47 protein-coding genes and 1 tRNA gene (1 of these 48 running past the window's edge) are annotated in these 57671 nt (G+C 55.8%); 22 read left to right on the forward strand and 26 right to left on the reverse strand.

Going from position 1 to position 57671, the window contains the following annotated elements:
- Positions 1-203: 203 nt before the first annotated feature.
- Entirely contained in the window at positions 204-932 is a 729-nt protein-coding gene (gene ubiG / locus GUC22_RS07685) for a bifunctional 2-polyprenyl-6-hydroxyphenol methylase/3-demethylubiquinol 3-O-methyltransferase UbiG (protein ID WP_101868031.1), read from the reverse strand.
- Positions 933-1117: 185 nt separating this feature from the next.
- Between ubiG and gyrA the strand changes: the two genes are divergently transcribed.
- The gene (gene gyrA / locus GUC22_RS07690; protein WP_004123050.1) at positions 1118-3751 is read left to right on the forward strand and encodes a DNA topoisomerase (ATP-hydrolyzing) subunit A; all 2634 of its coding nucleotides are present in this window, start codon (positions 1118-1120) and stop codon (positions 3749-3751) included.
- A gap of 131 nt (positions 3752-3882) precedes the next feature.
- On the forward strand, positions 3883-6729 hold the full coding sequence (gene rcsC, locus GUC22_RS07695) for a two-component system sensor histidine kinase RcsC (RefSeq protein ID WP_049087162.1): 2847 nt from the start codon (positions 3883-3885) through the stop codon (positions 6727-6729).
- Between the two features lie 43 nt (positions 6730-6772).
- Here the strand turns inward: rcsC and rcsB are convergent, their stop codons facing one another.
- Both rcsB and rcsD read right to left on the reverse strand, forming a co-directional pair.
- Positions 6773-7423 carry a response regulator transcription factor RcsB gene (gene rcsB, locus GUC22_RS07700; RefSeq protein WP_004103995.1) on the reverse strand — a complete coding sequence of 217 codons (651 nt, stop codon included), beginning with the start codon at positions 7421-7423 and terminating at the stop codon, positions 6773-6775.
- 16 nt (positions 7424-7439) lie between these two features.
- On the reverse strand, positions 7440-10100 hold the full coding sequence (gene rcsD, locus GUC22_RS07705; protein ID WP_064343061.1) for a phosphotransferase RcsD: 2661 nt from the start codon (positions 10098-10100) through the stop codon (positions 7440-7442).
- A gap of 771 nt (positions 10101-10871) precedes the next feature.
- On the opposite strand from rcsD, the gene GUC22_RS07710 reads away from it, so the two are divergent.
- From GUC22_RS07710 to mgtE, 6 genes are all read left to right on the forward strand, one after another.
- Entirely contained in the window at positions 10872-11966 is a 1095-nt protein-coding gene (locus tag GUC22_RS07710; protein ID WP_024359232.1) for a porin OmpC, read from the forward strand.
- A gap of 102 nt (positions 11967-12068) precedes the next feature.
- Positions 12069-13121, forward strand: coding sequence for an FAD:protein FMN transferase ApbE (apbE, locus tag GUC22_RS07715; RefSeq protein WP_024359231.1), 1053 nt, complete (start codon positions 12069-12071; stop codon positions 13119-13121).
- A gap of 72 nt (positions 13122-13193) precedes the next feature.
- Positions 13194-14258 (forward strand): bifunctional DNA-binding transcriptional regulator/O6-methylguanine-DNA methyltransferase Ada, encoded by a 1065-nt coding sequence (ada, locus tag GUC22_RS07720; protein ID WP_160183454.1) that lies wholly within the window; start codon positions 13194-13196, stop codon positions 14256-14258.
- A complete protein-coding gene (gene alkB, locus GUC22_RS07725; protein ID WP_024359229.1) occupies positions 14258-14908 on the forward strand; it encodes a DNA oxidative demethylase AlkB in 651 nt (216 codons plus the stop codon). The genes ada and alkB overlap by 1 nt, the downstream gene beginning before the upstream one ends.
- Positions 14909-14984: 76 nt before the next feature.
- The gene (locus GUC22_RS07730; RefSeq protein ID WP_160183455.1) at positions 14985-16628 is read left to right on the forward strand and encodes a multidrug ABC transporter permease/ATP-binding protein; all 1644 of its coding nucleotides are present in this window, start codon (positions 14985-14987) and stop codon (positions 16626-16628) included.
- Between the two features lie 168 nt (positions 16629-16796).
- Positions 16797-18233 (forward strand): magnesium transporter, encoded by a 1437-nt coding sequence (gene mgtE, locus GUC22_RS07735; RefSeq protein WP_024359227.1) that lies wholly within the window; start codon positions 16797-16799, stop codon positions 18231-18233.
- Here mgtE and GUC22_RS07740 read toward each other — a convergent pair.
- Positions 18196-19443 carry a SulP family inorganic anion transporter gene (locus tag GUC22_RS07740; protein WP_049099349.1) on the reverse strand — a complete coding sequence of 416 codons (1248 nt, stop codon included), beginning with the start codon at positions 19441-19443 and terminating at the stop codon, positions 18196-18198. The two genes, mgtE and GUC22_RS07740, sit on opposite strands and share 38 nt — an antisense overlap.
- 278 nt (positions 19444-19721) lie before the next feature.
- Between GUC22_RS07740 and mqo the strand changes: the two genes are divergently transcribed.
- Complete coding sequence (gene mqo / locus GUC22_RS07745) at positions 19722-21356, forward strand: malate dehydrogenase (quinone) (RefSeq protein WP_160183456.1); 1635 nt, start codon at positions 19722-19724, stop codon at positions 21354-21356.
- Positions 21357-21398: 42 nt separating this feature from the next.
- On the opposite strand, the gene eco is transcribed toward mqo, so the two are convergent.
- Positions 21399-21890 (reverse strand): serine protease inhibitor ecotin, encoded by a 492-nt coding sequence (eco, locus tag GUC22_RS07750; protein ID WP_024359224.1) that lies wholly within the window; start codon positions 21888-21890, stop codon positions 21399-21401.
- 338 nt (positions 21891-22228) lie between these two features.
- Here eco and GUC22_RS07755 point away from each other — a divergent pair, with 338 nt between their 5' ends.
- A complete protein-coding gene (locus tag GUC22_RS07755; protein ID WP_004133893.1) occupies positions 22229-22651 on the forward strand; it encodes a hypothetical protein in 423 nt (140 codons plus the stop codon).
- A gap of 59 nt (positions 22652-22710) precedes the next feature.
- Here the strand turns inward: GUC22_RS07755 and GUC22_RS07760 are convergent, their stop codons facing one another.
- The 4 genes from GUC22_RS07760 to GUC22_RS07775 all read right to left on the reverse strand — a co-directional run bounded on the left by GUC22_RS07760 (position 22711) and on the right by GUC22_RS07775 (position 26157).
- Positions 22711-23817, reverse strand: coding sequence for an AI-2E family transporter (locus GUC22_RS07760; protein ID WP_004133895.1), 1107 nt, complete (start codon positions 23815-23817; stop codon positions 22711-22713).
- A gap of 178 nt (positions 23818-23995) precedes the next feature.
- Positions 23996-24072, reverse strand: a tRNA-Pro gene (locus GUC22_RS07765).
- Between the two features lie 77 nt (positions 24073-24149).
- Positions 24150-25910 (reverse strand): LPS biosynthesis-modulating metalloenzyme YejM, encoded by a 1761-nt coding sequence (yejM, locus tag GUC22_RS07770; protein ID WP_004133897.1) that lies wholly within the window; start codon positions 25908-25910, stop codon positions 24150-24152.
- A gap of 19 nt (positions 25911-25929) precedes the next feature.
- Positions 25930-26157 (reverse strand): YejL family protein, encoded by a 228-nt coding sequence (locus GUC22_RS07775; protein WP_004133900.1) that lies wholly within the window; start codon positions 26155-26157, stop codon positions 25930-25932.
- Positions 26158-26335: 178 nt separating this feature from the next.
- On the opposite strand from GUC22_RS07775, the gene yejK reads away from it, so the two are divergent.
- Positions 26336-27343 (forward strand): nucleoid-associated protein YejK, encoded by a 1008-nt coding sequence (yejK, locus tag GUC22_RS07780; RefSeq protein ID WP_004122954.1) that lies wholly within the window; start codon positions 26336-26338, stop codon positions 27341-27343.
- Between the two features lie 50 nt (positions 27344-27393).
- Here the strand turns inward: yejK and GUC22_RS07785 are convergent, their stop codons facing one another.
- Positions 27394-28152, reverse strand: coding sequence for a DeoR/GlpR family DNA-binding transcription regulator (locus tag GUC22_RS07785; RefSeq protein WP_004133903.1), 759 nt, complete (start codon positions 28150-28152; stop codon positions 27394-27396).
- 80 nt (positions 28153-28232) lie between these two features.
- Here GUC22_RS07785 and GUC22_RS07790 point away from each other — a divergent pair, with 80 nt between their 5' ends.
- Positions 28233-28826, forward strand: a complete 594-nt coding sequence (locus GUC22_RS07790) for an NUDIX domain-containing protein (RefSeq protein WP_004133905.1) — start codon at positions 28233-28235, stop codon at positions 28824-28826.
- Between the two features lie 61 nt (positions 28827-28887).
- Here GUC22_RS07790 and rplY read toward each other — a convergent pair whose 3' ends face one another.
- Positions 28888-29172, reverse strand: a complete 285-nt coding sequence (rplY, locus tag GUC22_RS07795) for a 50S ribosomal protein L25 (RefSeq protein ID WP_004122948.1) — start codon at positions 29170-29172, stop codon at positions 28888-28890.
- Between the two features lie 137 nt (positions 29173-29309).
- Positions 29310-31067, reverse strand: a complete 1758-nt coding sequence (locus GUC22_RS07800) for a DEAD/DEAH box helicase (protein WP_049088483.1) — start codon at positions 31065-31067, stop codon at positions 29310-29312.
- Positions 31068-31214: 147 nt separating this feature from the next.
- On the opposite strand from GUC22_RS07800, the gene rsuA reads away from it, so the two are divergent.
- The 3 genes from rsuA to GUC22_RS07815 all read left to right on the forward strand — a co-directional run bounded on the left by rsuA (position 31215) and on the right by GUC22_RS07815 (position 33802).
- Entirely contained in the window at positions 31215-31934 is a 720-nt protein-coding gene (gene rsuA, locus GUC22_RS07805; RefSeq protein WP_098066637.1) for a 16S rRNA pseudouridine(516) synthase RsuA, read from the forward strand.
- Entirely contained in the window at positions 31931-33127 is a 1197-nt protein-coding gene (locus tag GUC22_RS07810) for a Bcr/CflA family multidrug efflux MFS transporter (RefSeq protein ID WP_004122939.1), read from the forward strand. The genes rsuA and GUC22_RS07810 overlap by 4 nt, the downstream gene beginning before the upstream one ends.
- Positions 33128-33457: 330 nt before the next feature.
- The gene (locus GUC22_RS07815) at positions 33458-33802 is read left to right on the forward strand and encodes a YejG family protein (RefSeq protein ID WP_004133916.1); all 345 of its coding nucleotides are present in this window, start codon (positions 33458-33460) and stop codon (positions 33800-33802) included.
- 3 nt (positions 33803-33805) lie between these two features.
- Here GUC22_RS07815 and yejF read toward each other — a convergent pair whose 3' ends face one another.
- The 10 genes from yejF to yeiP all read right to left on the reverse strand — a co-directional run bounded on the left by yejF (position 33806) and on the right by yeiP (position 46352).
- Positions 33806-35395, reverse strand: a complete 1590-nt coding sequence (yejF, locus tag GUC22_RS07820) for a microcin C ABC transporter ATP-binding protein YejF (protein WP_024359221.1) — start codon at positions 35393-35395, stop codon at positions 33806-33808.
- Position 35396: 1 nt separating this feature from the next.
- Positions 35397-36422: an ABC transporter permease gene (locus tag GUC22_RS07825; RefSeq protein ID WP_004132447.1), complete on the reverse strand. Its 1026-nt coding sequence runs from the start codon at positions 36420-36422 to the stop codon at positions 35397-35399.
- Positions 36422-37516 (reverse strand): microcin C ABC transporter permease YejB, encoded by a 1095-nt coding sequence (locus GUC22_RS07830; RefSeq protein ID WP_004122930.1) that lies wholly within the window; start codon positions 37514-37516, stop codon positions 36422-36424. Before GUC22_RS07830 ends, GUC22_RS07825 begins: the two co-directional genes overlap by 1 nt.
- 9 nt (positions 37517-37525) lie before the next feature.
- Complete coding sequence (locus tag GUC22_RS07835; protein ID WP_049131241.1) at positions 37526-39331, reverse strand: extracellular solute-binding protein; 1806 nt, start codon at positions 39329-39331, stop codon at positions 37526-37528.
- 70 nt (positions 39332-39401) lie between these two features.
- Positions 39402-40964, reverse strand: a complete 1563-nt coding sequence (locus tag GUC22_RS07840) for a cyclic di-GMP phosphodiesterase (protein WP_024359218.1) — start codon at positions 40962-40964, stop codon at positions 39402-39404.
- Positions 40965-41154: 190 nt separating this feature from the next.
- On the reverse strand, positions 41155-41724 hold the full coding sequence (gene mepS / locus GUC22_RS07845) for a bifunctional murein DD-endopeptidase/murein LD-carboxypeptidase (protein ID WP_004122922.1): 570 nt from the start codon (positions 41722-41724) through the stop codon (positions 41155-41157).
- A gap of 426 nt (positions 41725-42150) precedes the next feature.
- Entirely contained in the window at positions 42151-42864 is a 714-nt protein-coding gene (locus GUC22_RS07850) for a phosphatase PAP2 family protein (RefSeq protein WP_024359217.1), read from the reverse strand.
- Between the two features lie 35 nt (positions 42865-42899).
- A complete protein-coding gene (locus GUC22_RS07855; RefSeq protein WP_024359216.1) occupies positions 42900-43877 on the reverse strand; it encodes a CobW family GTP-binding protein in 978 nt (325 codons plus the stop codon).
- Between the two features lie 119 nt (positions 43878-43996).
- Complete coding sequence (locus tag GUC22_RS07860; RefSeq protein ID WP_049131229.1) at positions 43997-45463, reverse strand: mannitol dehydrogenase family protein; 1467 nt, start codon at positions 45461-45463, stop codon at positions 43997-43999.
- 316 nt (positions 45464-45779) lie between these two features.
- Positions 45780-46352, reverse strand: coding sequence for an elongation factor P-like protein YeiP (gene yeiP / locus GUC22_RS07865; protein WP_004122911.1), 573 nt, complete (start codon positions 46350-46352; stop codon positions 45780-45782).
- A 148-nt stretch (positions 46353-46500) separates the two neighbouring features.
- On the opposite strand from yeiP, the gene GUC22_RS07870 reads away from it, so the two are divergent.
- A complete protein-coding gene (locus GUC22_RS07870; protein ID WP_004870363.1) occupies positions 46501-46755 on the forward strand; it encodes a YkgJ family cysteine cluster protein in 255 nt (84 codons plus the stop codon).
- Positions 46756-46780: 25 nt separating this feature from the next.
- Here GUC22_RS07870 and setB read toward each other — a convergent pair whose 3' ends face one another.
- On the reverse strand, positions 46781-47962 hold the full coding sequence (gene setB / locus GUC22_RS07875) for a sugar efflux transporter SetB (protein ID WP_004870366.1): 1182 nt from the start codon (positions 47960-47962) through the stop codon (positions 46781-46783).
- 331 nt (positions 47963-48293) lie between these two features.
- Here setB and fruB point away from each other — a divergent pair, with 331 nt between their 5' ends.
- The 6 genes from fruB to GUC22_RS07905 all read left to right on the forward strand — a co-directional run bounded on the left by fruB (position 48294) and on the right by GUC22_RS07905 (position 55593).
- On the forward strand, positions 48294-49424 hold the full coding sequence (fruB, locus tag GUC22_RS07880) for a fused PTS fructose transporter subunit IIA/HPr protein (RefSeq protein WP_049131230.1): 1131 nt from the start codon (positions 48294-48296) through the stop codon (positions 49422-49424).
- Positions 49425-50363 carry a 1-phosphofructokinase gene (fruK, locus tag GUC22_RS07885; RefSeq protein WP_004103928.1) on the forward strand — a complete coding sequence of 313 codons (939 nt, stop codon included), beginning with the start codon at positions 49425-49427 and terminating at the stop codon, positions 50361-50363.
- A gap of 16 nt (positions 50364-50379) precedes the next feature.
- A complete protein-coding gene (gene fruA / locus GUC22_RS07890; RefSeq protein ID WP_024359214.1) occupies positions 50380-52056 on the forward strand; it encodes a PTS fructose transporter subunit IIBC in 1677 nt (558 codons plus the stop codon).
- A 327-nt stretch (positions 52057-52383) separates the two neighbouring features.
- A complete protein-coding gene (locus GUC22_RS07895; RefSeq protein ID WP_024359213.1) occupies positions 52384-53319 on the forward strand; it encodes a pseudouridine kinase in 936 nt (311 codons plus the stop codon).
- Entirely contained in the window at positions 53312-54247 is a 936-nt protein-coding gene (locus GUC22_RS07900; RefSeq protein ID WP_049131231.1) for a pseudouridine-5'-phosphate glycosidase, read from the forward strand. Before GUC22_RS07895 ends, GUC22_RS07900 begins: the two co-directional genes overlap by 8 nt.
- A 95-nt stretch (positions 54248-54342) precedes the next feature.
- Positions 54343-55593: a NupC/NupG family nucleoside CNT transporter gene (locus GUC22_RS07905; RefSeq protein WP_160183457.1), complete on the forward strand. Its 1251-nt coding sequence runs from the start codon at positions 54343-54345 to the stop codon at positions 55591-55593.
- 32 nt (positions 55594-55625) lie between these two features.
- Here the strand turns inward: GUC22_RS07905 and GUC22_RS07910 are convergent, their stop codons facing one another.
- The 3 genes from GUC22_RS07910 to GUC22_RS07920 form a co-directional block, all read right to left on the reverse strand.
- Entirely contained in the window at positions 55626-56714 is a 1089-nt protein-coding gene (locus GUC22_RS07910; protein ID WP_049085296.1) for a sugar kinase, read from the reverse strand.
- A 1-nt stretch (position 56715) separates the two neighbouring features.
- Positions 56716-57573: a deoxyribonuclease IV gene (gene nfo / locus GUC22_RS07915; RefSeq protein WP_004870380.1), complete on the reverse strand. Its 858-nt coding sequence runs from the start codon at positions 57571-57573 to the stop codon at positions 56716-56718.
- A gap of 95 nt (positions 57574-57668) precedes the next feature.
- Positions 57669-57671: the 3' end of a YeiH family protein gene (locus GUC22_RS07920; protein WP_049088492.1), read on the reverse strand. The gene runs 1047 nt beyond the window's last position; only the last 3 of its 1050 coding nucleotides appear in the window; its start codon lies off the right edge, out of view; it ends in the stop codon at positions 57669-57671.

A 57671-nucleotide genomic window follows, 5' to 3' on the forward strand; every position in this document is an offset into this window, starting at 1 on the left:
TTTTGAGTACAAGAGTTGATTTTGAGGTTAAATTGAGGTTGCGGAAGGGTAATAATCGCCAAGTCCACGCCACATAAGGCCTGGAGAAGATGTCAATAAATCAGAAAAAAAAATGAAAATTTGATCGAGTGCTGATTTCTTCATCGGAAGAAAAAATCACGCGGCTTGATGCCGCGCAATCATCATAGGAAATACAGCTGACGTTATGCTTTTTTCGCCGTTGTATGCAACATATAGTTAACATCAACCCCTGGCGCCAGCTTGAAGGTATTGGTCAACGGATTGTAGTGGAGACCGGTAATATGCTGCTCTTTCAGAATAGTCTCATCAACCCAGCCGATCAGCTCCGCCGGTTTAATGAATTTCTTCGCGTCATGGGTACCTTTTGGCACCATCTTCATAACGTATTCGGCGCCCACGACCGCCATCAGCCACGCTTTACCGTTACGGTTAATAGTTGAGAAGAAGACCTGGCCGCCGGGTTTGACCAGCCGCGCGCAGGCGTGGACCACCGACTGCGGGTCCGGGACGTGCTCCAGCATCTCCATGCAGGTGACGACGTCATACTGCCGGGCATGCTTCGCCGCGTGCTCTTCAACGGTTTCCTGGACGTATTCGACCTGAATACCGCTCTCCAGGGCATGCAGCCTGGCCACCTGTAGCGGTTCGAAACCCATATCCAGACCGGTCACCGTTGCGCCTTCTCGAGCCATGCTTTCAGCCAGAATGCCGCCGCCGCAGCCGACATCGAGCACCTTTTTGCCAAACAGGCCGCCGGAGCGCTCCGCGATATAGCCAAGACGTAGAGGGTTGATGCGATGTAACGGCTTGAATTCGCCTTCTAAATCCCACCAGCGCGAGGCGACGGCTTCAAATTTAGCGATTTCATTATGATCAACATTGTGGGCCACCGACGGTTTTTCGGCATTCATGGGCGCTTTTACTCCTGTTCAGTTCAGACCCGCGAGTATATCAGGCCTCAGGGATGAATAAACCGTCTATCCCTGTCGCCTTCCGCCGCGCGAAAATCATTGGGTATAGGTTTACCCGTATCACTACGGGTGTGTTATAATTTGCGACCTTTGAATCCGGGATACAGTAGAGGGATAGCGGTTAGATGAGCGACCTTGCGAGAGAAATTACACCGGTCAACATTGAGGAAGAGCTGAAGAGCTCGTATCTGGATTACGCGATGTCGGTCATTGTTGGCCGTGCGCTGCCGGATGTCCGAGATGGCCTGAAGCCGGTACACCGTCGCGTACTATACGCCATGAACGTATTGGGCAATGACTGGAACAAAGCCTATAAAAAATCTGCCCGTGTCGTTGGTGACGTAATCGGTAAATACCACCCTCATGGTGATACTGCCGTGTATGACACCATTGTACGTATGGCGCAGCCATTCTCCCTGCGTTACATGCTGGTAGATGGCCAGGGTAACTTCGGTTCTGTCGACGGCGACTCCGCCGCAGCGATGCGTTATACGGAAATCCGTATGTCGAAGATCGCCCATGAACTGATGGCCGACCTGGAAAAAGAGACGGTGGATTTCGTCGATAACTATGACGGCACGGAAAAGATCCCTGACGTTATGCCGACCAAAATCCCGAACCTGTTAGTCAACGGTTCGTCCGGTATCGCGGTAGGTATGGCGACCAACATTCCGCCGCACAACCTGACCGAAGTGATCAACGGCTGTCTGGCCTACGTTGAAAACGAAGACATCAGCATTGAAGGGCTGATGGAACATATTCCGGGCCCGGACTTCCCGACCGCCGCGATCATCAACGGTCGCCGCGGCATTGAAGAGGCCTATCGTACCGGTCGCGGTAAAGTGTACATTCGCGCACGCGCGGAAGTGGAAGCTGACGCGAAAACCGGTCGCGAAACCATCATCGTGCATGAAATTCCGTATCAGGTGAACAAAGCGCGCCTGATTGAGAAAATCGCTGAGCTGGTCAAAGACAAACGCGTCGAAGGCATCAGCGCGCTGCGCGACGAGTCTGATAAAGACGGCATGCGTATCGTGATTGAAGTGAAGCGCGATGCGGTAGGTGAGGTGGTGCTGAACAACCTCTATTCGCAGACTCAGCTGCAGGTCTCCTTCGGTATCAACATGGTTGCCCTGCACCATGGTCAGCCGAAGATCATGAATCTGAAAGAAATTATTGCCGCGTTCGTGCGCCACCGCCGCGAAGTGGTGACCCGCCGTACGATTTTCGAACTGCGTAAAGCCCGCGATCGCGCGCACATCCTTGAAGCGCTGGCGATTGCCCTGGCCAACATCGATCCGATTATTGAGCTGATTCGCCGCGCGCCGACGCCGGCGGAAGCGAAAGCTGGCTTAATCGCCCGTTCATGGGATCTGGGCAACGTTTCCGCGATGCTGGAACGCGCAGGCGATGACGCCGCGCGTCCGGAATGGCTGGAACCTGAATTCGGCGTGCGCGACGGCCAGTACTACCTGACCGAACAGCAGGCACAGGCGATTCTGGATCTGCGTTTGCAGAAACTGACCGGCCTTGAGCATGAAAAACTGCTCGACGAATACAAAGAGCTGCTGGAACAGATTGCGGAACTGCTGCATATTCTGGGCAGCGCCGATCGCCTGATGGAAGTTATCCGCGAAGAGCTGGAGCTGGTCCGTGAACAGTTCGGCGACGCGCGCCGTACCGAGATCACCGCTAACAGCGCCGATATCAACATCGAAGACCTGATCAACCAGGAAGATGTTGTCGTGACCCTTTCGCATCAGGGCTACGTGAAGTATCAGCCGTTAACCGACTACGAAGCGCAGCGTCGCGGCGGTAAAGGCAAATCTGCGGCGCGTATCAAAGAAGAAGACTTTATCGACCGTCTGCTGGTGGCCAACACCCACGACACGATCCTCTGCTTCTCCAGCCGCGGTCGTCTCTACTGGATGAAAGTGTATCAGCTGCCGGAAGCCAGCCGCGGCGCGCGCGGTCGTCCGATCGTCAACCTGCTGCCGCTGGAAGCCAACGAGCGCATCACCGCGATCCTGCCGGTCCGCGAATACGAAGAGGGCGTGAACGTCTTTATGGCCACCGCCAGCGGTACCGTGAAGAAAACGGCGCTGACCGAATTCAGCCGTCCGCGTTCCGCCGGTATTATCGCGGTTAACCTTAACGAAGGCGACGAACTGATAGGCGTCGATCTGACCTCCGGTCAGGACGAAGTCATGCTGTTCTCCGCCGCCGGTAAAGTAGTGCGCTTTAAAGAGGACGCCGTCCGCGCGATGGGCCGTACCGCCACCGGCGTGCGCGGCATCAAGCTGGCCGGCGAGGACAAGGTGGTCTCGCTGATCGTTCCGCGCGGCGAAGGCGCCATCCTGACCGTCACGCAGAACGGCTACGGTAAACGTACCGCGGCGGAAGAGTATCCCACCAAGTCGCGTGCGACCCAGGGCGTTATCTCTATCAAAGTCACCGAACGCAACGGTTCCGTTGTGGGCGCGGTGCAGGTAGATGACTGCGACCAGATTATGATGATCACCGATGCGGGCACGCTGGTACGAACCCGCGTTTCTGAAGTGAGCATTGTCGGTCGTAACACTCAGGGCGTGATTCTGATCCGCACCGCGGAAGATGAAAACGTGGTTGGCCTGCAGCGCGTTGCTGAGCCGGTTGATGACGAAGAGCTGGATGCCATCGACGGCAGCGCGGCGGAAGGCGATGAGGATATCGCGCCGGAAGCGGATACCGACGATGATATTGCCGAAGACGAAGAGTAATTCTCTGCGGTAATTGTTCTGAAAGGGTCGGGGCTATCCCCGACCCTTTTTGTTTTCCCGTTGCGGGACCGTTGTTTTATCGTTACCTTAACGCCATTCTGTTGAGCCCCTGACGGCCGAGCATCGCCACATTGAAATATCTAGCTTCTTTCCATAACACGTTAAAGGTTTCACGCTATCTGTTCAGAGCGCTGGCGGTACTGCTGTGGGTGCTGGTCGCTTTTGTGTCGGTGTTTTACATCGTCAACGCTTTGCACGATCGTGAATCGGAAATTCGTCAGGAATTTAACCTCAATGCCGATCAGGCGCAGCGCTATATCCAACGTACGGCCGACGTGATCAAAGAGCTGAAGTACGTTGCGGGCAACCGGCCGATGGACGGCGGCGAAGGCGGCGATACGCCGGTTCAGCGCGGCGATATCGCGATACCTAATTTTGAACCGCTCTACCCGGATTCCGACTGCGCGCTGATGAGTACGACCTGGCGTAATTCGCTACAGTCACTGGCGTGGTTTATGCGCTACTGGCGCGACAATTTCTCAACGGCCTACGACCTCAATCGTATTTTTTTGATTGGCAGCGACAATCTGTGTATGGCCAACTTCGGCCTGCGTGATATTCCGCTGGAGCGGGACCATGCGTTAAAAGTACTGCATCAGCGGATTGAGCAGTATCGCGACGCTCCGCAAAACGAGCGCGGTAACAATCTGTTCTGGATAAGCCAGGGCGTGCGTCCGGGCGTGGGCTATTTCTATGCGCTGACCCCAATCTATGTGGCGAATCGCCTGCAGGCGATGCTCGGCGTTGAGCAAACCATCCGTATGGAAAGCTTCTTTACCCCCGGCAGTCTGCCGATGAACGTCACTATCCTCGACGATAACGGTCAGTCGCTGATTTCGCTTGCCGGGTCGGACAGCAATATTAAACCGGATGCGAAGTGGATGCAGGAGCGTTTGTGGTTCGGCTATACCGCCGGTTTTCGCGAGCTGGCGATGAAAAAAAACCTGCCGCCATCATCCCTGAGCATTGTCTATTCGGTGCCGGTGGATCAGGTGCTGGAACGCATCCGGATGCTGATACTGAACGCCGTGGTGCTCAATCTGCTGACCGGCGTCCTCCTTTTTGTCCTCGCCCGCATGTATGAACGGCGGATTTTTATTCCGGCAGAAAATGACGCCCAGCGGCTGGAAGAGCATGAGCAGTTCAACCGAAAAATTGTTGCCTCCGCGCCGGTGGGGATCTGTATTTTACGTACGCTCGACGGCACCAACATCCTGAGTAACGAGCTGGCGCATAACTATCTCAACATGTTAACCCACGAGGACAGGCAGCGGCTGACGCAAATTATCTGCGGCCAGCAGGTGAACTTTGTCGATGTGCTGACCAGCAATAACACCAACCTGCAAATCAGCTTTGTCCACTCCCGCTACCGTAATGAGAATGTGGCGATTTGCGTGCTGGTGGATGTCTCGGCGCGCGTCAAAATGGAGGAGTCGCTGCAGGAGATGGCCCAGGCCGCAGAGCAGGCCAGCCAGTCGAAATCAATGTTCCTCGCCACCGTTAGTCACGAACTGCGCACGCCGCTGTACGGAATTATCGGTAACCTTGATTTATTGCAGACCAAAGAGCTGCCGAAGGGCGTCGATCGCCTGGTGACGGCGATGAACAACTCTTCCAGCCTGCTGCTGAAAATTATTAGCGATATTCTCGACTTCTCAAAAATTGAGTCCGAGCAGCTCAAAATTGAGCCGCGGGAGTTTTCGCCGCGCGAGGTCATGAACCATATTTCCGCCAACTATCTGCCGCTGGTGGTGCGTAAGCAACTGGGGCTGTACTGCTTTATTGAGCCTGACGTACCGCAGCTGATGTCCGGCGATCCCATGCGCCTGCAGCAGGTTATTTCCAACCTGCTAAGTAATGCGATTAAGTTTACCGATACCGGCTGCATTATTCTGCACGTGGAACGGGCGGGCGACTATCTGCAAATCAGCGTCAGAGACACCGGGGAGGGGATCCCGGCGAAAGAGGTGGTACGCCTGTTCGATCCGTTCTTCCAGGTCGGCACCGGCGTGCAGCGCAACTTCCAGGGGACGGGACTCGGTCTGGCGATCTGTGAAAAGCTTATCAGCATGATGGATGGCGATATTGCCGTTGAAACCGAGCCCGGGATGGGCAGCCGGTTCACCATTCGTATCCCACTGTATGGCGTACAAAATACGCCGCCGCTGCTGATTGACGGCCTGGCTGAAAAATGCTGCTGGCTGGCGATTGATAATAGCTCGCTGGCGCTGTTCGTTGAGCAGTTGCTGAATTACCACGGTATCCCGGTCCGCCGCTATGCGGGGCAAGCGCCGGGAGCGGAAGATATTTTATTGACCGATAGCGAGGCGCGTGAAGCCTGGCCCGGCGGTGCGATGGTGATCTTCTGTCGACGCCATATCGGTATTCCGCAGGAGCGGGCGCCCGGCGAATGGCTGCATAGCGTGGCCACGCCGCATGAACTGCTGCCGCTGCTGGGACGCATCTTCCATATCGCCGTGGCCAGCGCGGAAAACGGGCCCGCGCTATCCGCGGCGGATGCGCAAACCACCAGCAATGATGACATGATGATCCTGGTGGTGGACGATCATCCCATTAACCGACGTCTGCTGGCCGATCAGCTGGGATCGCTGGGCTATCAGTGCGTAACGGCAAATGATGGGGTCGATGCGCTGAATGTTCTGAGCAAGCAGCATATTGATATCGTGCTTAGCGACGTCAACATGCCGAATATGGATGGCTATCGCCTGACCCAGCGCATACGCCAGCTGGGACTCACGCTGCCGGTGATCGGGGTCACCGCCAACGCCCTGGCGGAAGAGAAGCAGCGCTGCCTGGAGTCGGGGATGGACAGCTGCCTTTCTAAGCCGGTGACTCTGGATATTATCAAGCAAACCCTGACGGTCTACGCCGCACGGGTACGTAAGGGAAGGGAGTAAGGCAGTTTCCCGGATAGCGCAGCGCTATCCGGGAAGGAAGACGTTAGTCTTTGTCCGTGGAGCTCAGGGAAACGGAAGAGAGGTAGTTCAGCAGGGCAATGTCGTTTTCCACGCCGAGCTTCATCATTGCCGATTTTTTCTGGCTACTGATGGTTTTGATACTGCGGTTGAGCTTTTTGGCAATCTCGGTGACCAGGAAGCCTTCGGCGAACAGACGCAGTACTTCACTCTCTTTAGGCGACAAACGTTTGTCGCCGTAACCGCCGGCGCTGATTTTTTCCAGCAGGCGCGAAACGCTTTCCGGGGTGAATTTTTTGCCTTTTTGCAGCGCGGCCAGCGCTTTAGGCAGATCGGTTGGCGCACCCTGTTTCAGGACGATCCCTTCGATGTCCAGATCCAGCACCGCGCTCAGGATCGCCGGGTTGTTATTCATTGTCAGGACAATGATGGACAGATCCGGGAAATGACGCTTGATGTATTTGATAAGCGTAATGCCATCGCCGTATTTATCACCGGGCATGGATAAATCGGTAATCAGGACGTGTGCGTCCAGCTTTGGCAGATTGTTGATTAAGGCCGTGGAGTCTTCAAACTCGCCAACAACGTTCACCCACTCAATTTGTTCAAGTGACTTACGAATACCGAACAGTACGATCGGATGGTCATCGGCAATAATTACGTTCATATTGTTCATGTATTAGGCTACCTTGCTACAGCAAGCTCTTGACGTAAACGTCAATGTCGCTGATATATTTTTCTATGCCTTGCGCATCTTTTTCACGAATCAGATGCTCAAGCGTTTCACATAACTGCTTGCCGGGTACCAGATTTAGCATAGCAAACGCCCCTTTGAGGCGGTGAGCGGTCTGCGCCAGCGCGGCGAAATCGCCTGTTGCCCGTTCATTATACAGCCTCTTAACATCATCTGGTACCGTGTCAGCAAACAGCGTGTAATAGCCGCTGGCATGCAGTTCGGCGTTACTTTCGCTACCGGCAGAGGAAGGGTGCTCCTCTTCCTCTGCAAGCTGCTGCTCAATCAGCTGGAGAATAGCTTCCTGCATCGCAGCGCTGATATTAAAATTCACGCGGAGCTGACCAGGACCAATCTTATGAACCCGGACCTCATCATCGCTTAAAAGCAAGCCCGAAGCAGTAAGATTAGACGGATTATCCGTTAAAAAGAGATCATATTGTTGACTTGTGATTCTGTCATCCGGCGTGATGCAGGTGGCCCCCCAGCTTTCAAGCTGGCGGGTGACGATACGGCGGACTTCATTGGCCGTCACATCAAGCAGTATCACGACCTCATCGAGCAGATGTTCCCCTGAATCACTCTCCTCTGCGCTGGCGGCCATTTTTAGATGCAGGGAGTAGCGGGTGCCCAGCGACTCGCGCGCTTTGATATTGAGCTGCCCGCCTAGCTTGCGGGTCAGGCGATCGCAGAGCCAGAAGGTGAGGGCATTGGCTTTACCGTAAAGGTCTGCCTGCGTCTCGTTGAGGAACGGGAAGTGCATATTGTCGATTTCGTTCGCCGAAACGCCGTTGCCGGTATCCAGAATACGGAAGGTCAGGCGGTCATCCGCTGATTCATCTTTACTCACTTCCAGGGTGATTTTGCCAATAGGCGTGGTGGTAACCGAGTATCGGATGAGCAGTAAAAGGGTGCGGCGCAGGGCGTCGCGATCGCCGTAGCGTTGCTCATTGGCCGGCAGCGCGTTGTTAATCAGCAGTTGAAGACCTTTACGTTTGATGATGGGCAGGACTTCAGGCACCACTTCATCTATCAATTCCTGAATGGAGAACAGACCCTGTGCGCTCTTCCAGCTATCGCTCTCCAGCAGGTTTGCCAGCTGTATTTCATCGACCAGCTGGACCAGTTCATCCGCATGCTGGGCCAGCTTGCGGCTTTCGGCTATGCCGAGCGCCGCGGCTTCTTCCGCCAGCGTTTGCGCCGGCTGCTTCAGCGCCGTACCGATATGCTGCATAAAAGCAGTGCGGCCCAGCTGGTTTTTCTCATACAGGCGCTGGGCCTGCTTGAGCTTCTTATTCACCAGCACTTCACGGTCCTGATCGCGAATAATAAAGATTTGCGTACGCGGCGAAACCTGACTGCGGAACTGACGGATTTCATACAGTTCATTGTTCACCGTCGCCTGAATTACGCCCTGATGCTGATCGGCCATGTTAATGATGTTTTGCAGGTTCAGATGCGGCAGCAGATGATCGGCAATCGGATTGCTTATCACCGTACGGTTAGCGTCCTGATCGTGCACCAGCAGCCCTAGCGGCAGCAGGGAAACAATCTCTTCGTGAATGGCGCGCTGGGCGCGCAGCTCATTATTGGCTGCCGAAGAGACCGCCGTTCCCACGATGCTTTTGCGGCCGCTGTAGTGACGGAAGGTGGTAAATCCGAACAGCGCCAGCGCCAGCAGACCAATGTTCAGCAACAGCGGCAGTAAGATACTCTGCAAGGACTCCAGAATCAGCTCGCTAAAGGGGACCATCCAGACCAGACGCATACCGGTGGTATTAATGGTGGTGAGAATTTCAATCTGCGGGCCGTTAAAGTTAATGCTGACGATGTCGGCGGCTTCTTTATCCGGATTGCTGTTGACGCTTTGCGACGGATCGGGCTCCAGCCGGAAGCTCTCCAGCGACATACTGGGAGGAATGAGATCGTTAATGGGCAGATCGAAGGCGACAACGGTCGCCAGGTGACCGGGCTGGTTGAATGTCGTGCGTAAAGTAAAGTAGTAGCCGTTTTGCCAGGCAAGGTGGCGCAGCGACGAAAAGGTCTCGCGTTCATCTAAGGTGTTGGCCTGAAGCAGCATTTCTGCCCGTCGTGATTCGACGACGCTGCTGATGGTCGACTCTTTGAAGCTGGAAGAGAGATCTTTTAAGGGCAGCGTTGAAACCAGAATCAGGCTGTTATCAAGCCCGTTCAGGTAATACATCGACCAGGGAATCGTCTCGGCGCCCCACAGGATATCGAGATAGTTGGAGATCTTTTGCGTCATTTCCAGCGTTGAGCCGTCATGCGAGCCAAAAATCAGCGCTTCCGTTTTGCGCCGGGGTTTCTCCAGGTAGTAAACATCCTGTTTTAATCGCGTTTCCTGGAGCCCTGTCTCTGAGGCTGAACTGGACGAGGTCGCGGCGATATTGTCATAAATCTGCCAGGTGGCGTAGCGCCAGGTATCGATGCGTTTATGTAAGTCGTAGCTGACATCGACCACCTGGTAGCTTTTGTCTTTTAGCCAGGTGTTAACGGCGCTTTGGATCATGACCCCCATCGTCGCCAGCAGGACAATGACCATGAGAATAAAGAAGCGAGTAATGTTGCCGGGTATCAGGGAAAATTTTTTCGGGGTCATCGTGTGAGAGTACGACTCATCAGTGTGTGTAAACGGACTGTTGCACCAAGTTAACCGGGGGCAGCGCAGATGCTACGAACAGTATAAAGGTTAACGTGCAAAATCCATACATCTGAATACCCTACAATGACTTTTTTGCCTTGAGATTTATCTCAAACCAATAAGGCGTACAAAGATGTACGCCCCGGTGGTTTTTGTACAATTATTTACGGATTCGAGAATGTAAATAGCACTAAATAACAAGAAATTATATAAATGACCCTGGGTTTAGCCGTAAGTTGTTTGATTAATAACCGTTATTTTTTTCGCGGCTAGCAGGGAATAATTAAAGATGTGTAAAGAAGGGTAAAAAAAACCGGATGCGAGGCATCCGGTTGAAATAGGGGTAAACAGACATTCAGAACTGAATGACGGTAATAAATAAAGTTAATGATGATAGCGGGATTAATTTTAGTCCCAGATGAGAATTTTGTTTTACCATTCAGTGCTATAGGTGTGTAACTGTGTAACTCGTTGACGTTTATTGATAATTTTTATTTTTTGATTATTAGTGCTTATTTTTATGAGCTTTTTGTGCGGAAAAAAAGTTCCCTTGTATTTACAAATTGAAACATCTTGTGGGTATTTTGAAACATCTTAGAAGTTTTAGTATCATATTCTTGTTGGATTATTCTGCATTTTGCAGCACAATGAAATAGCCGACTGATTAGAAGGGTAATCAGTAAGCAGTGGCAATAATAAAAGGCATATAACAAACAGAGGGTTAATAACATGAAAGTTAAAGTACTGTCCCTCCTGGTACCGGCACTGCTGGTAGCGGGCGCAGCGAATGCGGCTGAAGTCTATAACAAAGATGGCAACAAATTAGACCTGTACGGTAAAATCGACGGTCTGCACTATTTCTCTGACGACAAAGGCCAAGATGGCGACCAGACCTACATGCGTCTGGGCATCAAAGGCGAAACCCAGATCAATGACCAGCTGACCGGTTACGGCCAGTGGGAATACAACGTCCAGGCTAACAACACCGAGAGCTCCAGCGATCAGGCGTGGACTCGTCTGGCGTTTGCGGGTCTGAAATTCGGCGACGCGGGTTCTTTCGACTACGGTCGTAACTACGGCGTTGTTTACGACGTAACTTCCTGGACTGACGTTCTGCCGGAATTCGGCGGCGACACCTACGGTTCTGACAACTTCCTGCAGTCTCGCGCTAACGGCGTGGCAACCTACCGTAACTCTGACTTCTTCGGTCTGGTTGACGGCCTGAACTTTGCTCTGCAGTATCAGGGTAAAAACGGCAGCACCAGCGGCGAAGGTTCGACCAACAACGGTCGTGACTGGAACAAACAGAACGGCGACGGTTACGGTACCGCTGTAACTTATGATATCTACGACGGTATCAGCGCTGGTTTCGCGTACTCTCACTCCAAACGTACCAGCGATCAGAACACCAAAGCTGTTCTGGGCCGTGGTGATAACGCTGAAACCTATACCGGTGGTCTGAAATATGACGCCAACAACATCTACCTGGCGACTCAGTACACCCAGACCTACAACGCAACTCGCGCTGGCAACCAGGGCTTTGCTAACAAAGCGCAGAACTTCGAAGTGGTTGCACAGTACCAGTTCGACTTCGGTCTGCGTCCGTCCGTGGCTTACCTGCAGTCCAAAGGTAAGGATCTGGAAGGTTACGGCGATCAGGATCTGCTGAAATATGTTGATGTAGGCGCGACCTACTACTTCAACAAAAACATGTCCACCTACGTTGACTACAAAATCAACCTCCTGGACGACAACCGCTTCACCCGTGCTGCCAATGTGTCTACCGACGACATCGTTGCTCTGGGCCTGGTTTACCAGTTCTAAGTACGCTGAAGTTTGAAAAAAGGCGCCGATGGCGCCTTTTTTTATGCCCGGTTTAACCTTGCTGGTGTACTCTTTGCACCTTAGCCAGAGGAAGCCAATTTTATGGATATCACTTTTTTTCGCGCCGCCCTGTTCGGCGCCTGCGTATTACTTTCAGGCTGTGATTCAGCCACTTCTCCCCAGACGCCAAAATCCGCCGCCACCGTGCTGGAGGGTAAAACCATGGGCACATTCTGGCGGGTCAGCGTCATCAACCTTGATGAGGCGAAGGCCGAGGCGCTGCGCCAGAAAGTGCAGGCTCAGCTCGATGCCGACGATCGTCTGCTTTCCACCTGGAAGAACGATTCAGCGTTGATGCGCTTTAACCATTCGCCGGGTACGTCGCCGTGGCCGGTCAACGAGGCGATGGCGGATATCGTGACGATGTCGCTGCGAATTGGCGCAAAAACCCATGGCGCAATGGATATCACCGTCGGGCCGCTGGTCAATTTATGGGGCTTTGGCCCGGATAAACAGCCGGTCAAAACGCCGGATCCGCAGCAGATCGCCGCGGCAAAAGCGCGCAGTGGATTACAGCATCTGACGGTGATCAACCAGGCCGGCCAACAGTATCTGCAAAAAGACATTCCGGATCTGTTCGTCGATCTCTCTACCGTAGGTGAAGGCTACGCCGCCGATCATCTGGCGCGCCTGATGGAGCAGGAAGGGATCTCGCGCTATCTGGTCTCGGTGGGCGGCGCGCTGGTGAGCCGGGGGATGAATGCGGAAGGGCAGCCGTGGCGGGTGGCTATCCAGAAGCCGACCGATCGTGAAAACGCGGTGCAGGCGATCGTTGATATCAACGGACATGGCATCAGTACCTCCGGCAGCTACCGCAACTACTATGAGCTTGACGGTAAGCGCATCTCGCACGTTATCGATCCGCAGACCGGGCGACCTATCGATCATAAACTGGTTTCAGTGACCGTTATCGCTCCGACGGCACTGGAGGCCGACGGCTGGGATACCGGGCTGATGGTGCTGGGGCCGGAAAAAGCGCAGGACGTGGTTCGCGAACAGGGGCTGGCGGTGTATATGATTGTCAAAGAGGGAGACGGGTTTAAAACCTGGATGTCGCCGCAGTTCCGCGCGTTCCTCGTCGGCGAGAAAAATTAAAGCGCAAGATTTCGGGTTTTTGTTAACGGACTTCGGCCCAGACTGCAGATACACTTACAGCAGGAGATCGTGATGAAACCGATAATGATTGATACCGATGAGCGCCGCTGGCAGGCGGTATGCGAACGTGATGCCCGCGCCGATGGTCAGTTTGTTTTTGCCGTGCTGACCACCGGCGTTTGCTGCCGTCCGACCTGCCGTTCGCGTCGCGCGCTGCGGGAAAATGTTCGCTTTTACCCTGACGTTGCAACCGCGCAGGCGGAAGGTTTTCGCCCGTGCAAACGCTGCCAGCCGGAAAAAAGCGACCCGCAGCAGCAGAAGGTAGAGAAAGTGGCCGCCGCGTCCCGTCTGCTGGAGCAGGAAACGCCGATGACGCTGGAGGCACTGGCGCGCCAGGCCGCGCTCAGTCCCTTTCATTTTCACCGCCTCTTTAAATCCGTCACCGGAATGACCCCTAAAGCCTGGCAACAGGCCTGGCGCGCTCGCCGTTTACGCGAAGCGCTGGGGCAGGGGGCGAAAATTACCGATGCGGCGCTGTCGGCCGGCTTCCCGGACAATAGCAGCTACTATCAGCAGGCAGATGCCGCGCTGGGGATGACCGCCCGCCAGTTTCGCCGCGGCGGCGAGGATCTCGATATTACCTGGGTATGCGGCGATGGTCCGCTGGGACGCTGTCTGGTGGCTGAGAGTGAACGGGGCGTGTGCGCCGTGCTACCGGGAGAGAGCGATGCCTTGCTCTGTGCTGAATTAGCCAGCCTGTTTCCCAATGCGCGGCTGCATCCGGGCGACGAGGCTTTTCGTCAGCGGGTGGCGCAGGTATTTTCCCATCTTGATGACCACCGGCAGCCGTTTTCCCTGCCGTTGGATTTGCGCGGCACGGCTTTTCAGCTTCAGGTCTGGCAGGCGCTGCGTCAGATCCCGGCGGGGGAGACCCGCAGCTATCGTCAGGTCGCGCAAAGCATCGGCCGCCCCCGCGCGGTGAGAGCGGTGGCAAGCGCCTGCGCCGCTAATAAGCTGGCGCTGGTTATTCCCTGCCACCGGGTCGTTCGCGAAGATGGGGCGCTATCCGGCTATCGTTGGGGGACGGCGCGCAAGGCGCTGCTGTTGGCACGAGAAGCGTCATCCGAGGAGAAATAATGTTCGATCTTTTTGCCGATACGCCGCCCTGGCAGGAGCCGCTGGCTCCGGGGGCGATAATTTTGCGCCGCTATGCCCGAGAACGCGCCCCGGCGCTGTTGCAGGTAATCGCCGGGATTGCCGGTCGTTCGCCTTTTCGCCAGATGGTCACCCCCGGTGGTTACACGATGTCGGTAGCGATGACCAACTGCGGCGAGCTGGGCTGGACCACGAACCAGCACGGCTATCTTTATGCTGCCGACGATCCGCTGACCGGCAAGCGCTGGCCGCAGATGCCGCCGCTTTTCCGCGAGCTGGCCGCAGAGGCCGCGGCGGCGGCCGGCTATGCGCGCTTTACCCCGGATGCTTGTCTTATCAACCGCTACCAGCCCGGCGCGAAGCTGTCGCTGCATCAGGATAAAGACGAGCATAACCTGCGGGCGCCGATTGTCTCCGTCTCGCTGGGGCTGCCGGCAATATTTCAGTTCGGCGGGCTGCGGCGTAACGATCCGCTACAGCGGGTGCTGCTGGAGCACGGCGACGTGGTGGTCTGGGGCGGCGAATCGCGGCTTTTTTACCATGGTATTCAGCCGCTCAAAGAGGGCATCCATCCGGAGACCGGCGCCTGTCGTTACAATCTCACTTTCCGCCTGGCGGGTAATAAAGAATAAAAATAAGAATTATTCTTGCTGTCATCGTCGAGCAGTTTAAACTGCTGGCTGTTTTTGCTTGCCCGGATTATGCGTTATGGAACTTCTTCTTCTTGTCTGGCGTCAGTATCGCTGGCCGTTTATCTCCGTCATTGCCCTGAGCCTGCTGAGCGCGGCGCTGGGTATTGGGCTTATCGCCTTTATTAATCTGCGTCTGATTACCCTTGTCGACACTTCCCTGACGGTCCTGCCGGAGTTCCTCGGGCTGCTACTGCTATTGATGGCGGTCACGCTCGGTTCGCAGCTGGCGCTGACCACGCTTGGCCACCATTTCGTCTACCGCCTGCGCGGCGAATTTATTAAGCGCATTCTCGACACGCAAATCGAGAAGATCGAGAAAATCGGCAGCGCGTCGCTGCTGGCCGGGTTAACCAGCGATATCCGTAATATCACCATTGCCTTCGTGCGTCTGCCGGAGCTGGTGCAGGGGATTATTCTCACCTTCGGTTCCGCCGCCTATCTGGCCTGGCTGTCGGGAAAAATGATGCTGGTTACCGCGCTGTGGCTGGCGTTGACCATCTGGGGCGGTTTTATACTGGTATCGCGGGTGTATAAACACATGGCCTCGCTGCGCGAAAGCGAAGATAAGCTGTATCACGATTACCAGACGGTTCTCGAGGGGCGCAAAGAGCTGACCCTCAACCGCGAGCGAGCTGAGTATGTGTTTAACCAGCTCTATCTCCCCGATGCGCAAGAATATCGGCACCATATTGTTCGCGCCGATACTTTCCATCTGAGTGCGGTCAACTGGTCGAATATTATGATGCTGGGCGCGATTGGCCTGGTCTTCTGGATGGCCAACAGCCTGGGCTGGGCCAATACGGCGGTAGCGGCGACCTACTCGTTGACCCTATTATTCCTGCGCACGCCGCTGCTTTCCGCGGTTGGCGCGCTGCCCACTTTGCTCAGCGCGCAGGTGGCGTTCAACAAGCTGAATAAATTTTCGCTCACGCCGTATCGCGCTGAATTTCCGCAGCCGCAGGCGCATCCCCACTGGCAGACTCTCGAGCTGCGCGATATCACCTTTCATTATCCTGACAACAGCTTTGCGGTCGGGCCGATTAATATGACCCTCAAGCGCGGTGAGCTGGTCTTTCTGATTGGCGGCAACGGTAGCGGGAAATCGACGCTGGCTATGCTGCTGACCGGCTTGTATCAGCCGGTATCCGGACAGATCCTGCTCGATGGTCAGCCGATGGCGGCGGATAAACCGGAAGATTATCGTAAGCTGTTCTCGGCGGTGTTTACCGACGTCTGGCTGTTCGACAGGCTGCTGGGGCCGGAAGGGAAGGCGGCTGACCCGGCTTTGGTGGAGAAGTGGCTGGGTTATCTGCAGATGAACCATAAGTTACGGCTGGATGACGGCAAAATCCTCGACCTGAAGCTGTCAAAAGGGCAGAAAAAGCGCGTGGCGCTGCTGCTGGCGTTAGCAGAAGACAGAGATATCATCATGCTGGATGAATGGGCGGCGGATCAGGACCCCCATTTCCGCCGTGAGTTCTATCAGGTGCTGCTGCCGCTGATGAAGGAGATGGGTAAAACCCTCTTTGCTATTAGCCATGACGATCACTACTTTCAGCACGCCGACAGGCTGCTGGAAATGCGCGGCGGCCAGCTATCGGAGCTGAGCGGAAAAGAGCGCGAGCTGGCGACGCGCGACGCGGTCGCCCGTACCGCCTGATAGCGCAGGCTCATCCCGGAGGCGCCAGCCGACCTCCGGGCTTCCCGCAGGCTGCTGTTTTTTCCGTCGACTGAATTCATAGCGGTTATTATTTCCGCCTCCTCGCGCTATGCTTAAGGCTTCCGGCCTGCTGGTCTGACAGATATTTTTACAAGGATTGCCTGACCGATGTCCGTTTTGCATAAAAAAAGCGCCAGATTGCGTGACGAAGAGCGCGCCCGCCTCATTTGGCTCCTGAGCACTGATAAAGCCGTCACATCTTCGCTGCTGGGAAAATTAACCCTCGCTGAACGTTACGATGACAACACGCTTGCCGACGATCTGGCGGAAGTGGAGATGCTGGTTTCACACCTGCCGCCACCGGACCTTGCCGATGCGCTTGAGGCGCTGCCTTATGATGCGCGCAACGCGCTCTGGCGGCTGGTCGCTGACGATAAGCGCGGTGAAGTGCTGCTGGAGGCATCGGAAAGCGTCTGGGGCGACCTCATCGAGGAGATGAGCGATCACGACCTGCTGTTCGCGCTGCAAAATCTCGATATTGATGAACAGGTCTACCTGTTGCAGCACCTGCCGCGCGATCTGACCGGACGTTTGCTGGCAACCCTGCCTGCGGATAAGCGCGCGCGTATTCGCCAGATGATGCGCTACGCCGACAATACCGTCGGTGCGATCATGGAGTTTGAGGTCATTACCGTTCGTCCGGAAGCCACTCTCGCGGCGGTACAGCGCTATCTGCGGCGATTAGGGAAAATGCCGGAGAACACCGACAAACTGTTTGTGACCACCCGCAATAAGCTGCTACTCGGCGAACTCGAGCTACAAACCATTCTGCTTAACGATGCGCAGAAGCGGGTGGGGGAAGTGATGGAAGGCGATCCGGTGACCTTCCAGCCGCACGAGGACGCGGAAAAAGTGGCGCGTACTTTTGAACGTGATGACTTACTTAGCGCCGCGGTGATTGATGCCGACGGCAAGCTGATGGGGCGTTTAACCATCGACGAGATCGTCGACGTGGTCTATGAAGAGACGGACAACGATTTACGCCGGATGGGCGGCCTGAGCAACGATGACGACGTTTTTGCCCCGGTCAGCAAGGCGGTGAAAACCCGCTGGGCCTGGCTGGCGGTGAATCTGTGCACCGCGTTTATCGCCTCCCGCGTTATCGACGGTTTCGAACACACTATCTCCCAGCTGGTGGCGCTGGCGTCGCTGATGCCGATTGTTGCCGGGATCGGCGGCAACACCGGCAATCAGACGATCACCATGATCGTGCGGGCGATGGCGTTACAGCATATTCAGCCGGGAAGCTTTTCGTTCCTGATCCTGCGCGAGATGGGCGTCGCGCTGATCAATGGGATCGTCTGGGGCGGGATTATGGGGGCGATTACCTGGTGGCTGTATGACGATCCGCAGCTTGGCGGCGTGATGACCCTGGCGATGATGCTCAACCTGCTGATGGCGGCGATGATGGGCGTGATTATCCCGATGGTGATGGTTAAGCTGGGTCGCGATCCGGCGGTCGGCTCCAGCGTGATGATTACCGCGATTACCGACACCGGCGGATTCTTTATTTTTCTTGGGCTGGCGACGATTTTTCTGATGTAGCCCGCGCTTGATTACGCAGGCGGCGAGGGATCAGCGCCATTGAAACCAGGCCAGCCAGGACGCCAATGGCGAGATTGCTGGTGCCGACGGTCGCGCCGACGGTAACCAGCATCACCAGCGTTTCCGGCCACGGGTTGCGCGCCAGCTCCGCCGGACGAACGCTGTGCCAGCTAAAGGTTTTTACCGCCACAATCACCATCACGCCGGCGAGAACGGCCATCGGGATTTTCGCCATCACTTCGCTGAGCGCGGTCACCAGCAGGAGCAGCACCAGGCCTGCGACAATGGTCGAGACGCGGCTACGTGCTTTGCCCATTTCAACGTTAACGATAGTCTGACCGATCATTGCGCATCCGGCGATGCCGCCATAAAACCCGGCGAGGATATTGGCGATGCCCAGACCAGCGCTCTCGCGCGCTTTACTGGAAGGGGTATGGGTCAAATCATCGACCAGCTTCGCCGTGAGAAGCGACTCCATCAGGCCGACAAAAGCGATGCTCAGCGCGCAGGGCCAGATAATGCTCAGCGTGGTTAAGTCCAGAGGCACCATCAGGCTGGTGAATCCCGGCAGTCCGCCGCTCATGGAGCCTTCGTCGCCGACGGTCGGCAGCAGCTGGCCGCTGAAAACGGTAAACAGGGTCAACAGAACGATAGCGATCAGCGGAGAAGGGATCGCCTTAATAAAGCGCGGCGCCCACAGCACAATCAGCAGCGTTAACACGAACAGGCCGATAATCAGCGGCTGCTTGCTCCAGAAATGCGGTACCTGAGCAAAAAAGATGAGAATACCCAGCGCGTTAACAAAACCGGTCATCACCGCCTGCGGGATAAAGCGCATCAGGCGCGCCATGCCACAAACGCCAAACAAAATTTGAATAACCCCCGCCAGAACGACCGCCGGCAGAATGTAGCCGACGCCGTATTGATGCACCATTGGACCGATAACCAGCGCCACCGACCCGGCGGCCGCGGTGACCATCGCAGGCCGTCCGCCCAGGAGCGACATCGCCAGGCACAGCACCACGGAGGCAATCAGGCTAACTTTCGGATCGACCCCAGCGATGACGGAGAAGGAGATGACTTCGGGGATCAGGGCCAGTGCGGTGAGCACGCCAGCCAACGTTTCACGCGTCAGCAGCGCGGGCGAACGCAGTATCTGGCCTAATGCGCCAGCGTTACCGGAGGTAGCGGAATCAGAAACTGGAGGCATAAAAAAAGTTCGCAGATTTTAAAAATTTGGCGGCAGGACCGATCGCTACTTACGTGCGGTCGGTCACAAAACCGAGGATAATAGCGCGTAAGCGCCGCTGACACCAGTACAAAATGTGATTTGTGATACACATTTATTAAACATTTTTATAACAGATCTCAAAACTCAACTTAAAATTTAAACAATATTTAAATTTTTTTTCTTCAGTGTTACCTTTGAAGCCGAGAATCGTTTCACCTGCGCTAAATAAAAAGCGAGTAAAGTAAGGCTCAAATCCGATGAAGAAAAAGATGGCCGTACCCAGCTCACAGGCGGTTGGTTCCAATAACACTCGGACCAACACCCGCCATGAGCAAGAGACGGATGTATTGTTGATTGGCGGCGGCATCATGAGCGCCACGTTGGGAACCTGGCTGCAGGAACTGGAGCCGGACTGGTCTATTACCATGGTCGAGCAGATGTCCAGCGTCGCGGAAGAGAGCTCGAACGGATGGAACAACGCGGGCACCGGCCACGCGGCGCTGATGGAGCTGAACTATACGCCGCAAACCGCTAACGGTATCAATATCGATAAAGCGGTCGATATCAACGAATCTTTCCAGATTTCTCGTCAATTTTGGGCCCACCAGGTGACCCGGGGCATTCTGAAAAAGCCGAAATCCTTTATTAACAGCGTGCCGCACATGAGCTTCGTGTGGGGCGAAGACAACGTTAACTTCCTGCGCGCCCGCTATGCGGCTTTACAACAAAGCGAGCTGTTCCGCGGTATCCGCTACTCCGAAGATCACCAACAAATTAAAGAGTGGGCTCCGCTGGTGATGGAAGGACGCGATCCGCAGCAGAAGGTGGCCGCAACCCGCTCGGAAGTCGGCACCGACGTGAACTACGGTGAAATCACCCGTCAGCTGATCGCCGGGCTGCAAACCCATGACAATTTCTCGCTTCAGCTGGGTACCGTGGTACGCCGCTTTAAGCGCAATGCCGATAAGAGCTGGAGCGTCACGCTGGCGGATGCGAACAATCGCCACCAGAAATGGGTTATCAAGGCTAAGTTTATCTTTATCGGCGCCGGCGGCGCCGCGCTGACCCTGCTGCAGGAAACCGGTATTCCGCAGGCGAAGGAGTACGCGGGCTTCCCGGTCGGCGGGCAGTTCCTGGTCTGTGAGAACCCGGAAGTGGTTAACCACCATCTGGCTAAAGTCTATGGCCAGGCGGAAGTGGGTGCGCCGCCGATGTCGGTTCCGCACATCGATACCCGTATTATCGATGGCAAACGCGTGGTGCTGTTTGGGCCGTTCGCGACCTTCTCAACCCGCTTCCTGAAAAATGGTTCGCTTTGGGATCTGCTGGCTTCCACCAACACATCAAACATCATGCCGATGCTCAACGTCGGGCTGGATAACTTCGATCTGGTAAAATATCTGATTAGCCAGGTGCTGCAAAAGGACAAAGATCGTCACGCAGCGCTGTGCGAGTACTACCCGGAAGCGCGCAAAGAAGACTGGCGCTTATGGCAGGCCGGCCAGCGCGTGCAGATTATCAAGCGTGATGAGAAGAAGGGCGGCGTTCTGCGTCTGGGTACCGAAGTCGTCAGCGATGATGAAGGTACCGTTGCCGCGCTGCTGGGCGCCTCGCCGGGGGCTTCCACCGCCGCGCCAATCATGCTGCAGCTGATGGAGAAAGTGTTCAAAGAGAAGATCAACTCCGCGGACTTGCAGGCGAAACTGAAAGCGATTATACCGAGCTACGGTACGCGTCTGGATGGCAACGCGGCGGAAATTGAAAGGGCGCTGGCGTGGACCAGCGAAGTGCTGGAACTGCACTATGAGCCGCTTACCGCTGCTGATGATGTGCCGCAGGCGATGCTGAAGCCGCTGCCTGAAGGCAAACCTATCGCGGATATCGCGCTGTAAATGCTTTCCGGCGGCTCAGGCCGCCGGAATCTGTCTTAGCCATTAACGCTCAACGGCAGCGCCGATGGTTTCGTCCGCTCGCCAGATACGATATTTCACGTCGATATTAGCCGGGGTATAAACTACGATAGGTAACCTGCTGTTGTAACGCAGCATGCCCGCATCGCCCAGGCCAGCCATCACAAACTGCTTCTCTTTTTTACCGTCCGGGCAGGCCATCATGGTTGAGACGGGTGACGTCACTTTATCAAACACGTAGTAGTCGTAGCCCCAGCCTTCCAGGGTTCTGCTTTCCAGCTGGCCGCCAAGGCGGTGGCGATTGCAGTCGACTTCCAGCGTCTGGCCAATTAACAGCTCTACTTTTAATGCGGACTCATCCTGCTGCTGCGGCAGCTGAATCACCTGACGCTTCATCCCTTGTTCCGCCTTAGGATACGGAGCGATTTTTTCCAGCGGCTGCTCAGCTGCAACGGCGCTCGCGGAAACGCAGGCAATGGCCAGCAGGGAGGCGGCAAACGTAGTGATTTTTTTCACGTGAGTAATCCTTTGTTATCAATCATAAACAGCACAATGTTAGCATTAGTTTGCGTTATTAGTAGTGGTGTTTACCAAAGTTTTCATAGTTTCTAGTTATAAGTTCTGCTATTGCGGTAGGGGGCAGTTATTCATCACCTGCGGCAGCCCGCGTTTTTCCGCTACCGCCTATTATGGAATAGGTGAATTTTTAAAATGATTATGATCAATAAAAGAATTAATTTACATATGAGATTATTTCATTCGTTATATTTATCTTCCGTCATTTAGAATGATTCATAAGGGAAATTAATTGAAAGGGAATTGTTCATTTAAATAATTGATATGAGTGATGGTAGATGAAAGTGAAAAAGGTTTTACTGGTTGCGTCGCTGGCGGTTTCTTCGCTATTGGCAGGTTGTACTTCCGAGTCACAGCGTTTGGCGAACTGCGAGGCGAGGGGGATTTCCCGCGATACCTGCTACTTAGCGGAGCAAAATCGTCAGGCCTCGATGAATGCAGCTTATGAGAAGCAGGCGTTAGAAAACGCCGCCGCTGCCGTTCAGCATAGTCAGAGCGCGAAGGTGAAAACCCGGCACTTTAACGGCATGGAGATTAAAGGCACCAGTACCGGCTTAAGTATTGATGGTAAAGCGGCGGCGGTGATTGAGAAAAATAAAGACGCGACCGTTTACCAGCAGGGGCTTTACAACTTTATCGTTTACGCCAACGGCAAAATAGCCGTCACTCAGGACGGCGTGTTTAAAGGCTACGCCAAATAAAAGCGCCGATCGGGGGGATAGGCTCCCCCTGTATATCTGCGCGGTCCAAAAGGAACGCGTTACTCCTCGTGATTTTTACCCTCTTCTAAGAAATCCTCATCAAGCTCGTCGATATTTCCGGCGTGATCGCGTCCGGACAGCAGGTTCCAGCAGGCGATAAACAGGGCGGCGATCAGCGGGCCGATAACAAAGCCGTTGATGCCGTAGATTTCCATGCCGCCGATGGTGGTGATCAGGATCAGGTAGTCCGGCATTTTGGTATCTTTGCCAACCAGTAGAGGGCGAAGAATATTATCGACCAGGCCGACGATGATCACAAAAAAGCCAACGATAAACGCCCCCTGCCATAGCTGACCGGTCGCGAAGAGATAGACTGCCGCAGGAACCCAGATGATCGCCGAGCCCACCGCCGGAATCAGCGACAGAAACGCCATCAGCGCGCCCCACAGGATGCTGCCATCAAGACCCACGATCCAGAACGCCAGTCCGCCAAGCGCGCCCTGCGCGAGGGCGACCGCTACGGTACCTTTGACGGTTGCCCTGGCGACGGCGGCAAATTTGGCGAAAAGATGCTGCTTCACGTGATTCGATAGCGGCAGGGATTCAAGGATCAGCCTGACCAGGTACGGACCATCTTTGAGCAGGAAAAACAGCAGATAAAGCATGATGCCGAAGCTAATGGTAAAACCAAAGGTGCCTTTACCAATCAGGAATGCGCTACCGGCCAGGTACTGGCCTCCTTTAAGCGCAACGTCCGAAAGCTGGCGCTGAATTTGTTCCGCGCTATCAAGGTCATGCTCTGAGAGGAAGCTCCTGGCCCATTCCGGCAGGTGCGCAAACAGGCTGGCTACCACGGTCGGGAACTGGGTATCGTTATGCTGCAGTTTGGTGTAAACCACGTTTAGCTCGAAGGCCAGCGACGAGAGAATGATCGCCAGCGGGGTAAACACGATCAGACAGATAATCACTATCGTCAGAAACGCCGCCAGGCCGTTGCGCTCGCCGATCCGATCGCGCAGTTTGTTCTTCACCGGGTGGAAGATGACCGCCAGAATTGCTGCCCATAAAATGGCTGAATAATAGGGGGAGAGAACGTCGAAAAAAGCAAGGGTGACGATCAGCACGATCAGGATGAAAAATCCCTTCGTAAGTCCATTAACTCTCATGTGAATCCTTCAGAAAAATGACGTGTACCATCAAATAATAGAAGCTTTTCCATGATTTACAATCAAAGTGACTGGTTCGTTTTGCTGAGAACAGGGAGGAAATATGACATTAAAAAACCCGCAGTCTCTGTAAGAGTGCGGGTTCTTAAGGGGTTACCGATTTAATCGGTGAATAATTTGGTCGGCACGAGAGGATTTGAACCTCCGACCCCCGACACCCCATGACGGTGCGCTACCAGGCTGCGCTACGTGCCGATTCGTGGGGAACAATATTACCCGTTCCCCAAGCGAATGCAAGCCGGGAAATGCCTGATTGATTTATAAATAATCAATCAGTTAGCGATAAAGCGTTTTTCATCGGTCAGCACCTGCAGCAGCAAGCTGAGCTGCGGTTTTTGATCGTTAATTTTCTCGCCGTCGCTGTTCCATGTTCGGTAAGTGCCGTTGTGATTAAGCACGACGGTGACTTTCGGCGTGGTAATGGCCAGCGTATCGCTATTCGCTGCGGTGACCCAGGCTCGGCGACGGGCGGCGCTAAACAGGTCTTCACCTTGCGAATACTCGTTTGCTGGGGTGGAGACGTGGAGCAAACGCTGCATCAGCGTCGTCATCACGTCTTTGTTATCCGTCAGCGTCGCGATCTCCTGCGCCGGCGTGCCTGGCCAATGGATCACCAGGGGAACCTGCAGCTGCTCGCGCGACCAGCCAAACTGCTCATGCTGCGGGTTCAGCGGCATTCCGCGGCCCGCCGTCACGATCACCACCGTGTTGTCCAGCTTGCCCGCTTCGCGCAGCGCGTTCAGCACACGACCAATTTGCGTATCGACCGCACCGGCAGCGCTGCTGTAGCGACGGACAAAGTTTTGCTGCTGCCCGTCGTCAAGGGTGGTGCCGTTGAGCGAAACCCATGAGAACCAGCGGTTTTCATCCTGGGCGTAGCGGTCCAGCCAGTTAATCCACTGGTTGGCCGTCTGCTCATCGCTTTGCGCTTTCGCGGCTGGCAGTGAAAAATCGGACAGCAGCGCCTGGCGGTAAAGTGGGCTGCTAAAGCCGTCGGACGAGAACAGGCCCAGCTGATAGCCCTGTTGGTTCAGCGAAGTAATCAGCGCCGCGGGAATACGCGCGGAGAGGACGCCGTCCATATAGCTCGGCGAAATACCGTAGAACAGGCCAAACATGCCGCTGTCAGCGGTATTACCGGAGCTCATATGCTGGGTAAAGTTAACGTTCTCTTTCGCGAACCCGGCCAGCGCCGGCATGTTTTTCTCAAAGCGCGAATAATTAAGATTATCAACGGTAATCAGCAGCACGTTATAGCCGGTACCGAGATCGCGATAACGCAGATCGCTCAGCGGGTATTGTACCGACACGGCTTCCGGCGCGCCTTGCTCCACCAGGCGGCGCTGGTAGTCCTGCGCGTCGAGCAGGCCGTGTTTTTCCAGAAAACGGCGCGCCGTCATCGGATAGGAAAGCGGCAGGTTGGCCCGCTGCATGGTTATCGGGCGATAGAAATTGGCGTCCGCCCAGATATAGACCAGGTGGCTACTGATAAAAGAAATAAAGAAGAACCAGGCAACGGGACGCGCATAGTGGCGGCGACGCGTCAGGCTGCGCAGCTTCTGCCAGCTCCAGGTCGCAAACAGCATCTCCAGCAGAAAAATGATCGGCACGCTGATAAACATCAGCTGCCAGTCGCGCGCCATCTCGTTCTGATCGGGGTTAATCACCAGTTCCCAGACAAAGGGATTAAGATGCAGGTGGAAACGGGTGAAAACTTCGCTGTCGATCAGCAGCAGCGTCATGCCCACGGTCGCCAGAACAACCGAGATAAAGCGCATTAAGCGCTGGGATATGACGACAAACGTCAGCGGAAAGAGGATCAGCACATAGCTGGTAAAGACCAGAAAGCTGAAGTGACCAACGAGGCTGACGTACGAAAAAAGACGTCCGGCAAGCGTCGTTGGCCAGTCGGCGACAAACAGATAGCGACTGCCGAGCACCATAGCCAACAACATGTTGAAAAGGGCGAACCAGTGTCCCCAGCTGACCATCTGGGAGACTTTTTCTCGGTAGGGCTGACGAAGAGTCACCATATACTGTTGTTCGTTATCCTTAGTGCGCCGGATCGTCGTTGATAGACGACTGCAGCGCCTGGGCAAAAGAACGGGCGATGGCCTGACGCTGCGCCGGCGCGACGCTACTATTGATCAGGTTAGTCACCATATTGCCCAGTACCATCAGTGACAGGTCAACGGGCGCTTTATGTGTTTCCAGAACGCTCGTCAGCTCGCTGAGCAGCTGTTCGACGTGTTCATCGCTATAGCGGGATAATTGCGGCATAAACTCAAAATCTGTTTGTTCGTGAAAGGGCAACATATTACCGTAGCAGCAGCTTTTTTTCCGCATTTTTTCGCCGCGACGCAAAAGCGCGCGGCTTCGCTCGCAAAGAGTCACGCGGCGGTTGCGTCGTCGCCCCGCCGGTGGTTGAATACCGCCCGGTCTAAAAGGAGAGTTTAACATGAGTCTGGATATCGACCAGATTGCCCTGCATCAGTTAATCAAACGTGATGAACAAAATCTGGAGCTGGTGCTGCGCGAGTCACTGCTGGAGCCGACGGCGACGGTGGTGGAGATGATGGCCGAACTGCATCGTGTCTACAGCGCGAAAAATAAAGCCTACGGCCTGTTTAATGAAGAGAGCGAGCTGGCGCAGGCGCTGCGCGGGCAGCGTAAGGGCGAAGAAGCGTTCCTGCCGTTCAGCCGCGCCGCTACCGGTCGCCTGCGCGACGAACTGGCAAAATATCCCTTTGCTGAAGGCGGAATCGTGCTGTTTTGCCAGTATCGCTATCTGGCGGTGGAATATCTGATGGTGGCGGTGCTGAACAATTTAAGCAGCATGCGCGTCAACGAAGAGCTGGATATCAGCTCCACCCATTATCTGGATATCAATCACGCGGATATCGTCGCCCGTATTGATTTAACCGAATGGGAAACCAACCCGGAGTCAACCCGCTATCTGACCTTCCTGAAAGGCCGGGTAGGGCGCAAGGTGGCGGATTTCTTTATGGATTTCCTCGGCGCCAGCGAAGGGCTGAACGCGAAAGCGCAGAACCGCGGCCTGCTGCAGGCGCTGGATGATTTCGCCGCCGATGCGCAGCTGGATAAATCTGAGCGTCAAAACGTGCGCCAGCAGGTATACAGCTACTGCAATGAACAGCTGCAGGCCGGTGAGGAAATCGAGCTGGAGTCGCTGTCAAAAGAGCTGGCGGGCGTCAGCGAGAAGACGTTTCAGGAATTTACCGCCGAACAGGGCTACGAGCTGGAAGAGAGCTTCCCGGCGGATCGCAGCACTTTGCGTCAGTTAACCAAGTTTGCCGGCAGCGGCGGCGGGTTAACCATTAACTTTGACGCGATGCTGCTGGGCGAGAGGGTATTCTGGGATCCGGCCACGGATACCTTAACCATTAAAGGCACGCCGCCTAACCTGCGCGATCAGCTGCAGCGCCGCACCTCGGGCGGGAATTAAAACGCAAAATCCCGACGCCGGGTCGGGATTTTTTTAGCCTTGGGCCTGAGCTATCCGGCGCAGACGATCTCTACGCCATCGATGGCTAACTGCTGGCGCAGCGTCTCGTCTAACGTCGTATCCACGATCAGCGTACTGACCAGACCCAGCCCGCCGATAGCAAAAGCCGACGCGGAGTTCAGCTTCTCTTGTGACGCCATCACCACCGTTTCGGCAGCCCGCGTCGCCAGCGCGCGCTTGATCCCCGCTTCTTCATAATCGCCGGTGGTGAATCCCGCCCGCGGGTGAACGCCGGTGACGCCCATAAAAAACAGATCGGCATTGATGCGGGAAATACTTTCCAGGGCAGCGGACCCGACGCTGACCACCGAATGTTTAAACAACCGGCCGCCAATCAAAATCACCTCGATCAACGGTTTATCCACCAGCGCGACGGCGATCCCCGGACTGTGGGTGACCACCGTACACGCGAGGGTAGCCGGCAGCAGGCGCACCATCTCTCCGGTGGTGGTGCCGCCGTCGATAATCACCACCTGGCCGGGTTGAATGAGCTCTACCGCGCGCTGGGCAATGGTCTGCTTTGAGGCCATTTGCACGCTCTTTCTTGTTTCAATGGGCGCGATGGCTTCGGAAACCGGCAGCGCGCCGCCGTGGACGCGCTGCAGTTTGCCTTCCGCGGCCAGCTCCCGCAGATCCCGGCGAATGGAGTCTTCTGAGACGCTAAAGCGCTGGCTGAGATCCCCTGACATCACCTGTTTTTCCTCGGCGAGGATCTGCAAAATTTGCTGTTTTCTCTGGCTGGCGAGCATCAAAACACCTTCATGATTGATCTTGTTTGTGCACGATTATGCATGTTATGTTGCTCTCTGTCACCTAAAAGGGGAAAAACATGCACGCTGACGCACCGCGCGTTCGCCATATCCGCGAAACGCTGTTATCGGACAACTGGTATACGCTCAAGAAATATACTTTCGAACTATTGCGCCGGGACGGACGCTGGCAGGAGCAGAGTCGGGAAGCTTACGACCGCGGCAACGGCGCGGTGATTTTACTCTACAACCGCGAAAAGCAAACGGTAGTGCTGGTTCGCCAGTTTCGCTTTCCGGTGTGGATTAACGGTCATGATGGATTTTTGATCGAAGCCGCCGCCGGACTGCTGGATAACGCTTCGCCGGAGGCGCGCATCGTTGCCGAAGCCGAAGAGGAGACCGGTTTTCGCGTCACGCGGATTGAGCCGGTATTCACCGCTTACATGAGCCCCGGTTCGGTGACGGAGAAGCTTTACTTTTTCATCGCCGAATACTCTGCCGACGATCGGCGCGGCGACGGTGGCGGCCTGGCGACGGAAGGGGAAGATATCGAGGTGCTGGAGTGGCCGCTGGAAAAAGCGCTGCGGGCTATTGGCGAAGGGGAAATCGTCGATGCGAAAACGATTATGCTGCTGCAGCATCTGGCGCTGAATGCGGCAACGCTGTTAGCCTGATAAACAAAACGCCCCGAACCTTGCGGAGCGGGGCGTTTGCCATACAACTTTCAGTCGGCGATTAAGCGCGAACGAAGTCGATGTGAGTCAGCTTCGGCTTGAACGGGTGGCGCTGAACAGCCTGAGCTTTAACTTTCTCTTCTTTGCCATCAACAACGAGGGTCAGAACTTCGTTGTAGAACTCAGCGTTGTTCTGCATGTTCCACACTTTGTCGTGATCCAGTTCGATTGCTACTGGCGCAGCTTCGCCGCCATAGATGATGGCCGGGAATTTGTTAGCTGCACGCAGGCGGCGGCTCGCACCCTTACCCTGCTCTTTACGTAATTCTGCATTGATAGTAAACATTGATGTCTCTCTATATATAAATCCTGCTACAGGCGACCCAGCAGCAGGCAGATTATCTGCTTTGCGAATGCAAAAGCGGGCGGCATTATAGCTGCCATACGTTTTTGCGGCAACCAAAACCTCAGGCGCGCGGAGGATTAGCGCAATTCATTGGCCCGGCGAAATCGGCCCTGATAATCAAATACTTTCTCCCGCACCTGCCAGTATTGCCCCTTCATGCGCGCCACGACAAAGTCCGGATGGCGCAGCAGCGCCTGCTGGGCGATGATATCGGCGGGCGTTATCCAGCGCAGCGGCACGCCCGGCGTTCGGGTGTGCGGGCGGATAAAGAGCTGCTCAAAGGCGGTGCGCTGGGCGGGGGTATGCAGGCGGAAGCGCTCGCTGACGTCCGCGCCATCTTCATCGTAATAGGTGATTTTCAGCCAGCTGCCTTTATCATCCGCGCCGTGCTGCAGATCCATTCCGCTACAGCGCAGCACCAGCGCGTCTTTTAGCTTCAGCGCGGCTTTCAGCATGTCATCGGGGTCGACCAGAATGGTATCGCACTCGCGGCAGCGGCGGGCGGCGATATCGTTTTCCGCGTTGCACTGCGGGCAGTTTTTGAAGCGAAAGCGAAAATCACACTGCTCGCGATGGCCTTCGTCATTTTCAAACCAGCCCTGGCAGCGACGGCCAAAGTGTTCAATCAGCGTGCCGTCGGCGGTGGTTTTCCCCCAGAACGTATTGGCGAACCCGCATGCCGGGCAAAACACCTGGACCGGCACGTTGTCGCTTTTTCCTTTCGGCGTCCCCACTTCCGGAGCATAGAGATCGTGCGGATTCCCGGCGTAATCAAGGATCAGGCAGTCGGTTTTACCCGGCGCCAGGCGCAGGCCGCGGCCGACGATCTGTTGGTAAAGACTCACCGACTCGGTCGGGCGCAGGATGGCGATCAGATCGACATGCGGCGCATCAAAGCCGGTGGTCAGTACCGCGACGTTGACCAGATAGCGATACTGCTGGGCTTTAAACGCTTCAATGATGCGATCGCGCTCCGGCCCCGGCGTTTCACCGGTAATTAAAGCCGCTTCGCCCTGCGGAAGTAACCCGGTCACTTCACGGGCATGTTCAACGGTGGCGGCGAAAATCATCACCCCTTTACGCGTTTGAGCGAACTCGACGATTTGGCTAACGATATGCGGCGTGACGCGCTGCTGTTTTTTCAGCTCATGGTTCAGGTCGGCCTCGCTGAACAGGCCATTGCTTTGCGCCTGGAGACGGCTGAAGTCATACTGAACCACCGGCATATCCAGCCGCTCCGGCGGCGTCAGGTAGCCGTTCTTAATCATATAGCGCAGCGGCAGCTCGTAGATGCAGTCGCGAAACAGCGCGTTTTCATCGCCGCGCACCATGCCGTGGTAGTGGAACTGGTAAATCCATCCCTTACCGAGGCGAAAAGGCGTGGCGGTCAGCCCCAGCAGGCGCAGATGCGGATTGACCTGCTGAAGGTGGCTGATGATCTGCTGGTACTGGCTGTCATCATCGTCGCTGATGCGGTGGCACTCGTCGACAATCAGCAGCGAAAACTCCCCCTGAAACTGGTCAAGGTTGCGGGCGACCGACTGCACGCTGCCAAAGACCACTTTACCGTGGCTCTCTTTGCGCTTAAGGCCCGCGGCGAAAATATCCGCCTCCAGGCCGAGCGCGCAATACTTGGCGTGGTTCTGCGCCACCAGCTCTTTAACGTGCGCCAGCACCAGTACCCGACCGCGCGCCAGGCGCGCCAGTTCGGCGATGACCAGGCTTTTACCTGCGCCGGTCGGCAGGACAATCGCGGCGGGTTCATGGTGGCGGCGAAACCAGGCGAGCGTGGCGTCGACCGCTTCTTTTTGGTAGGGACGTAGTGTAAAGGTCATGAATTTATAGCGGTTAATTAACTCGCGAATAGTATGCCACGAATCTTTTCCCTTGAGTGGTGTTAATAGCTCGTTATACTACCTATGAAATTCTTCTTTTTCGGGCGCGTTGCCCGCTCCAGCACTCTTACAGGCTAAAAAAATCTCATGCGACTTGATAAGTTTATCGCTCAGCAACTTGGCGTTAGCCGGGCTATTGCCGGGCGTGAAATCCGCGGCAGCCGCGTTACCGTGGACGGCGACATTGTAAAAGACACTTCCTTCAAGCTTCTGCCGGAGCACGACGTCGAGTACGACGGCAATACGCTGGTTCAGCAGAACGGCCCGCGCTACTTTATGCTTAACAAGCCGCAGGGTTACGTGTGTTCCACCGACGATCCGGATCATCCGACGGTGCTTTATTTCCTCGACGTGCCGGTGGCGCACAAGCTGCATGCCGCGGGTCGCCTGGATATCGACACGACCGGGCTGGTGCTGATGACCGACGACGGTCAGTGGTCTCACCGCATTACTTCTCCTCGCCATCATTGTGAAAAAACCTATCTGGTGACGCTGGAAAACCCGGTTGACGAGACGACCGCCGAGCAGTTTGCCAAAGGCGTTCAGCTGCATAATGAGAAAGAGCTGACCAAACCGGCGGTGCTGGAAGTCGTGACCCCGACCGTGGTCCGCCTGACCATTAGCGAAGGGCGCTATCATCAGGTTAAGCGAATGTTTGCCGCGGTGGGTAACCATGTAGTGGGCCTGCATCGCGAACGTATTGGCGACATTGCGCTTGATGCGGCGCTGGCGCCCGGTGAGTATCGTCCGCTGACGGAAGCTGAAATTGCCAGCGTCGGCGGCCAACATGCGCGGAGTAAAACGTGACGGCAAAGCAGAATTCTTCATTAGGGATTGTGTTTATTCTTGGCCTGCTGGCGATGTTAATGCCGCTGTCGATTGATATGTATCTTCCGGCGCTGCCGGTGATCGCGGCGCAGTTTAACGTGCCGGACGGCAGCGCGCAGATGACGTTGAGCACCTATATTCTGGGCTTTGCCCTCGGCCAGCTCTTGTATGGCCCGATGGCGGACAGCTTAGGGCGTAAGCCAGTTATTCTTGGCGGTACGCTGGTTTTTGCCGCGGCGGCGGTGGCCTGCGCGCTGTCGCAGACTATCGATATGCTGATTACCATGCGCTTTTTCCACGGTCTGGCGGCCGCGGCGGCGAGCGTGGTGATTAACGCCCTGATGCGCGATATCTATCCCAAAGAAGAGTTCTCGCGGATGATGTCGTTCGTCATGCTGGTGACGACCGTCGCGCCGCTGGTGGCGCCGATGGTCGGCGGCGCTGTACTGGTGTGGTTTAGCTGGCATGCGATCTTCTGGATCCTCGCGCTGGCTGCTCTTTTAGCCTCGGCGATGATCGCGTTCTTTATTAGCGAGACCCTGCCGCCGGAACGCCGGCAGAAGTTTCACATTCGTACTACGCTAGGCAACTTCGCGACCCTGTTTCGCCATAAGCGGGTGCTCAGCTATATGCTGGCAAGCGGCTTTAGCTTCGCCGGGATGTTCTCGTTTCTGAGCGCCGGCCCGTTTGTGTATATCAATATTAACCACGTTTCCCCGCAGCACTTTGGCTACTATTTTGCGCTGAACGTCGTCTTCCTGTTTGTCATGACCATGATCAACAGCCGGTTTGTGCGGCGGGTTGGGGCGCTGAATATGTTCCGCGCCGGGCTATGGATCCAGTTTGCCATGGCGGTATGGATGGTGGTGTGCGCGCTGTTTGACGTGGGTTTTTGGGCGCTGGTGTTTGGCGTAGCGGCGTTCATCGGCTGCGTTTCGATGGTCTCTTCCAACGCGATGGCGGTGATTCTCGATGAGTTTCCGCATATGGCGGGGACCGCTTCCTCGCTGGCAGGCACTTTCCGTTTCGGCATTGGCGCCATTGTCGGCGCGCTGCTATCGATGGCAACGTTTACCACCGCCTGGCCAATGCTGATTTCCATCGCCTTCTGCGCCAGCAGCTCCATTCTCTTTTATCTCTACGCTAGCCGACGGCGCAAAGCCGCGCGCTAAGCGACTTTCAGGGGGCGATATCGCCCCTTTTTTTGATGCATATCAACCGAAGCCGGCTTCTCAGTTCAGTAATTTGTTTATTTTATGTAAAATCAAATCGCTCTAAAAGTCGCATGATTGCGATAAAAAAGTTGTTTTAGATCACAGAAACGGGTACATATAGCCCGAAGATGTTCCACCTGCACAATTATAAACTTTTACATTACAAACCAATAACACGGCTATGCCACTGGTGTAAGCGTTTTCTGTGCAGGATCAGGACTAGTTGTCAATAATGTGTTAGTATTGATGTAAAATTATTGTGAAGTATTTTGCTTCCGGGGTAAACACGTGAATACACTGCAACTCTCTATCGTACACCGTCTGCCGCAGAGCTATCGCTGGCTGGCCGGTTTTGCAGGTTCAAGAGTTGAACCGATTCCGCAAAACGGCTCGCAGAGTGAAAACAGCCTCGTGGCGTTGAAACTACTCAGCCCCGATGGCGAAAGCGCGTGGCCGGTCATGCATAAACTCAGCCAGGCCCTTAGCGACATCGAGGTCGACAGTTCTGTCGTGGAATGCGAAGGGGAACCGTGCCTGTTTGTTAACCGTCAGGACGAATTTGCCGCGACCTGTCGCCTGAAAAATTTCGGCGTGGCGATTGCTGAACCCTTCTCCGGCAACAACCCCTTCTGACCGTCAGCTCAACGCCAGCAGCTGACGGGTATACTCCTGCTGCGGAGCGGTAAATACGCGCTCGCACTCACCCTGCTCGACGACTTCTCCCTGCCGCAGCACCATCACCTGATGACACAGCGCCCGTACGACGCGTAAATCATGGCTGATAAAAATATAGGCCAGCTGATGCTTTTGCTGTAACGCCTTCAGCAGCGCGAGGATTTGCGCCTGCACGGTTTTATCCAGCGATGAGGTGGGCTCATCCAGCACAATAAGCTGCGGTTTGACGACCAGCGCCCTGGCGATAGCGATGCGCTGACGCTGGCCGCCGGAGAAGGCGGCAGGGTAGCGATGCCGGGATTGCGGATCGAGACCTACCTCCTGCATCGCCTGAATCACCGCCTGTTCCCGTTCGGCGGGCGTGAGCGTCGGCTGATGAACGCGCAGTCCCTCTTCAATAATTTGCAGCACGTTGAGCCGCGGGTTTAACGATGAGTTAGGGTCCTGAAACACCACCTGCATGCGGCGACGCAGCGGCAGCATTTGCTGACGGTTGCGTCCCTGAAGCGCCTCACCGTCAAAGGCGATCGCGCCAGCGGAATGAATCAGACGCAGAAGCGCCAGCCCGGTGGTGCTTTTGCCCGATCCTGACTCGCCGACCAGCCCCAGCGTTTCTCCCGCGCGCAAATGAAAACTGACGGCATTAACGACGCGGTTATGATCGACAACCCGTCGCAGCAGACCTTTACGTATCGGAAAGGCGATACTCAAGTTTTCCGCCCGCAGTAATACCGGGGCATCGGGCGCGAGCGGGACGGGATCGCCCGACGGCTCGCTGTCCAGCAGGCGGCGGGTATAAGGGTGTTCGGGGGCGAAAAACAGCGCCTGGCAGCCGTTTTGTTCGACGCAGCGGCCGTTCTGCATCACCGCGACGCGATCGGCGAGCTGACGAACGATGCTCAGGTTATGGGTGATAAACAGCAGCCCCATATTTAACTCTTGCTTCAGCTCGCGCAGTAGCGTGAGGATTTGCGCCTGCACCGAGACGTCCAGCGCGGTAGTGGGTTCGTCGGCGATAAGCAGCTCCGGGCGGGTCAATAGCGCCATGGCGATCATCACCCGCTGGCGCTCGCCGCCGGACAGCTGATGCGGATAGTCAGCCAGCCGCCGGGGCGCATTGCGGATCCCGACGCGCTCCAGGCAGTCGAGGATTTCTCCGCGCGCCGCTTCTTTACGCATCCCGCGATGCAAGGAGAGCACTTCGTACAGCTGTTTTTCCAGGGTATGCAGCGGATTAAGCGAAACCATCGGCTCCTGGAAGATCATCGCGATGCGGTTACCGCGCACGCCGCGCAGGGTGCGCTCATCCGCGTGCAGCAGCGACTGACCGTGAAAGCGGATATCGCCGGTGGGATAGCTGACCGGCGGCGACGGGAGCAGCCGCAGCACCGATAGCGCGGTTACGCTCTTACCGGAGCCGGACTCGCCGACCAGCGCCAGGGTCTCGCCGACGGCAATCTGCAGCGACAGTTCGCTGACGACGGAGGTGGTTTCTCCCTGCTGGCGAAAGGCGATGGAGAGGTTATCGATATCTAACAGAGGTTGCGTCATGCTACACCGCCTTGCTTGGGTCAAAGGCATCGCGAACCGCCTCACCAATAAAAATCAATAACGTCAGCAGCACCGCCACCGACAGAAAGGCGGCGATGCCCAGCCAGGGCGCCTGAAGGTTGTTTTTACCCTGCAACAGCAGTTCACCCAGCGAAGGAGAGCCCAGCGGCAGGCCAAAGCCGAGAAAATCGAGCGAGGTCAGGGTGGTTATCGAACTGCACAGAATGAACGGCAGGAAGGTCAGGGTGGCGACCATGGCGTTAGGCAGCATATGGCGCAGAATAATCGCGCGATCGCTGACGCCAAGCGCCTGCGCGGCGCGGATATAATCATAGTTACGGGTGCGCAGGAACTCGGCGCGGACGACGCCGACCAGCGTCATCCAGCCGAACAGCACGGTAATGGCCAGCAGCCACCAGAAGTTGGCCTGCACAACGCTTGAGAGCAGGATAATCAGAAACAGCGTCGGCATTCCCGACCATACCTCGATAAACCGCTGTCCCCAGAGGTCAATCTTTCCACCGTAATAGCCCTGAACGGCGCCGGCCATCACGCCCAGCACGCTGGAGAAGAAGGTCAGCAGCAGACCAAAGAGAATGGAAATGCGCGTACCGTACAGAATTCGCGCCAGCACGTCCCCGCCGTTGGCATCGGTGCCAAGCCAGTTCTGGGCTGACGGCGGCGAAGGGAAGGGCGCATCGGTGGCGAAATTTATGGTCGTCGCGCCGAACCGAACCGGCGCCCACAGGGCCCAGCCGTTATCGTCCAGCCGCTTTTGCAGCCACGGGTCCTGATAGTCGGCGGCGGTGGCAAAGCTGCCGCCGAAGGTGGTCTCGCTGTAGTTTTTCAGGAGCGGGACGTAGAGGCTGCCGCGGTACTGGACGAGTAGCGGCTTATCGTTAGCAATCAGCTCGGCGCACAGGCTACAGGCGAAAAGCGCTAAAAAGATCCATAGCGACCAGTAGCCGCGGCGGTTGTGGCGAAAACGCGCCCAGCGGGCCTGATTGACGGGACTAAAAAATGACATTAGCGGCCCTCAAAATCGATACGCGGATCGACCAGCGTATAGCTGATATCGCTGATGATATTCAGCAGTAGGCCAATCAGGGTAAAAATATACAGCGTGCCGAACATGACCGGGTAATCGCGAGATACGGTGGCTTCATAGCCCAGCAGCCCCAGTCCGTTAAGCGAGAACATGACTTCAATCAGCAGCGAGCCGGTAAAAAACATGCTGATAAAGGTAGCCGGGAAACCGGCGATCACCAGCAGCATCGCGTTGCGAAACACGTGTCCCCAGAGGATCTGCTTTTCGCTTACCCCCTTGGCGCGGGCGGTAACCACGTACTGCTTGCGGATCTCATCAAGAAAGCTGTTTTTGGTCAGCATCGTGAGGGCGGCAAAACCGCCGATCACCGTTGCCAGCACCGGTAGGGTGATATGCCAGAGATAGTCGAGGATTTTTTGGTACCACGGCAGGCTGTCGAAGTTGGCGGACACCAGCCCGCGTAGCGGAAAGAGATCGAAATAGCTGCCGCCGGCAAAGATAACGATCAGCAAAATGGCGAACAGGAACGCTGGGATCGCATAGCCGATAATAATCAGCGTACTGCTCCAGACGTCAAAATGGCTGCCGTTGCTGACCGCTTTACGGATCCCCAGCGGAATCGACACCAGATAGATAATGAGCGTACTCCATAAGCCCAGGGTGATAGAGACCGGCAGGCTGTCTTTAATCAGCTGCAGCACCGATGAGCTACGAAACAGGCTATCGCCAAAATCAAAGCGCAGGTAATCTCCGAGCATTTTAAAATAGCGCTCGTGCAGAGGCTTATCAAAGCCGTAGCGGTGGGTTATCTCGGCAATCACTTCCGGGTCCAGCCCGCGCCCGCCGCGATAGTGCCCATCGCTGATGTTGCTGACGCCGGTACGCGCATGGCTGGCGGCCATCCCGCCGTCACCGGCGCCGGGCAAGCCGCCGCGATCGCCGAACTCAATCGCCGCAATCGCCTGATCGACCGGGCCGCCGGGCGCAATCTGCACAATAAAAAAGTTAATGGTGATAATCGCCCACAGGGTGGGGATGATGAGCAGTAGTCGGCGGAGCAGATATGCACCCATCTTAATTCCTTAGCGTCTGTCCGCGGGGAGTCTGGCCGCTTTGCTTGCGTCGTACCACCCGTTTTCGAAACCGGAGGAGTAGATCGCGCGGGTCTGCGGGAAGGAGAATTTGTCCCAGTATGCGGTTCGGTCCTGGGCCATATACCACATCGGCAGCATGTAATAGTTCCACGTCAGCACGCGGTCGAGAGCCCGGCCCAGCGGCAGCAGCTTTTCTTTATTACCCTGCCAGCGAATAATCTGCGCGATGAGCTGGTCGACGGCCGGGCTTTGGACCCCAGAGGCGTTGTAGCTGGAGTTAATATATTGGGAGTCCCAGGAGACTTGCAGGCCGGTGTCGGGCCAGGGCGTGGCGCGCCAGACGTTTGGCATCATGTCGTAATCCCGACTGCGCTTGCGATTGCTGTACTGGGAGTTGTCGACCTGGCGGATATCCATAACGATGCCGAGCCGCTGAAGATTGTGCTGAAAGGGCAGGACCCAGCGATCGCTGCTGCCGGAGGGAAGCAGCAGCTCAAAGCGTAACGGTTTGCCGCTCTTCGCATTCACCCGGCGCTGGTTTTTCACTATCCACCCCGCCTGGTTAAGGATGGCATCCGCTTTCAGCAGGTTTGCGCGAGCGAAACCATCGCCGCTGGAAATTGGCGGCCGGTATATCTGCGTGAAGACTTCGGCCGGGATCTCTTTTTTCAGCGGCGTCAGCAGCGCCAGCTCGTCGGCATCCGGATAATCGCGCGCCGCGTATTCGGTATTCTGAAAGAAGCTGTTGGCGCGGCTGTAGGAGCCATAGAACAGCGCCTTATTCATCCATTCAAAATCAAAGGCGAGGGTGATGGCTTCGCGCACCCGGCGGTCGGAAAATACCGGGCGCTGAATATTAAACGCCAGCCACTGCGTGTTCTGCGCCGAAGTGTTGGTGTATTCGTCTTTGACGATATAGCCGTGGGTAAAGTTGCGTCCAACGTAGCGGGTCGCCCAGTTTTTGGCAACGTTCTCTTCGCGGCGGTCGACGGCGCCGGCCTTAAAGGCTTCGAAAGCAACGTTGTCATCCAGATAATAGTCGTAGCGCAGCGAGTCGAAATTCCAGCGCCCGCGGTTGACCGGCAAATCGGCAGCCCAGTAGTCCTTTACCCGCGAGTAGGTAATGTACTGGCCCATGCGCCAGGCGGTGATGCGATACGGGCCGCTGGCCAGCGGCGGCGCAGAGAGCGGGTCGCTGAGCTTATGATTCCTCCAGTATTTTTCCGGCATAACGGGCAGCGTCATCAGGCTAAGCATGTTCTCTTTGCCCGGGGCGGCTAAATCAATGCGCACGGTGAGCGGAGCGATGGCTTTTACGCGGGTGCCTTTATAATAGAGGCGAAACTGCGGTACCCCTTCGGTCATAAACTTCTGGAAGGTAAACGCGACATCGCTGGCGGTGATGGGGCTGCCGTCGTGGTAGCGGGCGCGCGGATTGAGCGTAATCTCCATCCACGAAAAATCATCGGCGTAGCGCGTATGCTCGGCAATCAGCGGATAGTAGCTGCCGGGCTCATCGTCAGAGGTGGTGAAGAGCGTATCGTATAAGCTTTCGGTACGAATACCCGGGTTGCCGCGCAGGGCGTAGCGGTTGAAATTATCAAAGGTACCGATGGCGGCGAGGGTAATTGCGCCGCCTTTAGGCGCGGCGGGATTGGCATAATCGTAATGGGTAAAGCCTGCGGCGTATTTCGGCTCGCCGATAATCGCGAACCTGTCGCTCTCTTTAATGGTTTGCGCCTGGCTCTGCAGGCTAAATAAGGCCAGCAGTATCAGGCTGATGCGCGCAAAAATAACCAGGATCTCGTCCTCCCATGCCGGGCCTGAAACGGCCCGGCCTCTGATAGCAAATAATAAAGGACCCTTAGCGGGTTGGGAAATATTTCGCCGGTTCATCATGGGCGGCGATCAGCGCTTCCAGCGTCAGCGGCCGGCTTAGCCAGTATCCCTGCAAATAATTTACCCCATGATCGCGCAGCCATTCCGCCTGCTCCTGCGTTTCCACGCCTTCGGCGACGGTGGTGAGCTTCAGCCGGCGGCTTAGGGTGATAACCGCGTCCAGCACCGGCGAGGTCACGGTCTCCGTGCCGATAGCCTGTACGAAGCCGCGGTCTATCTTCAGGTAATCAAAGTTATAGCGTTCCAGATAAATTAGCGCGCTATGGCCAGTACCGAAATCATCTATCGCAATTTCAAAACCCTGCTCGTGCAGCCAGTCGAAGTTTTCTAAGGAACGATTTTTATCGATCATCGCGCGCTCGGTGATTTCCAGCACCACGCTAAAATGGTCGGTCGGCATAGCGGCGGTAAATCGCTGCAGATCCTGCTGAAAGCTCCCGGCGTGTAGGTGAATGGGGGAAATATTGATCCCCAGCTTGCTTCCGGCGGGCAGGAGCGTTTGCAGAACAGGCGCATCCTGCGCAATCAACGTTAAGAGATGGCGGGTAAGCGGAACGATGATCTGCTGGGTTTCTGCAAGGTTGATAAAGACATCGGGAGGGATCTCGCCGGCCACCGGATGCCGCCAGCGCATCAGCACCTCAACGCCGCTGATTTGTAGCGTCTCTGACCTCACCACCGGTTGATAGACCACGTAAAACTGATCGTTTTTGATGGCCAGCAGAAGCTCTTTACGCGGGTCCGACTTAATGGTGAGGACGTAGTAGCTTAAAAGCCCGGCCAGCAGTCCGCACACGACACCCAGTAGCAGAGCGAACTGCGTATTCTCCGCCAGCCAGCTGTTGGCGTAGAGATAGACTTTCAGCGGCAAGCCGTCAATTTGCGTCTGGCGAATGGGCGGCGAGAGCAGGGTCTGCGGGTCGATGAGTTGGTTACTGAAGGTAGAGATGGCGACGTCCTTAATGGCCAGCGCCAGGCCGCTGAAATCATTCTGTCGCGCTGAATAGAGGATATAGGGCGTCAGGTTGGCATTAATCGAGACAAAAATACCGTCTTTCCCGCCGTGGGGGCTACGAACCCACAACGCCAGCGCGGCGCTTTTGGGCATCATTGGCGTCCCGGGCAGAATCGCCATATCGACCGCTTGAGTAACATCAAGCTGCGGTATGAGCTGGGTTAAGGGCGTACTCATCGCGCCTGTAGCGGAGGAACAAAACGCGAGGCCATTTTTGACCAGCAGGACGGCGCGTACGTTTGGGCTGAAGGCCGCATGGGCGGTTAAGCCTGAGGCAACGTTCTCACATGGCTCATCGACCAGCGGCTGCAGGCCGTGGATAGTCTGATTTAAATCGTGAAAATAGTCCTGCAGATAGGTATGGACGTTGTTAATAATGACGTCAAAACGCTCCGCCCGGTTGTGATAAATCACCATAAACTGGATGCTACCGGCCAGCAGGGCGACGGCTATTCCAATACATATACTGGTCAGCCAGTTTTTTCGCCGGGGAGCGAGGTGACGGGTAGGCATAGGCTATATAGTCAGTCCGTATTGTTGATGTGCGCCAAAGGGCTGATAGAAAAACGCTTTTTCTATCCCTGCTTAAAGACATAGCTTATTTTACGAAGTTTATTGGCTGGCGAGCAAAAAAAAACACCGCCTCGGCAGTGTTTTTTTGTTTCTTCCGTTGGCCAAGGGATTAACCAACGGCAGAAGACGATTACGAACGGCTCAGAACGCGTCGCGCTTCGTTATAGCGCTTTTTCCAGTATGGCTCATCCATGCTTGAAATGGTCACACCGCTGCTGGTGGATGCATGAACAAACTGATTGTTGCCGATATAGATACCAACGTGGCGGCCCGTGGAGCCGGCGCGGAACAGAACTAAATCACCGGTACGCAGCTGGGCGCGGCTGATCGATTTTCCGGAATCCTGCTGCTCTGAAGTGGAGCGCGGCAGTTCCAGGCCAAACTGTTCACGGAAAGTCCGTTGCACAAAGGCGGAACAATCGATGCCTTTACGGGTGCTGCCGCCGAGGCGGTAACGCACGCCCTTCCAGCTGGCATACTGATCCATCAAGCGGGACTTCACGTCCAGGTTGCGGACCATCGTTTCAAATTCATCCTGAGAGGCTTGCAGTGATGATAAATCGCCACTACCCACAGCAAGCGTCTCAGAATGCATATTTCTGGCGGTACTATTTGAACTACACGCGGAAAGCAGAACCGCAACTGCAATCGCGGGGGCGACCCGCAAGATATATCTCAAAATCGGCTGAGATTTGACCATGCTGTGTGTTATCCCTTGTTGTCCTTAACGACAATGTCGTTATAAAAAATGCCAAACGTGTTAGAGCCTAATTACCTGGTCGCAATGAGACAATTCCGTAAGCATAAAACTGTGGAGTCACGCACAAATTTATTCATTCTATGAATTGATGTTGCTGACGAGGCAAAACGAGATTGAGGTTACCCGATCAACCGGGGGATGGCGAGCGGTTTTACGCATTTTCTTATAAGTATTTTTGCGACAAAAAGTGAATCATCGGCAAAGGACAAAATAGCGGCAGTGGTGGGTAAAAAATACGCAATTTACTCATTTTTAAGATGATTAATATGACAGGAAGATGATACGTGATGAGAAAACAGGCGCGGGCAAAAAAAGGGACCCAGAACGATCCCTTATGAATGATATTAATTAATTGTAAAGATAGATTTAATTTTTTGCTTTTCTACCCGGAAGGTGGCGCTCAAATAAGGCAATAACCTTATCGCTCAATGAGGTCATCAATACCCAGGGGGCGCCAATGAGCACCGCCGTTAATGAGCCGACTGCAATATCGGTAAACCAGTGGGCGCCAATCATCACGCGTGGGAAAGCGAACACCACGAATATCACCAGCGCGATAGCAAACGCCCGGCGACCAAAATAACGCCACATAAATGACGCAAATATCAGCAGCATCATCCCGTGATCGCCCGGGAAGCTATCTTTTGAAGCGTCTTTGGTGGGGAATGAGATCACATCGCTCACTTTGGTGATGTCGGTAAAAGAGAGCGAAGGGCTGGCGCGCTTAACCGGCATCAGGTGCTGGGCCAGCTGATTGATAATGACGGCAGCTAGCAGCATCACCAGGCCGATGATAATCACCCGGCGGCGTCCGGCGCTCTGCTCTTTGAACCAGAAGCTCAGCATCAGGCTGCCCATCGCCAGTAGCGAGCAGGCGTCAAAGGCGCGGTTATTGATAATCGCCAGCAGCCAGGTATAGGCGGTGCTCACGCCAACCAGGTGATTAAAGAAATAGAAGATCGCTGAGTCCAGCGGATTCCAGAAACCATGGTTAACGGGAAGGTACCATGAACAAAAAAGCGCTATACCCGCCGCGTTCAGCAGCAGGATAAGGGGAATTCGATTTTTAATCATAACTATCATGTATTGGGTAAACGACGGCAACCATAGCCGTCTTAACTTAAACGAATCCTCAACAAGGAGGCCTGCAGTGCGTTCCAGTCCGTCTCAGTATCGGCAATCAGCTCGATGCGGCTGTCGGGTGGGGAGACGTTCTGCGTCTCAATATGCAGATCAAGCTGTTGACGATTGATCCGTACCAGCCCCTCCGCAATGCGCATAACGCCTTTGACGCGCCCGACCGGCGCCAGGCGCGCCCATTCGAGCAGGGCAACGGTGTCGAAAACGGTTTCAGCGTCAAAAATCCAGCCGCAGGCGTGATAGCCCTGACCGCTATTGAGGCTGCGGCGCCAGCGCTGATGGGCGGGGAGGCTCAGTGCCGCAAGGCCTTGTTTCTGCTCGTGGCCGTGGGCGTGTTCGGCGCTGGCGGGGAGCGGCGCAAGGTTGCGGCGCGGTAAATCAAGCAGCGCCGGGTCGATATTACCCCGCGTAGCGCTGACGAATCGGCGATCGCCTGCGTAGGCTTGCCACCATGCGGCAAAGGCGCGTTGACTCTCCTCCGTCGAGCGGTCGGCTTTATTGCTGATAATAACGTCAGCGGCCGCCAGCTGGTCACGAAAGTTGTCGTTGGTCACCGCTTTTTCGTCCAGCAGCTGGCGCGGGTCCAGCACGCACAGGGTAGCGCGCAGGTCGATCCACGGCTCGTATACCGCGGCGGTCAGCATATCGAGGATCTGTTTAGGATGGCCCAGCCCGGTGGGTTCTATCAGCAGGCGATCGGGTTTGCCCTGGCGTAGCAGGGTATTGAGCCCGACCTGCATTGGCAGGCCGTTTACGCAGCACATACAGCCGCCGGGGATCTCTTTGAGCAGCGCGCCGCTTTCCGCCAGCAGCGCGCCGTCAATACCCACTTCACCAAACTCGTTGACCAGCACGGCCCATTTTTCATCCGCGGGCTTATTGGCCAGCAGATGCAGAATCGTCGTGGTTTTGCCGCTGCCGAGAAACCCCGTGATCAAGTTGGTTTTGGTCACTTTTTCTCCAGGATAAATGTAATGTTGTAACAGTTACGCCTATCCTGACGAAAAAAAGGGAGAAAGAGAAGACTTAGCGCGGACAGAAGGGGATTCTGTCCGCTAAAAGGCAGTTATTGTTAAGCGTTCAGCGTGCCGGCAATCGCCTGACGCGCGCCAAAGGCGGCAAGCTGATGCCATGCGGCGGTGATGTAAGCGACAAACTGCGGATCCTGCGGCAGGTCGCGGCCGAAGATCTCCTCAAGCGTAAGCAGGGCCGCCACGCGCTGGTGTTCATCGCTGGCGGAGACCAGTTTCTGTATCTTATCGGCCAGCGGATCGCGAATATCAATCGCATTTCCGCCATCGTCAATACCGCTGACGTAGCGCATCCAGCCCGCGACGCCGAGCGCCAGCAGCGGCCAGTGGCTGCCTTGCGCAAGGTGGACGCGAATACCGTCAAGCATACGTTGCGGCAGCTTCTGGCTGCCGTCCATGGCGATTTGCCAGGTGCGATGCTTCAGCGCCGGATTGCTGAAGCGTTCGATCAGGCTGTCAGCATACGCCGTCAGATCCACGCCCTGGATAGATAAGGTCGGCGCCTGTTCGTCAAGCATCAGGCGGTAGGCGGCGCTGCGGAAAATCGGATCCTGCATGCAGTCGCTAATATGCGCATGACCCGCCAGATAGCCAAGCCAGGCGAGGAACGAGTGGCTGCCGTTGAGCATCCGCAGCTTCATCTGTTCCCACGGCAGTACGTCATCGGTCATCTGAACGCCCGCGATTTCCCACGCCGGGCGTCCGGCAACGAAGTTATCTTCGATAACCCACTGAATAAAGGGTTCGCAGCTGATAGCGCAGGGGTCTTCTACGCCCAACGCGGCGCTAATTTCCGCCAGCGATTCATCGGTGGCGGCTGGCACAATGCGGTCAACCATGGTGCCGGGAAAGCTGACGCGCTCGGCGATCCACTGCGCCAGCTCCGGGCTCCGTTTTTCGGCCATTCCCAGCACGGCGTTTTTCACCACATGCCCGTTGTTGGGGATGTTATCGCAGGAGAGGACGGTAAACGGCGGTAGTTCACGCTGACGGCGGCGCGATAAGGCTTCGACCAGAATGCCGGGAACCGATTGCGGCAGCGTCGGGTTTTGCAGATCGTGGATAATGCGCGGCTGCGTCATGTCCAGCAGGCCGCTGGCCGGATCGATGCAGTAGCCTTTTTCGGTGATGGTCAGAGAGACGATGGCGACCTGCGGTTCGCAAAATTTCTCAATAATCGCGGCCAGCGAATCCAGTTTTGCGTTCAGGCATTCATGGACGGCGCCGACCACGATTGGCTGATTGCCCTCGGCGCCTTTTTCCAGCACGGTAAACAGGTGGTCCTGCTGGCGAAGCTGGCTCATCAGCCGATCGCCGCTGAACAGGCTGATCTCACAAATCCCCCAGTCCCCGCCGCCGGCGTTAAGCACCCGATCGGTGAGGAGCGCCTGGTGCGCGCGATGAAACGCGCCGAAACCAAAATGCACAATACGCGAACGCAGCTGGCTGCGGTCATATTGAGGGAGCTGTACGCCTTCCGGCAGCGTAGCCGTAGCTATGGTAGTCATTCTTAACACACCTGATTAACGGATAATTAACATTCCCAGTGTAAAGTTATATGACAACAAATTAAATTGGTGAGCCTTGTTTATCCGCTTAATGTGAGCTCGGTCATCATTTTTTGGCTGGCTACCCGGCTGGCTTGAAAAGCGGGCGCGCTTAATGGCGGAAAGGAGCGACAGTTTAATTATTTTTGGTATAACAACTTTGCGGCGAGTGAAGGGAGAGCAACGTTGCCAGCAGAGAGAGGGCCAGGCGCTGCGGATAAGGTGCGAAAAAAAGGACAGCCGCTGGCTGCCCTTTATGATGTTGCAAACGCAGAGTTTAGTCCGCGCGGCCCATGTAGCGGCTCTCTTCGATATGGATACGAATGCGCTCGCCCGCGCTCAGGTATTCAGGCACCTGAACGACCAGGCCGGTGCTCAGCGTCGCCGGTTTGTTACGGGCGCTTGCGGATGCGCCTTTGATACCCGGCGCCGTCTCTACGATTTCCAGATCCACGGTCTGCGGCAGCTCCAGCGCCAGCAGCTGGCCGTCCCAGGTCAGAACCTGCATATCCGGCATGCCGCCTTCCGGCATAAACAGCAGCTCTTCTTCGATCTGCTCTTTGGTGAAGATATACGGGGTGTAATCTTCTTTATCCATAAAGACGTATTCGTTGCCATCGATATAGGAGAAGTCAACGAAGCGGCGGGTCAGGGTGACGGTATCGACGATGTCGTCGCCTTTAAAGCGTTCTTCCACTTTCAGGCCGGTGCGCACATCGGAGAAACGCATTTTGTACAGCGTCGCTGCGCCGCGGGCGCTCGGTGACTGAATATCAATATTTTTAACAATCAGCAGTTTGCCGTTGTAATTCAGCACCATACCTTTTTTAATTTCATTCGCTCTTGGCATTGCAGTCATCCTGTCACTTAAAGGGTCGAAAATATCGCGTAAAACTACTCGCGCCGGGCCTTTCAGGCAAGTGGAATTCGCCTGTTTTGCTATCTTCAGGCAAAACGTTTAGGCTGGGCTGCTAAACGCGTTATCGGAAGAGTCGATTATGGAATGCCGCCCTGAATGCGGAGCTTGCTGTATCGCTCCTTCTATCTCCAGCCCTATCCCGGGCATGCCGCAGGGCAAGCCGGCAAACACCCGCTGCGTACAGCTATCGGAAAATAACCTGTGTCATATTTTTGGCTCGCCGTTAAGGCCGAAAGTATGCGCCAGCCTGAAGCCGGAAGCGGAAATGTGCGCCACCAATCGCGATGACGCCATGATCTGGCTGCTTCATCTTGAACTGAGCACTTCATCGTGACGACGCAAGCCGGCGCGAACATCCTTTAAACGTCTTTAATACGCCACAGGCAGGCCTGAGTAGCGATGCCCATCACCAGCGCAATCCAGAAGACGGCGTGATAGCTCCAGATTTCCGCGACGACGCCCGCCAGCGAACCGGCGATAATCCAGCCAACGCGCGTGGTATTGGTATAAAGCGTAGTGGCCGCACCCGCCTGTCCGGGCATCAGATCCTGAAAATAGAGCATGCCGATACCGGCGAGAATGCCGATGAAAATGGCGTTCAGCGCCTGCAGGGCCAGCAGCAGTCCGGGGGTATGCACGGTTAGCATGCCAACGTAAAACAGCACGCCGGCCACCGCCGAAATGCGCATCAGGAAGCGTTTGCCGAAGCGTTTGGCATAGTAGCCCGCAATCAGCATGGTCGGGATCTCCAGCCCGGCGGCGGTGCCCATCATGACTCCCGCCAGCTTTTCCGATAAATGCAGCTCATTGATGATAAACAGCGGCATATTAATGATGTACAGGCTGTTGATTCCCCACATCAGCGTACAGATGATAAACAGCAGCAGCGCGTCGCGGCGGTTGGTGCGCGGCGCTTCGAGATGGCCCGTAGCGATCTTCGGCTCTTTACGCATGCTGGGAAGAAAAAACCAGACCATCGCGCCGCAGACCACAAAGGCGACTGCCGCGCTGAGATACATCACGGTAAAGCCGAAACCCATCGCCAGCGCGTAGGCCAGCGGCGGCCCAATAACCCATGCCAGCGACACCTGAGCGCGCAGAATCGAGCTAAACATGACCGCCTCGCGGCCCGTTTTGTCCGCATGCTCGCGGGCGAGGGCAAACATCTGTGGGTTCGCGGTGGAGCCGAAGCTGCTGAGAAATACGCCGACGAACAGCAAAATAAAGTAGTTACGGTTCCAGGCGAAGAGCACGCAGGCCAGCACGCCCATCAGGCAGCAGAAGACGATCAGCCGCTTGCGGTCGCCTTTGCGATCCGAACGCCCGGCGAGGAACTGGCTTACCAGAATGCCGATCACCGCGCTGCCGGTAAAAAAGAAGCCGACCATCGCCGGTCGGACGTGAACCTCGTTAGTCAGAAACAGGCTCAACGTCGGCGTCTGGAGTGCCCCGGCGATACCCGTCAGGAAGGCGACGATCAGAAAGGCGGAAGAGGTGAGATCAAACCCGCGTCGTGGCAGGGCGGCGCTACTGTTTTGCATGTCGGCGTTCATCGGTTTTCAGGAGTCGCGGAGTTTACGCCGTCACTCAGAAAATGAACAGTACCAGGGCACGAATAAATCAAAAAGACGTTTCAAAATCAAACTTCAGCAGAAAGCTGAAGTTTTACCGGTCTCGGCGCTCCCGCTTCAGCAAAAGTGTGCTGTATCTCTAACTTCTGTTATCAGGATTCCAACTTTCCTTGCCTGATGGCTAATAAAGGTACAGACTTCTTGAAACGTTTCAGCGTCATCGGGAGATTCTCCGGCAGGTAGATGACGCATTTTTTCTCAAAGTAGCTGAAACGATTCAATTCAGCAGGAGAGGAGAACCATGTTCCAGTTATCTGTGCAGGATATTCATCCCGGTCAGCAGGCCGGTAATAAAGAAGAGGCTATTCGTCAGGTTGCCTCCGCGCTGGTCAGCGCGGGCAACGTGGTAGACGGCTACGTCAACGGGATGCTGGCTCGCGAGCAGCAAACCTCCACTTTTCTGGGTAACGGTATTGCGATTCCGCACGGTACCACCGACACCCGCGACCAGGTGCTGAAAACTGGCGTTCAGGTTTACCAGTTCCCTCAGGGCGTGACCTGGGGCGAAGGGCAAACCGCCTACGTCGCCATCGGTATCGCCGCCAGCTCGGATGAACACCTTGGGCTGCTGCGTCAGCTGACCCACGTGCTGAGCGACGACTCCGTGGCTGAACAGCTTAAGTCCGCGACGACCGCCGAAGAGCTGCGCGCCCTGCTGATGGGCGAAAAGCAGAGCGAAGCGCTGAAGCTGGATAACGAGACGCTGACCCTGGACGTTGCGGCCAGCGATTTGCTGACCCTGCAGGCGCTGAACGCCGCGCGGCTGAAAGAAGCCGGCGCCGTTGATGCTTCCTTTGTTAGCCGTACGATTAATGATAAACCGCTGAACCTTGGTCAGGGCATCTGGCTGAACGACAGCACCGAAGGCAACCTGCGCAGCGCCGTTGCCGTCAGCCGCGCGGCCAACGCCTTCACCAGCGATGAGCAGCCGGTTTCTCTGCTGATCACCGTCGCGATGGCCGATGACCAGCCGACGGCGGTGCTTAATCGCCTGAGCAATCTGCTCCTGGATAAAAAAGCTGACCGCTTGATGAAGGCTGATGGCGCCACGCTGCTGGCTCTCCTGACCAGCGACGATGCGATTGCCGAAGATGTTCTCAGCGCGGAATACGTTATCCGCAACGAGCACGGGCTGCACGCGCGTCCCGGCACGATGCTGGTTAATACCATTAAACAATTCTCCAGCGACATTACCGTCACCAACCTTGATGGTTCGGGCAAACCGGCAAACGGCCGCAGCCTGATGAAAGTCGTGGCGCTGGGCGTGAAGAAAGGTCACCGCTTGCGCTTTACCGCGCAGGGTGAAGATGCGCAGCAGGCGCTGGATGCGATTGGCGAAGCGATCGCCGCAGGCCTTGGGGAGGGCGCATAAATGAGCAGACGTGTCGCAACGATTACTTTAAACCCGGCCTATGACCTGGTGGGTTTTACCCCGGAAATTGAACGCGGCGAGGTTAACCTCGTTCGCACCACCGGTTTGCACGCCGCAGGGAAGGGGATCAACGTTGCAAAAGTGCTGAAAGATCTCGGTATCGACGTCACCGTTGGCGGTTTCCTCGGTAAAGACAATCAGGATGGTTTTCAGCAGCTGTTCAGTGAATTGGGCATCGCAAACCGTTTTCAGGTCGTTCAGGGCCGTACCCGTATCAACGTCAAGCTGACTGAGAAAGATGGCGAAGTCACCGACTTCAACTTCTCCGGCTTTGAAGTGACGCCGGGCGACTGGGAGCGTTTTGTTAACGATTCTCTGAGCTGGCTGGGCCAGTTCGATATGGTCTGCGTAAGCGGTAGCCTGCCGTCCGGCGTGAGCCCGGAAGCGTTCACAGACTGGATGACCCGTCTGCGTAGCCAGTGCCCGTGCATCATTTTTGATAGCAGCCGAGAAGCGCTGGTTGCGGGGCTGAAAGCGGCGCCGTGGTTGGTGAAACCTAACCGTCGCGAGCTGGAAATCTGGGCTGGCCGCAAGCTGCCTGAGATGAAAGATGTCATTGAAGCCGCTCATGCGCTGCGTGAGCAGGGGATCGCCCACGTGGTTATCTCTCTTGGCGAAGAAGGCGCCCTGTGGGTCAACGCATCCGGAGAATGGATTGCCAAACCGCCTTCCGTTGAAGTGGTTAGCACCGTTGGCGCCGGCGACTCTATGGTTGGCGGCCTGATTTATGGCCTGCTGATGCGTGAGTCCAGCGAACATACGCTGCGCCTGGCAACGGCAGTCGCCGCGCTGGCGGTGAGTCAGAGCAATGTCGGTATTACCGATCGTACCCAGTTGGCCGCAATGATGGCGCGCGTCGACTTACAACCCTTTAATTAACAGCAGGAGAGGCATAATGAAAACGCTGCTGATTATTGATGCCGGGCTTGGACAGGCCCGCGCCTATATGGCGAAGACCCTGTTAAGCACCGCGGCGCAAAAAGCGCAACTCGAACTGATTGATAACCCAAACGACGCTGAGCTGGCGATTGTGCTGGGCACGGCGCTGCCGGCCGACAGCGCGCTGAACGGCAAAAAGGTGTATCTCGGCGATATCAACCGCGCCGTGGCTCACCCGGAGCTGTTCCTCGGTGAGGCCAAAAGCCACGCGACGCCTTACGCCGCTCCGGCCGCTGCTGCGTTGCCGACTGCGGCTAACGGCCCAAAACGCATTGTGGCGGTCACCGCTTGCCCGACCGGCGTCGCGCACACCTTTATGGCGGCGGAAGCGATTGAAACCGAAGCTAAAAAACGCGGCTGGTGGGTGAAGGTTGAAACGCGCGGCTCCGTAGGCGCGGGCAATGCAATCACCCCGGAAGAGGTTGAACAGGCGGATCTGGTGGTCGTCGCTGCCGATATCGAAGTGGATCTGGCGAAATTCGCCGGTAAGCCGATGTATCGCACCACCACCGGTCTGGCGCTGAAGAAAACCGCGCAGGAGCTGGATAAAGCCGTGGTTGAAGCGAAACCGTATCAGCCTGCGGGTAAATCCCAGGCCGCGGCGGAAGGCAAAAAAGAGTCTGCGGGCGCCTATCGCCACCTGCTGACCGGCGTGTCGTACATGCTGCCGATGGTGGTGGCGGGCGGTCTGTGTATCGCGCTCTCCTTCGCTTTTGGTATTAAAGCCTTTGAGGTGAAAGACACCCTGGCCGCGGCGCTGATGCAAATCGGCGGTGGCTCAGCCTTCGCGCTGATGGTACCGGTTCTGGCGGGCTTTATTGCCTTCTCTATCGCTGACCGTCCTGGCCTGACGCCGGGTCTTATCGGCGGTATGCTGGCGGTGAGCACCGGTTCTGGCTTTATCGGCGGTATTATCGCCGGTTTCCTTGCCGGTTATGTGGCGAAAGCGATCAGTACGAAGCTGAAGCTGCCGCAAAGTATGGAAGCGCTGAAACCGATCCTGATCATTCCGCTGGTTTCCAGCCTGATCGTCGGTCTGGCGATGATTTACCTGATTGGTAAACCCGTTGCCGGGATCCTCGAAGGTCTGACCCACTGGCTGCAAACCATGGGCACGGCGAACGCGGTTCTGCTCGGTGCGATCCTCGGCGGTATGATGTGTACCGATATGGGCGGTCCGGTGAACAAAGCGGCCTACGCGTTTGGTGTTGGCCTGCTGAGTACCCAGACTTATGCGCCGATGGCGGCCATCATGGCGGCGGGTATGGTTCCACCGCTGGCCCTGGGCCTGGCGACGCTGATTGCGCGTAAAAAGTTCGACAAAGCGCAGCAGGAAGGCGGAAAGGCCGCGCTGGTTCTCGGTCTGTGCTTTATCACCGAAGGGGCTATTCCATTCGCCGCCCGTGACCCGATGCGCGTCCTGCCTTGCTGTATCGTTGGCGGCGCGGTGACCGGCGCGATGTCCATGTGGGTTGGCGCGAAGCTGATGGCGCCGCACGGCGGTCTGTTCGTCCTGCTGATCCCTGGTGCGATTACGCCGGTGCTTGGCTACCTGATGGCGATTGTGGTCGGTACGCTGGTCGCAGGTCTCTCCTACGCGGTGCTGAAACGTCCTGAAGTTCAAGCCGCCTGATCGACGTAGCAAACGCTTCTCAAGGGCAGAGTCTTCTCTGCCCTTTTTTTTATGCCGCATTCTTCCTCCTCCCATCCCACCGTATGTGCTCTCCTTCGCATTTTTAAACTGTTTAAAAACCATACTGGCCAAATTTTGTGATTGTGTTCATGTTCATATGAAAATCCTATTTTGCCTCTCTTTACTTTAAAATTATTCCGCTTACCATAAACACATGTTCACATTCAAACATGTGTTTAAATGAAGGGCTGTGAATCGTGAGGTGTTTATTTCCTGATATTAAATAATTCTACTGCCATAGCGTTTTTTATGCTGGAGGGTATTTTTATGCCTGAAAATGATTACGTTGTGATTATTGGATCGGCAAACATGGATGTGGCTGGCTATTCCAATGTGTCGCTAAACTACGCTGATTCTAATCCTGGGAAAATAAAATATACTCCCGGCGGCGTGGGGCGCAACATTGCGCAAAATATTGCCTTGTTGAATAAAACGGCGTGGCTATTATCCGTTGTTGGTGACGATTTTTATGGTCATTCATTATTAAAACAAACGGCCCAGTCCGGGGTTCACGTCGATAAATGTCAGATAATCCCGGGTGAAGGCACATCAAGCTATTTGTCGCTGCTTGATAATACCGGTGAAATGCTGGTGGCGATTAATGATATGAGCATCACTGAGCATATTACGCCGGCCTTTTTAAGGCAGCATCAAGATTTTATCTGCGGTGCCGCGGTGATTGTCGTTGACTGTAATATTAGCGAGTCGGCGCTGGCCTGGTTGATGGAAAATAGCGGCTCAACGCCCATTTTTGTTGACCCGGTTTCAGCCTGGAAATGCGTGAAAATCAGCCAGCACCTGGGGCGTATTCACACCCTGAAACCGAACCGGATTGAGGCAGAAACGCTGAGCGGCATCGCGCTGTCCGGCACTGACGATGTGGCTCGCGTAGCCGACTGGTTTCACCATCATGGCCTGAAACGCCTGGTGTTGAGCATGGGCGGCGATGGCGTTTACTACAGCGAGAGAGATGGGGAACGCGGCTGGTCCGCGCCGCTGAAAACCCAGGTTGTCAATGTCACCGGCGCCGGTGACGCGATGATGGCCGGTCTTGCCTGCTGCTGGCTCGACGGCTGCTCATTTTCGCAAGCGGTGAAGTTTGCTCAGGGATGCTCTTCTTTGGCGCTTTCATCGGAATTCACCAATAACCCTGAATTATCTTACGCCAACGTAAAAAAGGTAGTGGAGAAAGAATATGTCTGAATTAAATATTTCCTCTGAATTATTACAGGTCTCTGCGGAAGTTCAGCAGGCATTAAAAAACAATCAGCCGATAGTGGCGTTGGAATCGACCATTATTTCTCACGGCATGCCGTTTCCGGAAAATGCGCAAACGGCGCTGGAAGTAGAAGAAACTATTCGTCGCCAGGGAGCGGTGCCGGCAACCATTGCAATTATTCATGGCGTAATGAAAGTGGGCTTAAGCCGTGAAGAAATTGAACTTCTGGGTCGCGAAGGTCATAACGTCGCCAAAGTCAGTCGTCGTGATTTACCCTTTATTGTCGCCGCAGGATTAAATGGCGCGACCACCGTGGCGTCTACCATGATTATTGCGGCGATGGCCGGAATTAAAGTCTTTGCGACCGGCGGTATTGGCGGGGTACATCGTGGCGCCGAGCACACATTTGATATTTCCGCCGATTTACAGGAGCTCGCTAATACCAACGTTACCGTGGTCTGTGCCGGTGCGAAATCTATTCTCGATCTCGGTTTAACCACCGAGTATTTAGAAACGTTTGGCGTTCCTCTTATTGGTTATCAAACTTCGGCGCTGCCGGCATTCTTCTGCCGAACCAGCCCGTTTGACGTCAGCATTCGCCTCAATAGCGCCAAAGACATCGCCAAAGCGATGGCGGTGAAATGGCAATCGGGTCTGAATGGCGGCATGGTGGTAGCAAATCCTATTCCTGAAGCGTTCGCGATGCCGGAAGAGAAAATCAATGCCGCCATCAATCAGGCGGTGAAGGAGGCGGAAGAGCAGGGCGTAGTGGGTAAAGCGAGCACGCCGTTCCTGCTGGCGCGCGTTGCGGAGCTGACCGGCGGCGATAGCCTGAAATCCAACATTCAGCTGGTCTTCAACAACGCCATTCTGGCCTGCGAGATTGCCAAAGAGTATCAGCAGATCGCCTGACGACAGTCGCGGGCCGTTTGCGGTTGCCCGCCCCGATATCAACGATACCGAAAGCCTGGCCTGCGCCGGGTTTTCCACCAGGTAAGGATATCATTATGGACATCATGAGAAGTCTTCTGGGGATGGTGGTGTTGCTGGCCATTGCCTTTGCGCTGTCAGTTAATAAAAAACGCATCAGCATCAGAACGGTAGGGGCAGCGCTGCTGCTGCAAATCGTGATTGGCGGGGTGATGCTCTATTTTCCGCCGGGCAAGTGGCTGCTCGAGCAGGCCGCGCTTGGGGTACACAAAGTCATGTCCTATAGCGACGCCGGAAGCGCGTTTATTTTTGGTTCACTGGTCGGTCCGAAGATGGATGTGCTGTTTGACGGCGCCGGCTTTATCTTCGCCTTCCGCGTTTTGCCCGCCATCATTTTTGTTACCGCGTTGATCAGTCTGCTTTACTACCTCGGCGTGATGGGGCTGCTGATCCGTATCCTCGGCGGGATCTTCCAGAAAGCGCTGAGTATCAGCAAGATTGAGTCTTTCGTCGCCGTGACCACCATTTTCCTTGGGCAAAACGAGATCCCGGCGATCGTCAAACCGTTTATCAACAAGCTCAACCGCAATGAGCTGTTTACCGCGATTTGCAGCGGGATGGCGTCGATCGCCGGGTCGATGATGATCGGCTATGCCGGTATGGGCGTGCCGATTGATTATCTGCTGGCCGCTTCGCTTATGGCTATTCCTGGCGGGATTCTGTTTGCCCGTATGCTGAGCCCGGCAACTGAAGCATCCCAGGTCACTTTCGACAATCTCTCTTTCAGCGAGACGCCGCCGAAAAGCGTGATCGAGGCGGCGGCGTCAGGGGCGATGACCGGCCTGAAAATTGCCGCCGGGGTGGCAACCGTGGTGATGGCGTTTGTGGCGATTATCGCGCTGCTGAACGGTATTATCGGCGGCATTGGCGGCTGGTTTGGCTTCGGTCACGCCACGCTGGAGGGGATTTTCGGCTTTCTGCTCGCGCCGCTGGCGTGGATCATGGGCGTTGACTGGAACGATGCGACGCTGGCGGGCAGCCTGATTGGACAAAAGCTGGCGATCAACGAATTCGTTGCCTATCTCAACTTCTCGCCCTACCTGCAAAGCGGCGGGAACCTGGACGTGAAAACCGTTGCGATTATCTCGTTTGCGCTGTGCGGTTTCGCCAACTTTGGCTCGATCGGCGTGGTTGTCGGGGCGTTTTCGGCTATTTCACCGCAGCGCGCGCCGGAAATTGCCCAGCTTGGGCTGCGCGCCCTGGCGGCGGCCACGCTCTCTAACCTGATGAGCGCCACCATCGCCGGGTTCTTTATTGGGCTGGCATAACGTGATGCGCGCGCCGCGTCAGCGGTGCGCTGCTATCCGTTGGCAAGTAAATTGAGCGCGTTATCAACGGACAACGAGGGGTTGTTGATGCTGTGGCTGGCGCGGGTGATGGCGGTACAGGCCATGGCGAAAGCGGCGCTCTCTTTAAAGTCGCTGCCGTCGAGATAGCTATAAAGCAGCCCGGCCATCAGCGCATCGTCGGCGCCAAAGCTGTCTATCGTCGTATGGCCCGGCAGACTCATCCGGAAGCGTTCACCACCGGCTTCGCTACAGAAAATCGTGTCATCTTCCGAGCAAATCACCACCCGCTGAGTGCCTCTTTCGTGCAGCCATGCTAACGCCCGATCGCGATCGGCCTCGTTTTCAATGGGCTCGCCCCAGAGGATCTGCAGTTCGCGCAGCGTGGGCTTCAGCGTGTGGATCTTTCCCAGCCACGGGCGAATGCGGTGCGCTTTAAACTCGGACACGGTATCAACAAATACCGGAATGGCGTTGGTCAGGGTAAACACCCACTCCAGCGACTGTTCCGTTAAATTACAATCGACCAGAACGACGCCTGCATGCGTCAGCAGATCCCGATACTGATTCAGCAGCTGCGGCGTGAGCGACTGTAAAATATGCGTATCGTTAATCGCCAGTACCGTCTCTTCCTGCGGATTGGCGATGGAGAGATAGGTGGCGGTATTATGGCCGTGCAGGCGGATACAGCTCTGTACGTTTACGCCGGCCTGGCGGGTTTGCTCCAGCAGCGTTTCGCCGTAAAAATCACTGCCGACGGCGGAAATCAAATGCACATCGCGGCCCAGCAGCGCCAGGTTATGCGCGATATTTCGCGCCACGCCGCCCGCGGAGCACTGGATATTACCCGGGTTTGACACCGGTTGAGGATAATGGATATCGGCAATTCCGCGGATATCCATATTCACCGCGCCCAGCGAGACGCAATACTCCTGCTCGGTAAGGATGTAGCCTTTGCCCTTGATGGCCCCCTTACGCGTGAGGTCCATAATATGCGCGGCTACGCGGGAGCGGCTAATCTGCAGAATATCGGCAATCTCATGCTGCTGAATCAGCGGATTGCGCCGCAAAATTTTGAGGATCTGCTTTTCCCTGTCGTTCATATCAGACCCTAGCCTCTTCCGTTTGCTGAGCCCGCAGCCAGGCGATCTCTTCCGCCCAGATATCAGGATTGATTGTTTCCAGAATCAGCGGGATACCGTCAAAGCGGCTGTCCTGCATAATCCAGCGGAAAGCGTCATGGCCGATATTGCCTTCACCCAGGCTGTGGTGACGGTCAACGCGGCTGGCGAACGCGCTTTTCGCATCGTTCAGGTGCATACCGCGCAGATACTGAAAACCGACAATCCGTTCGAAATCAGCGAAGGTTTTTTCACACTCTTCGGCGCTGCGCAGATCGTAGCCTGCGGCGAAGGCATGGCAGGTATCAATGCATACGCCGACGCGTGATTTATCTTCTACGCCGTCGATGATGGCCGCCAGATGCTCAAACTTAAAGCCCAGGTTACTGCCCTGGCCGGCAGTGTTTTCAATCACCGCCGTAACGCCTTCGGTTTTTGCCAGCGCGATATTGATCGATTCGGCGATACGCGCCAGACATTCGTCTTCCGGGATTTGCTGCAGATGGCTACCCGGATGGAAATTCAGCAGCGTCAGGCCGAGCTGCTGGCAGCGGGAAAGTTCATCAATAAACGCATCGCGGGATTTTTCCAGCGCGTCCTCAACCGGATGGCCGAGGTTTATCAGATAGCTGTCGTGCGGCAGAATTTGCCCCGGACCGAAATGGTGCTTTTCGCAGGCGGCTTTAAATTCAGCAATGGTTTCGTCGCTCAGAGGCGCGGCGCGCCACTGGCGCTGGTTTTTGGTAAAGAGGGCAAATGCGGTCGCGCCGATTTCGGCTGCGCGAATGGCGGCATTGGCTACACCGCCGGAGGCGCTGACGTGCGCTCCAATATATTTCATAAAAAAACTCCAGATAAGCCGCTGGGGGAGGGTAATGATAGCGGCTTAGCCGGAGAGTTACATCATCCTTAATACAACCTGAGTCGCGAGGGGCTTCA

The organism is Klebsiella sp. MPUS7 (assembly GCF_009905335.1).
Lineage (GTDB): Bacteria > Pseudomonadota > Gammaproteobacteria > Enterobacterales > Enterobacteriaceae > Klebsiella > Klebsiella grimontii.

Excerpts from the sequence above, each read along its gene's own strand:
- rcsB (WP_004103995.1), bottom strand. The coding sequence starts at position 7,423 with ATGAACAATATGAACGTAATTATTGCCGATGACCATCCGATCGTACTG.
- ubiG (WP_101868031.1), bottom strand. The coding sequence starts at position 932 with ATGAATGCCGAAAAACCGTCGGTGGCCCACAATGTTGATCATAATGAA.
- fruK (WP_004103928.1), top strand. The coding sequence starts at position 49,425 with ATGAGCAGACGTGTCGCAACGATTACTTTAAACCCGGCCTATGACCTG.
- yeiP (WP_004122911.1), bottom strand. The coding sequence starts at position 46,352 with ATGCCAAGAGCGAATGAAATTAAAAAAGGTATGGTGCTGAATTACAAC.
- apbE (WP_024359231.1), top strand. The coding sequence starts at position 12,069 with ATGGATATCACTTTTTTTCGCGCCGCCCTGTTCGGCGCCTGCGTATTA.
- GUC22_RS07870 (WP_004870363.1), top strand. The coding sequence starts at position 46,501 with ATGGAATGCCGCCCTGAATGCGGAGCTTGCTGTATCGCTCCTTCTATC.
- GUC22_RS07710 (WP_024359232.1), top strand. The coding sequence starts at position 10,872 with ATGAAAGTTAAAGTACTGTCCCTCCTGGTACCGGCACTGCTGGTAGCG.
- mgtE (WP_024359227.1), top strand. The coding sequence starts at position 16,797 with ATGTCCGTTTTGCATAAAAAAAGCGCCAGATTGCGTGACGAAGAGCGC.
- GUC22_RS07790 (WP_004133905.1), top strand. The coding sequence starts at position 28,233 with ATGCACGCTGACGCACCGCGCGTTCGCCATATCCGCGAAACGCTGTTA.
- rplY (WP_004122948.1), bottom strand. The coding sequence starts at position 29,172 with ATGTTTACTATCAATGCAGAATTACGTAAAGAGCAGGGTAAGGGTGCG.
- fruA (WP_024359214.1), top strand. The coding sequence starts at position 50,380 with ATGAAAACGCTGCTGATTATTGATGCCGGGCTTGGACAGGCCCGCGCC.
- GUC22_RS07785 (WP_004133903.1), bottom strand. The coding sequence starts at position 28,152 with ATGCTCGCCAGCCAGAGAAAACAGCAAATTTTGCAGATCCTCGCCGAG.
- GUC22_RS07800 (WP_049088483.1), bottom strand. The coding sequence starts at position 31,067 with ATGACCTTTACACTACGTCCCTACCAAAAAGAAGCGGTCGACGCCACG.
- GUC22_RS07740 (WP_049099349.1), bottom strand. The coding sequence starts at position 19,443 with ATGCCTCCAGTTTCTGATTCCGCTACCTCCGGTAACGCTGGCGCATTA.
- GUC22_RS07755 (WP_004133893.1), top strand. The coding sequence starts at position 22,229 with ATGAAAGTGAAAAAGGTTTTACTGGTTGCGTCGCTGGCGGTTTCTTCG.
- mepS (WP_004122922.1), bottom strand. The coding sequence starts at position 41,724 with ATGGTCAAATCTCAGCCGATTTTGAGATATATCTTGCGGGTCGCCCCC.
- GUC22_RS07905 (WP_160183457.1), top strand. The coding sequence starts at position 54,343 with ATGGACATCATGAGAAGTCTTCTGGGGATGGTGGTGTTGCTGGCCATT.
- nfo (WP_004870380.1), bottom strand. The coding sequence starts at position 57,573 with ATGAAATATATTGGAGCGCACGTCAGCGCCTCCGGCGGTGTAGCCAAT.
- fruB (WP_049131230.1), top strand. The coding sequence starts at position 48,294 with ATGTTCCAGTTATCTGTGCAGGATATTCATCCCGGTCAGCAGGCCGGT.
- GUC22_RS07825 (WP_004132447.1), bottom strand. The coding sequence starts at position 36,422 with ATGTCATTTTTTAGTCCCGTCAATCAGGCCCGCTGGGCGCGTTTTCGC.
- yejM (WP_004133897.1), bottom strand. The coding sequence starts at position 25,910 with ATGGTGACTCTTCGTCAGCCCTACCGAGAAAAAGTCTCCCAGATGGTC.
- ada (WP_160183454.1), top strand. The coding sequence starts at position 13,194 with ATGAAACCGATAATGATTGATACCGATGAGCGCCGCTGGCAGGCGGTA.
- rcsD (WP_064343061.1), bottom strand. The coding sequence starts at position 10,100 with ATGACCCCGAAAAAATTTTCCCTGATACCCGGCAACATTACTCGCTTC.
- yejK (WP_004122954.1), top strand. The coding sequence starts at position 26,336 with ATGAGTCTGGATATCGACCAGATTGCCCTGCATCAGTTAATCAAACGT.
- GUC22_RS07895 (WP_024359213.1), top strand. The coding sequence starts at position 52,384 with ATGCCTGAAAATGATTACGTTGTGATTATTGGATCGGCAAACATGGAT.
- mqo (WP_160183456.1), top strand. The coding sequence starts at position 19,722 with ATGAAGAAAAAGATGGCCGTACCCAGCTCACAGGCGGTTGGTTCCAAT.
- GUC22_RS07830 (WP_004122930.1), bottom strand. The coding sequence starts at position 37,516 with ATGGGTGCATATCTGCTCCGCCGACTACTGCTCATCATCCCCACCCTG.
- GUC22_RS07775 (WP_004133900.1), bottom strand. The coding sequence starts at position 26,157 with ATGCCGCAATTATCCCGCTATAGCGATGAACACGTCGAACAGCTGCTC.
- alkB (WP_024359229.1), top strand. The coding sequence starts at position 14,258 with ATGTTCGATCTTTTTGCCGATACGCCGCCCTGGCAGGAGCCGCTGGCT.
- GUC22_RS07730 (WP_160183455.1), top strand. The coding sequence starts at position 14,985 with ATGGAACTTCTTCTTCTTGTCTGGCGTCAGTATCGCTGGCCGTTTATC.
- setB (WP_004870366.1), bottom strand. The coding sequence starts at position 47,962 with ATGCAAAACAGTAGCGCCGCCCTGCCACGACGCGGGTTTGATCTCACC.
- GUC22_RS07840 (WP_024359218.1), bottom strand. The coding sequence starts at position 40,964 with ATGCCTACCCGTCACCTCGCTCCCCGGCGAAAAAACTGGCTGACCAGT.
- gyrA (WP_004123050.1), top strand. The coding sequence starts at position 1,118 with ATGAGCGACCTTGCGAGAGAAATTACACCGGTCAACATTGAGGAAGAG.
- GUC22_RS07860 (WP_049131229.1), bottom strand. The coding sequence starts at position 45,463 with ATGACTACCATAGCTACGGCTACGCTGCCGGAAGGCGTACAGCTCCCT.
- yejF (WP_024359221.1), bottom strand. The coding sequence starts at position 35,395 with ATGACGCAACCTCTGTTAGATATCGATAACCTCTCCATCGCCTTTCGC.
- GUC22_RS07900 (WP_049131231.1), top strand. The coding sequence starts at position 53,312 with ATGTCTGAATTAAATATTTCCTCTGAATTATTACAGGTCTCTGCGGAA.
- GUC22_RS07760 (WP_004133895.1), bottom strand. The coding sequence starts at position 23,817 with ATGAGAGTTAATGGACTTACGAAGGGATTTTTCATCCTGATCGTGCTG.
- rsuA (WP_098066637.1), top strand. The coding sequence starts at position 31,215 with ATGCGACTTGATAAGTTTATCGCTCAGCAACTTGGCGTTAGCCGGGCT.
- GUC22_RS07910 (WP_049085296.1), bottom strand. The coding sequence starts at position 56,714 with ATGAACGACAGGGAAAAGCAGATCCTCAAAATTTTGCGGCGCAATCCG.